This window comes from Edwardsiella anguillarum ET080813, from assembly GCF_000264765.2.
In the GTDB taxonomy this organism is placed as follows: Bacteria; Pseudomonadota; Gammaproteobacteria; order Enterobacterales; family Enterobacteriaceae; genus Edwardsiella; species Edwardsiella anguillarum.
Genome location: NZ_CP006664.1, coordinates 690971 through 748511 on the forward strand (window position 1 = coordinate 690971; position 57541 = coordinate 748511).

54 protein-coding genes (2 of these 54 cut by a window edge) are annotated in these 57541 nt (G+C 61.6%); 36 read left to right on the forward strand and 18 right to left on the reverse strand.

Going from position 1 to position 57541, the window contains the following annotated elements:
• Window positions 1–531, reverse strand: partial view of an AbgT family transporter gene (locus ETEE_RS03185; protein WP_034164179.1) — the 5' portion only. Its footprint begins 993 nt before the window's first position; only the first 531 of its 1524 coding nucleotides appear in the window; its start codon is at window positions 529–531; its stop codon lies beyond the left edge, outside the window.
• 352 nt (window positions 532–883) lie between these two features.
• Here ETEE_RS03185 and ETEE_RS03190 point away from each other — a divergent pair, with 352 nt between their 5' ends.
• The 3 genes from ETEE_RS03190 (at window position 884) to corC (ending at window position 3410) form a co-directional block, all read left to right on the forward strand.
• Complete coding sequence (locus ETEE_RS03190; protein ID WP_202812015.1) at window positions 884–1966, forward strand: PhoH family protein; 1083 nt, start codon at window positions 884–886, stop codon at window positions 1964–1966.
• A complete protein-coding gene (gene ybeY, locus ETEE_RS03195; protein WP_034164177.1) occupies window positions 1963–2436 on the forward strand; it encodes an rRNA maturation RNase YbeY in 474 nt (157 codons plus the stop codon). The genes ETEE_RS03190 and ybeY overlap by 4 nt, the downstream gene beginning before the upstream one ends.
• A gap of 86 nt (window positions 2437–2522) precedes the next feature.
• Window positions 2523–3410 (forward strand): CNNM family magnesium/cobalt transport protein CorC, encoded by an 888-nt coding sequence (corC, locus tag ETEE_RS03200; protein ID WP_034164176.1) that lies wholly within the window; start codon window positions 2523–2525, stop codon window positions 3408–3410.
• 34 nt (window positions 3411–3444) lie between these two features.
• On the opposite strand, the gene ald is transcribed toward corC, so the two are convergent.
• On the reverse strand, window positions 3445–4557 hold the full coding sequence (ald, locus tag ETEE_RS03205; RefSeq protein WP_034164175.1) for an alanine dehydrogenase: 1113 nt from the start codon (window positions 4555–4557) through the stop codon (window positions 3445–3447).
• Window positions 4558–4714: 157 nt separating this feature from the next.
• Here ald and lnt point away from each other — a divergent pair, with 157 nt between their 5' ends.
• The 7 genes from lnt to rihA (ETEE_RS03240) all read left to right on the forward strand — a co-directional run bounded on the left by lnt (window position 4715) and on the right by rihA (ETEE_RS03240) (window position 11760).
• Complete coding sequence (gene lnt / locus ETEE_RS03210; protein WP_034164174.1) at window positions 4715–6247, forward strand: apolipoprotein N-acyltransferase; 1533 nt, start codon at window positions 4715–4717, stop codon at window positions 6245–6247.
• A gap of 346 nt (window positions 6248–6593) precedes the next feature.
• A complete protein-coding gene (locus ETEE_RS03215; RefSeq protein ID WP_034164173.1) occupies window positions 6594–7496 on the forward strand; it encodes a glutamate/aspartate ABC transporter substrate-binding protein in 903 nt (300 codons plus the stop codon).
• Window positions 7497–7599: 103 nt separating this feature from the next.
• Window positions 7600–8340, forward strand: coding sequence for an amino acid ABC transporter permease (locus ETEE_RS03220; RefSeq protein WP_034164172.1), 741 nt, complete (start codon window positions 7600–7602; stop codon window positions 8338–8340).
• Window positions 8340–9017: a glutamate/aspartate ABC transporter permease GltK gene (gene gltK / locus ETEE_RS03225; protein WP_034164171.1), complete on the forward strand. Its 678-nt coding sequence runs from the start codon at window positions 8340–8342 to the stop codon at window positions 9015–9017. The genes ETEE_RS03220 and gltK overlap by 1 nt, the downstream gene beginning before the upstream one ends.
• Window positions 9014–9739, forward strand: a complete 726-nt coding sequence (locus ETEE_RS03230; RefSeq protein ID WP_034164170.1) for an amino acid ABC transporter ATP-binding protein — start codon at window positions 9014–9016, stop codon at window positions 9737–9739. The genes gltK and ETEE_RS03230 overlap by 4 nt, the downstream gene beginning before the upstream one ends.
• A 126-nt stretch (window positions 9740–9865) precedes the next feature.
• On the forward strand, window positions 9866–10825 hold the full coding sequence (gene rihA / locus ETEE_RS03235) for a pyrimidine-specific ribonucleoside hydrolase RihA (RefSeq protein ID WP_034164169.1): 960 nt from the start codon (window positions 9866–9868) through the stop codon (window positions 10823–10825).
• Window positions 10822–11760 carry a pyrimidine-specific ribonucleoside hydrolase RihA gene (gene rihA, locus ETEE_RS03240; RefSeq protein WP_034164168.1) on the forward strand — a complete coding sequence of 313 codons (939 nt, stop codon included), beginning with the start codon at window positions 10822–10824 and terminating at the stop codon, window positions 11758–11760. Before rihA (ETEE_RS03235) ends, rihA (ETEE_RS03240) begins: the two co-directional genes overlap by 4 nt.
• 31 nt (window positions 11761–11791) lie before the next feature.
• Here the strand turns inward: rihA (ETEE_RS03240) and ETEE_RS03245 are convergent, their stop codons facing one another.
• Entirely contained in the window at window positions 11792–12274 is a 483-nt protein-coding gene (locus ETEE_RS03245; protein ID WP_034164167.1) for a zinc ribbon-containing protein, read from the reverse strand.
• 345 nt (window positions 12275–12619) lie between these two features.
• Here ETEE_RS03245 and leuS point away from each other — a divergent pair, with 345 nt between their 5' ends.
• The 13 genes from leuS (at window position 12620) to lipA (ending at window position 26288) form a co-directional block, all read left to right on the forward strand.
• Window positions 12620–15202 carry a leucine--tRNA ligase gene (gene leuS, locus ETEE_RS03250; protein WP_034164166.1) on the forward strand — a complete coding sequence of 861 codons (2583 nt, stop codon included), beginning with the start codon at window positions 12620–12622 and terminating at the stop codon, window positions 15200–15202.
• 14 nt (window positions 15203–15216) lie between these two features.
• Window positions 15217–15891 (forward strand): LPS assembly lipoprotein LptE, encoded by a 675-nt coding sequence (gene lptE / locus ETEE_RS03255; RefSeq protein ID WP_034164165.1) that lies wholly within the window; start codon window positions 15217–15219, stop codon window positions 15889–15891.
• Window positions 15888–16922 (forward strand): DNA polymerase III subunit delta, encoded by a 1035-nt coding sequence (gene holA / locus ETEE_RS03260; RefSeq protein ID WP_034164164.1) that lies wholly within the window; start codon window positions 15888–15890, stop codon window positions 16920–16922. The genes lptE and holA overlap by 4 nt, the downstream gene beginning before the upstream one ends.
• A complete protein-coding gene (gene nadD, locus ETEE_RS03265; RefSeq protein ID WP_034164163.1) occupies window positions 16912–17577 on the forward strand; it encodes a nicotinate-nucleotide adenylyltransferase in 666 nt (221 codons plus the stop codon). Before holA ends, nadD begins: the two co-directional genes overlap by 11 nt.
• Before the next feature lie 179 nt (window positions 17578–17756).
• Window positions 17757–18074, forward strand: coding sequence for a ribosome silencing factor (gene rsfS, locus ETEE_RS03270; protein ID WP_034164162.1), 318 nt, complete (start codon window positions 17757–17759; stop codon window positions 18072–18074).
• A gap of 4 nt (window positions 18075–18078) precedes the next feature.
• Window positions 18079–18549, forward strand: a complete 471-nt coding sequence (gene rlmH, locus ETEE_RS03275; RefSeq protein ID WP_012849470.1) for a 23S rRNA (pseudouridine(1915)-N(3))-methyltransferase RlmH — start codon at window positions 18079–18081, stop codon at window positions 18547–18549.
• Window positions 18550–18614: 65 nt separating this feature from the next.
• On the forward strand, window positions 18615–20510 hold the full coding sequence (gene mrdA, locus ETEE_RS03280; RefSeq protein WP_034164161.1) for a peptidoglycan DD-transpeptidase MrdA: 1896 nt from the start codon (window positions 18615–18617) through the stop codon (window positions 20508–20510).
• Window positions 20511–20528: 18 nt separating this feature from the next.
• Window positions 20529–21641 (forward strand): peptidoglycan glycosyltransferase MrdB, encoded by a 1113-nt coding sequence (gene mrdB, locus ETEE_RS03285; RefSeq protein ID WP_012849472.1) that lies wholly within the window; start codon window positions 20529–20531, stop codon window positions 21639–21641.
• An 8-nt stretch (window positions 21642–21649) separates the two neighbouring features.
• Window positions 21650–22774, forward strand: a complete 1125-nt coding sequence (rlpA, locus tag ETEE_RS03290) for an endolytic peptidoglycan transglycosylase RlpA (RefSeq protein ID WP_034164160.1) — start codon at window positions 21650–21652, stop codon at window positions 22772–22774.
• Window positions 22775–22929: 155 nt separating this feature from the next.
• On the forward strand, window positions 22930–24141 hold the full coding sequence (dacA, locus tag ETEE_RS03295) for a D-alanyl-D-alanine carboxypeptidase DacA (RefSeq protein ID WP_034164159.1): 1212 nt from the start codon (window positions 22930–22932) through the stop codon (window positions 24139–24141).
• Window positions 24142–24253: 112 nt separating this feature from the next.
• Window positions 24254–24517, forward strand: coding sequence for a DUF493 family protein YbeD (gene ybeD, locus ETEE_RS03300; RefSeq protein WP_012849475.1), 264 nt, complete (start codon window positions 24254–24256; stop codon window positions 24515–24517).
• Window positions 24518–24661: 144 nt separating this feature from the next.
• On the forward strand, window positions 24662–25330 hold the full coding sequence (gene lipB, locus ETEE_RS03305; protein WP_034164158.1) for a lipoyl(octanoyl) transferase LipB: 669 nt from the start codon (window positions 24662–24664) through the stop codon (window positions 25328–25330).
• On the forward strand, window positions 25323–26288 hold the full coding sequence (gene lipA / locus ETEE_RS03310) for a lipoyl synthase (RefSeq protein ID WP_034164157.1): 966 nt from the start codon (window positions 25323–25325) through the stop codon (window positions 26286–26288). The genes lipB and lipA overlap by 8 nt, the downstream gene beginning before the upstream one ends.
• A gap of 139 nt (window positions 26289–26427) precedes the next feature.
• Here the strand turns inward: lipA and tatE are convergent, their stop codons facing one another.
• From tatE to ETEE_RS03325, 3 genes are all read right to left on the reverse strand, one after another.
• Window positions 26428–26628 carry a twin-arginine translocase subunit TatE gene (tatE, locus tag ETEE_RS03315; protein WP_012849478.1) on the reverse strand — a complete coding sequence of 67 codons (201 nt, stop codon included), beginning with the start codon at window positions 26626–26628 and terminating at the stop codon, window positions 26428–26430.
• Window positions 26629–26855: 227 nt separating this feature from the next.
• A complete protein-coding gene (locus ETEE_RS03320) occupies window positions 26856–27185 on the reverse strand; it encodes a hypothetical protein (RefSeq protein WP_034164156.1) in 330 nt (109 codons plus the stop codon).
• 241 nt (window positions 27186–27426) lie between these two features.
• Window positions 27427–28344, reverse strand: coding sequence for an aldo/keto reductase (locus tag ETEE_RS03325; RefSeq protein WP_034164155.1), 918 nt, complete (start codon window positions 28342–28344; stop codon window positions 27427–27429).
• A gap of 268 nt (window positions 28345–28612) precedes the next feature.
• Here ETEE_RS03325 and ETEE_RS03330 point away from each other — a divergent pair, with 268 nt between their 5' ends.
• Both ETEE_RS03330 and ETEE_RS03335 read left to right on the forward strand, forming a co-directional pair.
• Window positions 28613–29641: a HoxN/HupN/NixA family nickel/cobalt transporter gene (locus ETEE_RS03330; protein WP_034164154.1), complete on the forward strand. Its 1029-nt coding sequence runs from the start codon at window positions 28613–28615 to the stop codon at window positions 29639–29641.
• Window positions 29642–29892: 251 nt separating this feature from the next.
• Window positions 29893–30504: a transglycosylase SLT domain-containing protein gene (locus ETEE_RS03335; protein ID WP_034164153.1), complete on the forward strand. Its 612-nt coding sequence runs from the start codon at window positions 29893–29895 to the stop codon at window positions 30502–30504.
• Between the two features lie 5 nt (window positions 30505–30509).
• Here ETEE_RS03335 and ETEE_RS03340 read toward each other — a convergent pair whose 3' ends face one another.
• The 7 genes from ETEE_RS03340 to caiT form a co-directional block, all read right to left on the reverse strand.
• Window positions 30510–30725 (reverse strand): hypothetical protein, encoded by a 216-nt coding sequence (locus ETEE_RS03340; RefSeq protein ID WP_034164152.1) that lies wholly within the window; start codon window positions 30723–30725, stop codon window positions 30510–30512.
• A gap of 11 nt (window positions 30726–30736) precedes the next feature.
• Complete coding sequence (gene caiC, locus ETEE_RS03345; RefSeq protein ID WP_034164151.1) at window positions 30737–32293, reverse strand: crotonobetaine/carnitine-CoA ligase; 1557 nt, start codon at window positions 32291–32293, stop codon at window positions 30737–30739.
• A gap of 659 nt (window positions 32294–32952) precedes the next feature.
• Window positions 32953–33738 (reverse strand): crotonobetainyl-CoA hydratase, encoded by a 786-nt coding sequence (gene caiD / locus ETEE_RS03350; RefSeq protein ID WP_034164150.1) that lies wholly within the window; start codon window positions 33736–33738, stop codon window positions 32953–32955.
• Between the two features lie 88 nt (window positions 33739–33826).
• Complete coding sequence (gene caiC / locus ETEE_RS03355) at window positions 33827–35389, reverse strand: crotonobetaine/carnitine-CoA ligase (RefSeq protein WP_034164149.1); 1563 nt, start codon at window positions 35387–35389, stop codon at window positions 33827–33829.
• A gap of 63 nt (window positions 35390–35452) precedes the next feature.
• Window positions 35453–36673, reverse strand: coding sequence for an L-carnitine CoA-transferase (caiB, locus tag ETEE_RS03360; protein ID WP_034164148.1), 1221 nt, complete (start codon window positions 36671–36673; stop codon window positions 35453–35455).
• A 101-nt stretch (window positions 36674–36774) separates the two neighbouring features.
• Complete coding sequence (gene caiA / locus ETEE_RS03365) at window positions 36775–37917, reverse strand: crotonobetainyl-CoA dehydrogenase (RefSeq protein WP_012849490.1); 1143 nt, start codon at window positions 37915–37917, stop codon at window positions 36775–36777.
• Window positions 37918–37949: 32 nt separating this feature from the next.
• Complete coding sequence (gene caiT / locus ETEE_RS03370; RefSeq protein ID WP_034164147.1) at window positions 37950–39473, reverse strand: L-carnitine/gamma-butyrobetaine antiporter; 1524 nt, start codon at window positions 39471–39473, stop codon at window positions 37950–37952.
• Between the two features lie 666 nt (window positions 39474–40139).
• Here caiT and ETEE_RS03375 point away from each other — a divergent pair.
• The 5 genes from ETEE_RS03375 to ETEE_RS03395 all read left to right on the forward strand — a co-directional run bounded on the left by ETEE_RS03375 (window position 40140) and on the right by ETEE_RS03395 (window position 44928).
• Window positions 40140–40913: an electron transfer flavoprotein FixA gene (locus ETEE_RS03375; RefSeq protein ID WP_034164146.1), complete on the forward strand. Its 774-nt coding sequence runs from the start codon at window positions 40140–40142 to the stop codon at window positions 40911–40913.
• Between the two features lie 11 nt (window positions 40914–40924).
• Window positions 40925–41866 carry an FAD-binding protein gene (locus ETEE_RS03380; protein WP_034164145.1) on the forward strand — a complete coding sequence of 314 codons (942 nt, stop codon included), beginning with the start codon at window positions 40925–40927 and terminating at the stop codon, window positions 41864–41866.
• A 58-nt stretch (window positions 41867–41924) separates the two neighbouring features.
• Window positions 41925–43217 (forward strand): FAD-dependent oxidoreductase FixC, encoded by a 1293-nt coding sequence (fixC, locus tag ETEE_RS03385; RefSeq protein WP_034164144.1) that lies wholly within the window; start codon window positions 41925–41927, stop codon window positions 43215–43217.
• A complete protein-coding gene (gene fixX / locus ETEE_RS03390) occupies window positions 43214–43501 on the forward strand; it encodes a ferredoxin-like protein FixX (RefSeq protein ID WP_034164143.1) in 288 nt (95 codons plus the stop codon). Before fixC ends, fixX begins: the two co-directional genes overlap by 4 nt.
• 110 nt (window positions 43502–43611) lie before the next feature.
• Window positions 43612–44928, forward strand: a complete 1317-nt coding sequence (locus tag ETEE_RS03395; RefSeq protein WP_034164142.1) for an MFS transporter — start codon at window positions 43612–43614, stop codon at window positions 44926–44928.
• Window positions 44929–44987: 59 nt separating this feature from the next.
• Here ETEE_RS03395 and aes read toward each other — a convergent pair whose 3' ends face one another.
• Complete coding sequence (gene aes / locus ETEE_RS03400; RefSeq protein ID WP_034164141.1) at window positions 44988–45959, reverse strand: acetyl esterase; 972 nt, start codon at window positions 45957–45959, stop codon at window positions 44988–44990.
• A gap of 480 nt (window positions 45960–46439) precedes the next feature.
• Between aes and caiF the strand changes: the two genes are divergently transcribed.
• The 3 genes from caiF (at window position 46440) to modD (ending at window position 49057) form a co-directional block, all read left to right on the forward strand.
• The gene (caiF, locus tag ETEE_RS03405; RefSeq protein WP_034164140.1) at window positions 46440–46865 is read left to right on the forward strand and encodes a carnitine metabolism transcriptional regulator CaiF; all 426 of its coding nucleotides are present in this window, start codon (window positions 46440–46442) and stop codon (window positions 46863–46865) included.
• A gap of 525 nt (window positions 46866–47390) precedes the next feature.
• Window positions 47391–48212 carry a class I SAM-dependent methyltransferase gene (locus ETEE_RS03410; RefSeq protein ID WP_034164139.1) on the forward strand — a complete coding sequence of 274 codons (822 nt, stop codon included), beginning with the start codon at window positions 47391–47393 and terminating at the stop codon, window positions 48210–48212.
• Window positions 48209–49057, forward strand: coding sequence for a ModD protein (gene modD / locus ETEE_RS03415; RefSeq protein ID WP_034164138.1), 849 nt, complete (start codon window positions 48209–48211; stop codon window positions 49055–49057). The genes ETEE_RS03410 and modD overlap by 4 nt, the downstream gene beginning before the upstream one ends.
• A 36-nt stretch (window positions 49058–49093) precedes the next feature.
• Here the strand turns inward: modD and ETEE_RS03420 are convergent, their stop codons facing one another.
• Window positions 49094–49666, reverse strand: a complete 573-nt coding sequence (locus ETEE_RS03420) for an Ail/Lom family outer membrane beta-barrel protein (protein ID WP_034164137.1) — start codon at window positions 49664–49666, stop codon at window positions 49094–49096.
• A 414-nt stretch (window positions 49667–50080) separates the two neighbouring features.
• Between ETEE_RS03420 and ETEE_RS03425 the strand changes: the two genes are divergently transcribed.
• Both ETEE_RS03425 and ETEE_RS03430 read left to right on the forward strand, forming a co-directional pair.
• The gene (locus ETEE_RS03425; protein WP_034164135.1) at window positions 50081–50530 is read left to right on the forward strand and encodes a hypothetical protein; all 450 of its coding nucleotides are present in this window, start codon (window positions 50081–50083) and stop codon (window positions 50528–50530) included.
• Window positions 50531–50807: 277 nt separating this feature from the next.
• On the forward strand, window positions 50808–51194 hold the full coding sequence (locus ETEE_RS03430) for a DUF302 domain-containing protein (RefSeq protein WP_225865112.1): 387 nt from the start codon (window positions 50808–50810) through the stop codon (window positions 51192–51194).
• Window positions 51195–51269: 75 nt separating this feature from the next.
• Here the strand turns inward: ETEE_RS03430 and ETEE_RS03435 are convergent, their stop codons facing one another.
• Both ETEE_RS03435 and ETEE_RS03440 read right to left on the reverse strand, forming a co-directional pair.
• Complete coding sequence (locus tag ETEE_RS03435; protein ID WP_034164133.1) at window positions 51270–51899, reverse strand: ParB N-terminal domain-containing protein; 630 nt, start codon at window positions 51897–51899, stop codon at window positions 51270–51272.
• Between the two features lies 1 nt (window position 51900).
• Complete coding sequence (locus ETEE_RS03440) at window positions 51901–53112, reverse strand: phosphoadenosine phosphosulfate reductase (protein ID WP_034164132.1); 1212 nt, start codon at window positions 53110–53112, stop codon at window positions 51901–51903.
• A 348-nt stretch (window positions 53113–53460) separates the two neighbouring features.
• Between ETEE_RS03440 and ETEE_RS03445 the strand changes: the two genes are divergently transcribed.
• Window positions 53461–55341: a potassium transporter Kup gene (locus ETEE_RS03445; protein WP_034164131.1), complete on the forward strand. Its 1881-nt coding sequence runs from the start codon at window positions 53461–53463 to the stop codon at window positions 55339–55341.
• Between the two features lie 60 nt (window positions 55342–55401).
• Here the strand turns inward: ETEE_RS03445 and ETEE_RS03450 are convergent, their stop codons facing one another.
• Window positions 55402–57541: the 3' portion of a glycogen/starch/alpha-glucan phosphorylase gene (locus ETEE_RS03450; RefSeq protein ID WP_081854087.1), read on the reverse strand. It continues 299 nt past the right edge of the window; 2140 of the gene's 2439 nt are visible here — the last part of the coding sequence; its start codon lies beyond the right edge, outside the window — the gene reads right to left on this strand; its stop codon occupies window positions 55402–55404.

Consider the following 57541-nt stretch of genomic DNA (forward strand, 5'->3'; position numbering starts at 1 on the left):
ATCGTTGCCGGATGGAATAAAGCTGGCGGAGTAGCCGCCGGACACCCCGGCGAAGGCGGCGCAGATCCCGGCCAGCGGATGACGCCCTACCCGCTGAAACACCACGCCGGCCAGCGGGATCACCAGCACATAGCCCACGTCGGCCGCCACATGGCTGAGCAGCGCCACCAGCACCACCATCGGCGTCAGCAGGCGGGCGGGGGTGATCCGCACCAGCTTTTTCACCGCCGCGTCGATAAAGCCGGCGCGATCGGCGACCCCGACCCCGAGCAGCGCCACCAGCACGATGCCCAGCGGCGGAAACGCGGTAAAGGATTGCGTCATCTTGCTGAGGAAGTCCACCAGCGCCGCCAGGGTCATCATATTGACCACCTGTACCGCCTCGCCGCTGCTGGGATTGATAAACTCAAAGGAGACCTGCGACAGCGCCGCCGACAGCAGCAGCAGCAGGATCATCAGATAGATAAACAGCAGCGCCGGATCCGGTATCCGATTCCCCAGGCGCTCGACGGCGCCGAGAAAGCGCGCCATGCCTCCGTGTGCCGCCCCTGCGGGGACGGACGTTTTCTGAGGTGAAGCCATTGTCTGGGCCCTCCATGTCTGCGTCACCGCAGGTCATGGTACCAGCCACCCTCGACGTTTTTTTTGCGCTGCCACGCAGTTAAAAAAACGTTAAATAAGACATATGGATGATATATTAATAAAATAAAATATAATGATTACATGGTATTAAAATAAATGGGGCGATTCCCCTGCTGCGCCGGCGCCGCGCGCGAAGATTGGCAATTGCCACCCCGTGACATGTATGATGTGAACAGCCGCGGTATACCGCGTGGCCATCGCATGGCCCGCATCCCTGCGCCCCCACGCCGCGGGCGGCGCAATGCACACACGAATCCAGAGGATTGATTTGAACGTCGCAACCGAAGAACTCTTGCTTGAACCCGCTGACAATCAGCGGCTGAACAGTCTGTGCGGCCCGTTCGATGGCAATATCAAGCTGCTCGAACACCGCCTGGGGATCGAAATCAATCACCGTGACAATCACTTCACGCTGGTCGGACGGACACCCTGCGTGCGCGCCGCCGTGGATATTCTCAAGCGCCTGTATGTAGATACCGCGCCGGTGCGCGGCCAGACGGGCGATATCGACCCCGAGCAGATCCATCTGGCCCTCAAGGAGAGCCGGGCGCTGGAACAGGCCGCCGAACACGTGCCGGACTATGGCAAGGCGATCCACATCAAGACCAAGCGCGGGCTGATCAAGCCGCGTACTCCCAATCAGGCGCAGTACATCGCCAATATTCTCGACCACGATATCACCTTCGGCATCGGCCCGGCCGGTACCGGCAAGACCTATCTGGCGGTAGCCGCCGCGGTCGATGCTCTGGAGCGCCAGGAGATCCGCCGCATCCTGCTGACCCGTCCGGCGGTGGAGGCCGGTGAAAAGCTGGGCTTCCTGCCGGGCGATCTCAGCCAAAAGGTCGACCCGTACCTGCGTCCGCTGTACGATGCGCTGTTTGAAATGCTCGGCTTTGAACGGGTTGAGAAGCTGATGGAGCGCAACGTCATCGAAGTGGCGCCGCTGGCCTATATGCGCGGGCGTACCCTGAACGATGCCTTTATCATTCTGGATGAGAGCCAGAACACCACCATCGAACAGATGAAGATGTTCCTCACCCGCATCGGCTTTAACTCCAAGGCGGTGATCACCGGTGATATCACCCAGGTGGATCTGCCGCGCAGTCAGAAGTCCGGCCTGCGCCACGCCATTGAGGTCCTGTCGCCGGTGGAGGAGATCAGCTTTAACTTCTTCCACAGTGAAGACGTAGTGCGCCACCCGGTGGTCGCCCGCGTGGTGATGGCCTATGAGGCCTGGGACGCTGCGGAACAACAACGTAAAGAGGCCCTGGCCGCCGAGCGCAAGCGCGAGGCGCAGGCCGCCCAGACACAGGAACAACCATGAGTAATATTATTCTCGACCTACAGATCGCCTGCGACGACGCCCCCGGCCTCCCCGCCGAAGGCGACTTTCTGCGCTGGCTAGAGGCGGTGCTGCCGCGCTTTCGCGATGAGGCGGAGGTCACCATCCGCCTGGTGGACGAGGCCGAAAGCCACGAGCTTAACCTCACCTACCGCGGCAAGGATCGCCCGACCAATGTCCTCTCCTTCCCGTTCGAGGCCCCCCCGGGCATCGAGCTGCCGCTGCTCGGCGACATGGTGATCTGCCGCCAGGTGGTAGAGCGCGAGGCGCAGGAGCAGAACATTGCCCCGCTCTCACATTGGGCGCATATGGTTGTGCACGGCTCGCTTCATCTGCTAGGGTATGACCACATCAGCGACGAAGAGGCTGAGGAAATGGAGTCTCTGGAAGCCGAGATCATGCAGGCGCTGGGATATCCCGATCCCTATGCGGCGGAAAAAGCGTCCGACTGAACGACCCCTCTGGGGTCACGTTTGCGGTGGGCGATGACGCCCGCCGTTAAGATTGACCAGACAAAGAGTAACCATACATATACGCTATGAGCGACGACCATTCTCAGAATAGCGACAGCCCCAGTCCCCATAAGAAAGGCTTCTTTTCCCTTTTGCTCAACCAGCTGTTTCACGGCGAACCCAAGAACCGCAGCGATCTAGTGGAACTTATCCGCGACTCCGAGCAGAATGATCTGATCGATCCCGATACCCGCGACATGCTGGAAGGGGTGATGGACATCGCCGAGCAGCGTGTGCGTGACATCATGATCCCGCGCAGCCAGATGGTGACCCTGAAACGCAACCAGACCCTGGACGAGTGCCTGGACGTCATCATTGAGTCGGCCCACTCGCGTTTTCCGGTGATCAGCGAAGACAAAGATCACATTGAAGGCCTGCTGATGGCCAAGGATCTGCTGCCCTTTATGCGCAGCGACGCCGAGCCGTTCCGCATCGATAACGTACTGCGCCAGGCCGTCGTCGTGCCGGAAAGCAAGCGCGTTGACCGCATGCTCAAGGAGTTCCGCTCCCAGCGCTATCATATGGCCATCGTCATCGACGAGTTCGGCGGCGTCTCCGGGCTGGTCACCATCGAGGATATTTTGGAGCTGATCGTCGGCGAGATCGACGATGAGTACGATGAGGTGGAGGATCGCGACGTGCGCCAGATCAGCCGCCATCTCTACACCGTGCGTGCGCTGACCCAGATCGAGGATTTCAACGATATCTTCGCTACCCGCTTCAGCGACGACGAGGTCGATACCGTCGGTGGCCTGGTGATGCAGGCCTTCGGCCATCTGCCATCGCGCGGCGAGAGCATCGACATCGACGGTTACCAGTTTAAGGTCGCCATGGCCGACAGTCGACGCATCATCCAGGTACACGTCAAGATCCCGGATAACGCTCCTCAGCCTAAACTGGACGTCGAGATCTAAAACGAGGGGGCTACTCGCCCCCCGTTTAGCGCGCTCACGCCAACAGGCGGTGTGGATCGGTATAACTCAGGCCATGTGCCTGCGCCACCGCCTGGCAGGTCAACTGCCCCGCCATCACATTCAATCCAGCCAATAATCCCGCATCCTGACGCAACGCCGCCAAGCCGTGATCGGCCAAGGCCAGAATATAGGGCAGCGTCGCGTTGTTCAGCGCCTGCGTCGCGGTGTAGGCCACCGCCCCCGGCATATTCGCGACGCAGTAGTGCACCACGCCCTCCTCGACATAGGTCGGCGCTTGGTGGGTGGTTGGATGCGAGGTCTCCACGCATCCCCCCTGATCGATCGCCACGTCAACGATCGCCGACCCCGGACGCATCGTCGCCACCTGCGCACGCGATACCAACTTCGGCGCGGCGGCTCCGGGCACTAGCACCCCGCCAATCAGCAGATCGGTCGTCGGCAGCAGACGCTCAATCGCCTCACGGCTGGAGTAAGCCAGCTTCACCCGCCCCTGAAACTCACTATCCAAGCGTTGCAACACCGCCAGGTTACAATCCAGCAGCGTCACATCGGCGCGCATCCCCAGCGCCATACGCGCCGCATTGGCGCCGACCACCCCGCCGCCGAGGATCGCCACCTTGGCCGGCTCAACGCCGGGTACGCCCCCCAACAGGATCCCCCGCCCGCCCTGTGTCTTCTCCAGCGCCTGGACCCCAGCCTGGATCGACATCCGCCCAGCCACCGCCGACATCGGCGCCAACAGGGGCAGTCCCCCCTCACGCTGGGTCACCGTCTCATAGGCGATGCAGGTCGCACCGCTGGCCAGCAACGCCTGGGTCTGTGCCAGATCGGGCGCCAGGTGCAGATAGGTAAACAGGATCTGCCCCGGCCGCAGGCGGGCGCATTCCGCCGCCTGCGGTTCTTTCACTTTGACGATCAGCTCAGCGGTGGCGAACAGCATGGCGACATCGGCCACGACCTCGGCGCCAGCCTGGCGGTACAGCTCGTCGCTATAGCCGATCCCTGCCCCCGCCGTGCTTTCCACCATAACTCTATGGCCTCGCAACGTAACTTCACGTACACTGCTCGGCGTCATACCGACACGATATTCGTGGTTTTTTATTTCTCTTGGTATGCCAATAATCATGTTACCCTCACGTTATCTGCTGGTTACCGCACCATAAAAAACAGCCGAATCATTGCTTTATTTTTCACCAGTATAGGCACTGTGGGATAGAATTTGTCACCATTTTTTAACAACGATTGGGCTACATCTCCATTCTGAAGTGAAAAGAGTAGAATTAATGACTATCGCTGCTTTACTGCAACGCCAACGCATTCGTGCGTTATTGGCCTTGGCCTGCGGGGCCTGCGGCACCCTCGCCTTTTCGCCCTACGATATCTGGCCTGCGGCACTGATCTCCCTATGCGGCCTGCTCGCCGTCACCCTAAACCGCACCACTCGCCAGGCGATGCTGCTGGGCTTCCTGTGGGGGCTCGGGCTGTTCGGCAGCGGCGTCAACTGGGTCTACGTCAGCATTGAACAGTTCGGCGGCATGCCGACGCCGGTCAGCGTATCGCTGGTCGTGCTGCTGGCGGCCTACCTGGCACTCTACCCGCTGCTGTTCTGCGCCGTGCTCAACCGCCTGTGGCCGAAAACCACCGTCTGGCGCCTGGCGATCGCCGCCCCGGCGCTGTGGCAGGCGACGGAGTTCCTGCGCGGCTGGGTGCTGACCGGCTTCCCCTGGCTGCAGTTCGGCTACAGCCAGCTCAACGGCCCGCTGAAGGGCATCGCCCCACTGGCCGGCGTGGACGCCATCACCTATCTGCTGGTGATCATCAGCGGCCTGCTGGTACTGGCCGCCGTCCAGCGCCGTCCTCTGGCGCTGGCACTGGCGCTGGTGCTGCTGTGCGCACCCTGGCCGCTGCGTCAGATGCACTGGTATCAAAGCCTGCCGCAGAAAGCGGTCAACGTGGCCATGGTACAGGGCGATATCGCCCAGTCGATGAAGTGGGATCCCAACGCGCTGATCGCCTCGCTGCAGGCCTATCTGGAGGCGACCCGCCCCTACCTGGGGAAAGCGCCCATCATCATCTGGCCCGAATCGGCTATCGCCGATACCGAAGCCAATGAACAGCCGTTCCTGACCATGATGGATCGCCTGCTGCGCGCCCACCACAGCAGCCTGATCACCGGACTGGTGGACGAACGCCCGGGCACGCGCGGCATGAAGTTCTACAACTCCGTGATCGTGCTGGGGGGGGAGAGTCCCTACCAGTACCCGGCGCGCCAGCGTTACAGCAAGCATCACCTGGTGCCGTTCGGCGAGTTTGTCCCGATGGAGGATCTGCTGCGCCCGCTAGCGCCGTTCTTCAACCTGCCGATGTCGGCCTTCAGCCGCGGCGACTATGTGCAGCCGGCGCTGCAGGTGCAGGGCTACAATCTGACCGCCGCGATCTGCTATGAGATCGTGCTGGGCGAGCAGGTGCGCGCCAACTTCCGCCCGGATACCGACTTCCTGCTCACCGTCTCTAACGATGCCTGGTTCGGCAACTCCATCGGTCCGTGGCAACACTTCCAGATGGCGCGTATGCGGGCCCTGGAGCTGGGACGACCGCTGCTGCGCGCCACCAATAACGGCATCACCGCCGCCGTCGACGCCTCCGGCAACATCATCGCCAGCCTGCCGCAGTTTACCCGCAGCGTACTCGAAGTGAACGTCACGCCGACCCGCGGCGAGACCCCCTATGCCCGCCTGGGCAGCGCACCGCTGTGGCTGCTGAGCGCCGTGATGGGCGCGCTGGCGCTGCTCTACGCCCTCCTGCGCCGCCGCTAAGGCACACCGCCTCCGAGTGCGGCCTTCGGGCTGCACTCGCTCACCGTTGGCACGCGGCTTGCAATCTTTTCCCCTGCAACGCCTCTCCGCCGGGTTTTCTCCCCCGCCGTCCGGGGTGTTGCACCGCGACAGCGCATCTTCACGCACACAGGCTGTGCAACCCCCCTGTTTTGCCATAAAACGGTGCGCTTTTGATCTCATTTTAAAAACATATTGATATCATTTTATTTACATTAAGCTATGTTTTCTCCATGACGCCGCGCGCCTTCGTTCGGCACGCGCATGATAAAAACAACATATAAAACATATACATAAACACAACACCCCACAATAGAAGGAGCAATGCATGCGTAAGTCTGTGTTATCACTGGTTCTTCTGGGCCTCTCTTTTCCCCTGTTTGCCGTCGCGCAGGAGGCGGCCGACGGCTCGCCGACCCTACAAAAAATCAAAGACAGCGGCGTGATCGTGATCGGCCACCGCGAGTCGTCGGTCCCCTTCTCTTACTACGACAATAAGCAGCAGGTGGTCGGTTACTCGCAGGATTACAGCAACGCCATCGTGGCGGCGGTAAAGAAGCAGCTTGGCCTCGCCAACCTTCAGGTGAAGCTCCTGCCGATCACCTCGCAGAACCGTATCCCGCTGCTGCAAAACGGCACCTATGACGTCGAGTGTGGCTCCACTACCCACAACGCCGAGCGCCAGCAGCAGGTCGCCTTCTCCAACACCCTGTTTATCGTCGGCACCCGCCTGCTGACGGCCAAGGAGAGCGGAGTGCATGACTTCCGTGACCTGGCCGGTAAACCGGTGGTGGTCACCTCCGGCACCACCTCGGAAATCATGCTCAACCGCATGAACGAGAAAGAGGGCATGAAGATGCGCATCATCAGCGCCAAGGATCACGGTGACGCCTTCCGTACCCTGGAGAGCGGCCGCGCCGTGGCCTTCATGATGGACGACGCGCTGCTGGCGGGCGAACGCGCCAAGGCCAAGCAGCCTGAACGCTGGGTGATTGTCGGCACCCCGCAGTCCTATGAGGCCTACGGCTGTATGCTGCGCCGGGACGATCCGGCCTTCAAAAAGCTGGTCGACGACACCGTCGCCCATGTACAGACCTCCGGTCAGGCCGCCGACGGCTATCGCCGCTGGTTCGAACAGCCCATTCCACCGAAGAACATGAACCTGCAGTTCGCCCTCTCCGATGAGATGAAGACGCTGTTCGCCGCCCCCAACGATCGCATCGCCGAATAATCAGCCCGGCGCCAGCCCATCGCGCGGACCGCACGCCCGCGCGATGGTGCGTGCGTCTACGGCGCTCCCCTCCCAGCGGGGCGCCGGCTAACCGGAGTCACCTATGTCTATCGATTGGAACTGGGGCATCTTTCTGCAGCCGGCCCCCTTCGGCGGCACCACCTACCTAGGCTGGATTTGGTCCGGCATGCAGGTCACCGTCGCCCTGTCGCTGGCGGCCTGGGTCATCGCCTTTCTCCTCGGCTCGCTGCTGGGGATCCTGCGCACCCTGCCCAGCCGCCCGCTGGCCATGATTGGCGCGATCTATGTCGAGCTGTTCCGCAACGTCCCGCTGATCGTCCAGTTTTTTACCTGGTATCTGGTGGTGCCGGAGCTGTTGCCGGCCGACTGGGGCAACTGGTTCAAAGGCGAGCTGGATCCGTCGATCCAGTTTTTTGTCTCCTCGCTGCTGTGCCTGGGACTGTTTACCGCCGCCCGGGTCTGCGAGCAGGTGCGCGCCGCCATTCAGTCTCTGCCGGCCGGGCAGAGGCATGCTGGACTGGCCATGGGCTTCACCCTGCCGCAGACCTACCGCTATGTCCTGCTGCCCAACGCCTATCGGGTGATCGTGCCGCCGCTGACCTCTGAGATGCTCAATCTGGTCAAGAATTCGGCCATCGCCTCCACTATCGGGCTGATGGAGATGGCCGCCCAGGCCGGCAAACTGCTGGACTACTCGGCGCATGCCTATGAATCCTTCACCGCCATCACCCTGGCCTATATCGCCATCAACGGCCTGCTGATGCTGGCCATGCACCTGCTGGAGCGGCGGCTGCAGCTGCCGGGCAGCATGGGGAGCCGCTAATGTACGCATTCGACTGGAGCTCCATCCCCCCCAGCCTGCCCTATCTGCTGGACGGCATGGTGATCACGCTAAAGATAACGCTGACGGCGGTGGTGGTCGGCATTCTGTGGGGTACCCTGCTGGCGGTGATGCGGCTGTCGCGCTGGAAGCCCCTCGCCTGGCTAGCCGCCCTGTATGTCAATCTGTTCCGCTCGGTACCGCTGGTGATGGTGCTGCTGTGGTTCTATCTGGTGGTGCCCAGCCTGCTGCAGCGCTTTCTCGGCCTATCGCCCCAGAGCGATATCCGCCTGATCTCGGCGATGGTGGCCTTTGCGCTGTTCGAGGCCGCCTACTATTCCGAGATCATCCGCGCCGGCATCAAAAGCGTCGCCCGCGGGCAGAACGCCGCCGCGCTGGCCCTGGGAATGACCCCGTGGCAGTCCCTATACCTGGTGGTGCTGCCGCAGGCGTTCCGCGCCATGGTGCCGCTGCTGCTCACCCAGGGCATCGTCCTGTTCCAGGATACCTCGCTGGTTTACGTACTGAGCCTGGCGGACTTCTTCCGCACCGCCTCCACTATCGGCGAGCGCGACGGCACCCAGCTGGAGATGATCCTGTTTGCCGGCGCCGTCTACTTCATCATCAGCCTCAGCGCCTCGCTGCTGGTCAGCCATCTCAAGAAAAGGAGCGCCCTATGATCTCCCTGCAACGGGTCAGTAAATGGTATGGACAGTTTCAAGTGCTGAGCGACTGCAGCACCCACGTCGACAAAGGCGAGGTGGTGGTGGTCTGCGGCCCCTCCGGCTCCGGCAAATCGACCCTGATCAAGACCGTCAACGGGCTGGAGCCGATCCAGCAGGGGCAGATCTGCGTCAACGGCACCGCGGTGCACGATCGCCGCACCGATCTGGCGCGCCTGCGCTCGCGGGTCGGCATGGTGTTCCAGCACTTCGAGCTGTTTCCGCACCTGTCGATCATCGATAACCTGACCCTGGCCCAGGTCAAGGTGCTCGGGCGCGCCGCGCCGCTGGCGGCCAGCAAGGGGCAGGCGCTGCTGGATCGCGTCGGCCTGGCGGCGCACGCCGCCAAGTTTCCCGCTCAGCTCTCCGGCGGCCAGCAGCAGCGCGTCGCCATCGCCCGGGCGCTGTGCATGGACCCGGTGGCGATGCTGTTCGATGAGCCGACATCGGCCCTCGATCCGGAGATGATCAACGAGGTGCTGGACGTGATGGTCTCCCTGGCAAGCGAGGGGATGACCATGATGGTGGTCACCCATGAGATGGGATTCGCCCGCAAGGTGGCCAATCGGGTGATCTTTATGGATGAGGGACACATCGTCGAAGATCGCGAGAAAGATGCCTTCTTCACCCAGCCCCACTCGGCGCGGGCGCGCGATTTTCTGGCCAAGATCATCCATTAGGCGACCTCGCCGCCCGCCGATGGCAGGAGTGCGCCCCGCCTCACGCTTTGCCGTCCGGCGGCTGTTCGTCCGCCCATCGCAGGGGTATGGTGCCAGGATGAGTCCGTCAATTACCTGGAGCGTTTCATGGCATTACCCCTGATTATCGACTGCGATCCCGGCCACGACGATGCCATCGCCCTGATCCTAGCGCTGGCCAGCCCGGAGCTGGAGGTGCGCGCCGTCACCACCAGCGCCGGCAACCAAACCCCGGAAAAAACCCTGCGCAACGCCCTGCGTATTCTCACCCTGCTGCGCCGCAGCGATATCCCGGTGGCCGGCGGCGCCGCCAAACCGCTGATGCGCGAGCTGATCATCGCCGACAGCGTCCACGGCGAAAGCGGCCTCGACGGCCCCCGTCTGCCGGAGCCGGGCTTTGCCCCTCGCGACGGCGGTGCGCTGGCGCTGATGGCCCAGGTGCTGCGCGATGCGCCGCAGCCGGTCACCCTGGTCGCCACCGGCCCGCTGACCAACGTGGCGCTGCTGCTGGCCGCCCACCCGGAGCTGAAGCCGCGCATTGAGCGCATCGTCATCATGGGCGGCAGCGCCGGCGCGGGGAACTGGACGCCGGCGGCGGAGTTCAATATCTACGTCGATCCCGAAGCCGCCGAGATGGTATTCCAGAGCGGGGTGCCCATCGTGATGGCCGGCCTGGATGTGACCCACCGGACGCAGATCCTCGACGCCGATATCGAACGCCTACGCGACATCGGCAACCCGGTGGCGCGCACCGTCGCCGAGCTGCTCGACTTTTTCATGCGCTATCACCGCCAAGAGAAGTGGGGTTTCCAGGGGGCGCCGCTGCACGACCCCTGCACCATCGCCTGGCTGTTACGCCCGCAGATGTTCACCCAGCATGACTGCTGGGTTGGCGTAGAGACTGCAGGGCAATACAGCGACGGCATGACGGTGGTGGATCGCCTCGGCCTGAACGGCCTGCCCGCCAACACCACCTTACTGACCGATATCGATCGCCAGGCCTTCGTCGATCTGCTGGCCGAGCGGATCGCCGCGGCTTATGGCGACTTCACGGAGGAAACACGATGAAACGACCGCTGATCATCGACTGCGATCCCGGCCTGGATGATGCTATCGCCCTGGCGATGGCGCTGCAGGCGCCGCAGCTGGAGGTGCTGGCCGTGACCACTAGCGCCGGCAACCAGACCCCGGAGAAAACCCGCAGCAATGCCCTGCGCCTGCTGACCCTGATGGGACGCAACGATATTCCGCTGGCCGGTGGCGCTGCCCAGCCCCTCATCCTCCCGCTGCGCATTGCCGAGGAGGTGCATGGCAGCACCGGGATGGGGCATACCCAGTTGCCCGAGGCTACGCGGCAGGCGGATGCGCGCGGGGCGCTAGCCCTAATGGCCGAGGTGCTGCAGGCCAGCCCCGAGCCGGTCACCCTGGTGGTCACCGGCCCGATGACCAATGCCGCCCTGCTGCTGCGCAGCTACCCACAGCTGGCCTCTCGCCTGGCGCAGATCGTCTTCATGGGCGGAGGCATGAACGCGGGGAACGCCACCCCCTGCGCCGAGTTCAACATCCTAGTCGATCCCCACGCGGCGGAGATCGTCATGCAGTCCGGGGTGCCGCTGGTGATGGCGGGACTGCATATGACACACCAGGCCCTGGTGCTGCCAGAGGAGATCGAGCGGATCCGCGCCCTCGCCAACCCGGTAGCGTACGCGGTGGCCGAGATGCTCGACTTCTATCTGCCCATCTACCTCAACGGACCAAACCGCTTGCCCGGGGCGGCCATGCACGATCCCTGCACCATCGCCTGGCTGCTAGCGCCGCAGCTGTTCAGCAGCGAGCGTTATTGGGTGGGGGTCGAGACGCAGGGACGCTATACGACGGGGATGACGCTGGTCGATCGCGATCGGCTGACGGGGCGTGACGCCAACTGCGAGGTACTGTTGACCATCGACCGCCCGGCCTTTGTCGAATTACTGATCGCCGCGCTACGGCGCTATGCGGCGTAGCGCGGGACGGTGAGTCACGATGCCGCCGCCCTCAGGGGCGGAAGGGACGGCGGTGAAACTGATCGTGGCCGCAGCGCGGACAGCGCGGCAGGATCTCCGGGGTATACACATCCAGGTTAAAGTGGCACTTCTCGCACACCAGGTGCCCCAGGCCAACCACCTCGCCGCTGTGATAAACGCCGTGGTGGTTCACATCCTGCAGCACCTCGCGCCACTCCAGCTGGGTTTTGTCGGTAATATCGGCCAGCTCCTGCCACAGGCTCTCCTTGATGACGCGCATAAACACGCTGTCTTCCATCTCATCGCGGCTATCCTGATAGGCGCGGGCAAACTCCTCCAGATCGCGGCGCATCGCCTGACGGATCTGTTCAATATCGGCCTCGCTCAGATCGCTGGCGTGCCGGAGCTGCTGCTCCGCGCTCTCCAGCAGCGCATCGATATCGCGCTCCCCCTTCTCTAGGCGTTCGGTCAACGCCGCCAGCCACTGCTGATAATAGTGCGTTACCTTGCTCATCTCCTACCTCCGTTCAGCACCGCGTCAGAACATCTCTGGCCGGCCCCCTGCGGTGGCCCGCGTGAAAACTGCATATAGCGCATATCAGGACGCTCGGGATCCCGCTCACCGCGCGCGGATAAGCGCTATCCCCGTTATATTTTAGCCGTAATTCATTGACAGACTGTGATCTTCACGTAGCGTATGTAACAAAACGGCACCCGGGGTAAGCCGACGGGGGAAAGAATTCACCGCCGGCGCGCTCGGCGGTTGTTGCCCGCGACGCTTATCGGCTATCCTATGCCGATCACCATCACATATCAGGCTACAGGTGTAGCTGTTTTACTAACAGGACTTCCAGCTGCCATGCAAGAGCAATATCGTCCAGAGGACATTGAATCCCACGTCCAGCGCCACTGGGATGAACAGAAAACCTTCCAGGTCACCGAAGATGACAGCAAAGAGAAATATTATTGCCTCTCCATGCTGCCGTATCCCTCCGGCCGACTGCATATGGGCCACGTCCGTAACTACACCATCGGTGATGTGATTTCCCGTTACCAGCGTATGCTGGGCAAAAACGTGCTGCAGCCCATCGGCTGGGACGCCTTCGGCCTGCCGGCGGAAGGCGCGGCGGTGAAGAACAACACCGCGCCGGCCCCCTGGACCTATGCCAACATCGATTACATGAAGAACCAGCTGAAGCTGCTGGGCTTCGGCTACGACTGGAGCCGCGAAATCGCCACCTGTAAGCCGGACTACTACCGCTGGGAGCAGTGGTTCTTCACCAAGCTGTATGAAAAGGGTCTGGTCTATAAGAAGACCTCTGCGGTCAACTGGTGTCCGAACGATCAAACCGTGCTGGCCAACGAGCAGGTCATCGACGGCTGCTGCTGGCGCTGCGACTCCAAGGTCGAGCGCAAAGAGATCCCGCAGTGGTTTATCAAGATCACCGACTACGCCGATCAGCTGCTCAACGACCTCGACAAGCTGGAAGACTGGCCGGAGCAGGTTAAGACCATGCAGCGCAACTGGATCGGCCGCTCTGAAGGGGTAGAGATCACCTTCTGCGTCGCCGATCGCGATGACACCTTCGCCGTCTACACCACCCGCCCGGACACCTTCATGGGCGTCAGCTACCTGGCCATCGCCGCCGCGCACCCGCTGGCCCAGCAGGCCGCCACCGACAACCCGGCGCTGGCGCAGTTCATCGACGAGTGCAAGAACACCAAGGTTGCCGAGGCCGACATGGCGACCATGGAGAAGAAAGGCATGGCCACCGGCCTGTACGCCATCCACCCGCTCAGCGGTGAGCGTCTGCCTATCTGGGTCGCCAACTTTGTGCTGATGGACTACGGCACCGGCGCGGTGATGTCCGTTCCGGCCCACGACCAGCGCGACTGGGAGTTCGCCGCCAAGTACCACCTGCCGATGAAGCCGGTGATCCTGACCGCCGACGGTCAGGCGCCGGACATCAGCGCCGCCGCCATGACCGACAAAGGCGTGCTGTTCAACTCCGGCGAATTTGATGGTCTGGACTTCAGCGCCGCCTTCGACGCCGTCGCCAACCGCCTGATCGCTGCCGGCGTCGGCGAGCGCAAGGTCAACTACCGCCTGCGCGACTGGGGGGTTTCCCGCCAGCGCTACTGGGGCGCCCCGATCCCGATGGTGACCTTGGAAGACGGCAGCGTGATCCCAACGCCGGAAGACCAACTGCCGGTGATCCTGCCGGAGGACGTGGTCATGAACGGCATCACCAGCCCGCTCAAGGCCGACCCGGCCTGGGCGAAGACCACCGTTAACGGTCATCCGGCGCTGCGCGAGACCGACACCTTCGACACCTTCATGGAGTCCTCCTGGTACTACGCGCGCTACACCTGCCCGCAGTACGACCAGGGGATGCTGGATCCGCAGGCCGCCAACTACTGGCTGCCGGTCGATCAGTACGTCGGCGGCATCGAACACGCCATCATGCACCTGATGTACTTCCGCTTCTTCCATAAGCTGATGCGCGACGCGGGTCTGGTGGACTCCGACGAGCCGGCCAAGCGCCTGCTGTGCCAGGGCATGGTGCTGGCGGACGCCTTCTACTACACCGGCGCCAACGGCGAGCGTAACTGGGTCTCGCCGGTGGATGTCACCGTCGAGCGTGACGACAAGGGCCGCATCACCCAGGCGACCGATCGCGACGGCCGCGAGCTGGTCTACGCCGGCATGAGCAAGATGTCCAAGTCGAAGAACAACGGCATCGATCCTCAGGTAATGGTGGAGCGCTATGGCGCCGACACCGTCCGCCTGTTCATGATGTTCGCCTCCCCGGCGGAGATGACCCTGGAGTGGCAGGAGTCCGGCGTCGAGGGGGCCAACCGTTTCCTGAAACGCGTCTGGAAACTGGCCTTCGATCACCAGCAGAAAGGGCCGGCCGCTGCGCTCGACCTGACGGCGCTGAACGATGACCAGAAAGCCCTGCGCCGCGATCTGCACAAGACTATCGCCAAGGTGAGCGACGACATTGGCCGCCGCCAGACCTTCAACACCGCCATCGCCGCCGTGATGGAGCTGATGAACAAGCTGACCCGTGCCCCGCAGGAGAGCGAGCAGGATCGCGCCCTGATGCAGGAGGCCCTGCTGGCCGTGGTGCGCATGCTGTATCCGTTTACCCCGCACGTCTGCTTCACCCTGTGGCACGCGCTGGGTGGCACCGGCGACATCGACGTCGCGCCGTGGCCGGTCGCCGATAACGCGGCGATGGTCGAAGACAGCAAGCTGATCGTGGTGCAGGTCAACGGCAAGGTACGCGGTAAGATCACCGTTGCCGCCGACGCCAGCGAGGAGCAGGTGCGCGCGCTGGCGGCGCAGGAGCCGCTGGTCGCCAAGTACCTCGACGGGGTCACCGTACGCAAGGTGATCTTTGTGCCGGGCAAACTGCTCAACCTGGTTGTCGGGTGAGCCTAGGAGGACGTGTGCAACACCGTATTACTGCGCTGTTGCTGGGATTGGCGGTGCTGGTCACCGCCGGATGCGGATTCCACCTGCGCGGCAGCGCGCAGGTTCCCAGCGAGTTTCATCAGCTGATCCTCGACAGCAACGACCCGTATGGCCCCTTCACCCGCGCGGTGCGCGAGCAGCTGCGCCTGAACAATGTCACCATCGTCGATGCGCAGAGCCTGCCGCCGCAGGGTAGCGTCGCCAGCGCGGGCGCGGACAAGGCGGCCACGCCGCTACCCTCCCTGCGGCTGCTCGGCGTCACCCAGAGCCAGGACACCGTCTCTATCTTTAAAGACGGGGTCACGGCGGAGTACCAAATGGTGATGACCGTCAGCGCTCAGGTGCTGGTGCGCGGCCACGATCTCTATCCGCTGACGGTGCGCGTCTACCGCAGCTTCTTCGACAACCCGCTGGCCGCGCTGGCCAAGGATGCCGAACAAGCGATGCTGATACAGGAGATGTATCGACAGGCCGCGCAGCAGCTGGTGCGTAAGCTGATGAGCATTCAGGCCGCCGAGCTGCAAAACAACGACCGCCGGATGAGCAGCGACGTCAGCGCGCCCAAGGTACAGGGCAGCAACGACTTTGACCGGGTCAACACCGGCGTTATCGCTGCACCGGCCGCGCAGGCCGGACAGCCGGTGAAATGAGCCGGATTTACCCCGAACAGCTCGGCGCACAGCTGCAGGATGGGCTGCGCGCCTGCTACTTCATTCTGGGCAACGAGCCGCTGCTGATCCAGGAGAGCCTGGATCTGATCCGCCAGCGCGCCCGCGCCCACGGGTTTGACGAGCAGTTCAGCGTCACCCTCGATCCCCACACCGACTGGGATGCGCTGTTCAGCCAGTCCCAGTCGATGAGCCTGTTCGCCAGCCGCCAAATCCTGACCCTGACCCTGCCGGACAACGGCGTCAATGCGGCGATGGGCGAACGTCTGAGCCAGCTTGCCGCCCTGCTCCACCCGGATCTGCTGCTGCTGCTGCGCGGCCCGCGCCTGACCCGCACCCAGGAAAACGCGGCCTGGTATAAACTGCTCAGCCCGCAGGCCACCCTGGTCAGCTGCCAGACACCGGAGCAGACCCAGCTGCCGCGCTGGGTCGCCAACCGCGCGCGCCAGATGCAGCTGCAGCTCGACGACGCGGCGCTACAGCTGCTCTGTTACTGCTACGAGGGCAACCTGCTGGCGCTCTCCCAGGCGCTGGGGCGACTCTCTCTGCTCTACCCCGACGGACGGCTGACCCTGCCGCGCGTCGAACAGGCGGTCAACGATGCCGCCCACTTCTCGCCGTTCCACTGGCTGGACGCCTGCTTAGCGGCGCGCGGCAAGCGCGCCTGGCATATACTGAACCAGCTGCGCCAGGAGGGCTGCGAGCCGGTGGTGCTGGTGCGCACCGTACAGCGCGAGCTGCTGCTGCTGCTGCAGCTCAAGGAGGGCGCGGCGCAGACGCCCCTGCGTACGCTGTTCGATAAGCATAAGGTGTGGCAAAACCGCCGCCCGCTGCTGACCCAGGCGCTGCAAACCCTCTCGCTGACCCAGCTGCACCAGGCCGTGGCGCTGCTGAGCCAGTGCGAACAGATAATCAAACAGGATTTCGGCCAATCCGTATGGCCCCAGCTGGAGTCCCTGACCCTACTACTGTGCGGCAAGATGCTGCCGGAGAGTATGCTGCATGCCGAGTGAATCCCAGCCGGCGGCGCCGTCCCTACTGGCGCTGTTCGGCGGCACCTTCGATCCCATTCATTATGGCCACCTCAAGCCGGTCGCGGCGCTGGCGCAGGAGGTAGGGCTCGGCCACATCACCCTGCTGCCCAACCACGTTCCCCCGCACCGGCCGCAGCCGGAGGCCTGCGCCGCCCAGCGCCTGGAGATGGTGCGTCTGGCCATCGCCGACGATCCGCTGTTCTCCGTCGACGATCGCGAGCTGCGCCGCGCCAGCCCCTCCTACACCATCGACACCCTGGAGGCGCTGCGCGCCGAGCTGGGCCCACGGAGAGCGCTGGCCTTTATCATCGGCCAGGACTCCCTGCTGACCCTGCACAGATGGCAGCGCTGGCAGGACATTCTGCGCTGCTGCCACCTGCTGGTCTGCGCCCGCCCCGGCTATCCCGACCGGCTGGACACCCCGGCGCTGCAGGACTGGCTGGAGCAGCACCGCACCCGCGACGTTCAGCGTCTGCACCGCCGGCCCCACGGCTGTATCTATCTGGCCAACACGCCGCTGCTGTCGGTCTCGGCCACCGACATCCGCCAGCGCCGCCATCTAGGGATCAGCTGCGACGATCTGCTGCCGCGCGCGGTACAACGCTATATCGAGCTGCAGGGGCTCTACCGCTGAAGCGTCCCCTTTCGCCCCTTCGGTGATTGACAGGGATTTGCAGGCTGATATCCTCCGCAGCAACGTATTCTCGCCCCGCTCGCCGGCGTGCGCCCCTCGCGGGGCGCATCGGGCGCCGCGTGGGGAGTCATGCTTGATATAACAGCATAAATTTAAGACCTATTGATGAGGGGGAACCTTTGCAAGGTAAAGCACTCCAAGATTTCGTTATTGATAAGATCGATGATCTGAAGGGCCAGGATATCGTCGCCATCGACGTCTGCGGCAAATCCAGCATTACTGACTGCATGATCATCTGCACCGGCACCTCCAGCCGCCACGTGATCTCCATTGCCGACCACGTGGTACAGTCGTCGCGCGCCGCCGGCCTGCTGCCGCTGGGCGTAGAGGGCCAGAACGGCGCCGAATGGGTGGTGGTCGATCTCGGCGACGTCATCGTGCACGTGATGCAGGAAGAGAGCCGTCGTCTGTACGAACTGGAAAAGCTGTGGAGCTGATGCGGTGAAACTGCAGCTGGTGGCGGTCGGCACCAAAATGCCCGACTGGGTACAAACCGGTTTTCTCGACTATATTAAGCGCTTTCCCAAGGATATGCCGTTTGAACTGACCGAGGTTCCGGCCGGGAAACGCGGTAAGAATGCCGATATTCGCCGCATTCTGGAGCGAGAAGGCGAGCTGATGCTGGCCGCGGTCGGCAAAGGCAACCGCATTGTCACCCTGGATATTCCCGGCAAACCCTGGGATACCCCGACGCTGGCCGGACAGCTGGAGCGCTGGAAGCAGGACGGGCGCGACGTCAGCCTGCTGATCGGCGGTCCCGAGGGGCTGGCGCCCGCCTGCAAGGCCGCCGCCGAACAGAGCTGGTCTCTGTCGCCCCTGACCCTGCCGCACCCGCTGGTGCGCGTGCTGGTGGCCGAAAGCCTCTACCGGGCCTGGAGCATTACGGCCAATCACCCTTATCATCGTGAGTAATCGCCTGCCGGCCACGCCGGCAATGATGTTAATCCCGGCAGTACGCCTGAGCATGACGGAACGGAATGAAACTAGATCGTAACCCCTTTCGTGACTATTCGGCAGAGTCCGCCCTGTTCATCCGTCGTGCGCTGTTCGCCTTCGTCGGCGTACTGCTGCTGACCGGCGTACTGCTCGCCAATCTGTACCACCTGCAAATTCTGCGTTTTGAAGACTACAGGACGCGCTCTAACGAAAACCGCATCAAGCTGGTGCCCATCGCCCCCAGCCGCGGCATGATCTACGATCGCAACGGCACCCCGCTGGCGTTTAACCGCACCATCTACCAGTTGGAGGTGATCCCCGAAAAGGTCGACGGAATGACAGCGCAGCTCGATGCGCTACGCCCGATCGTCGATCTGACCGACGAGGATCTCGACAGCTTCCAGAAGGAGCGCAAGCGCTCGCGGCGCTTCACCTCGATTCCGCTGAAGACCGCCCTCAGCGAGGTGCAGGTGGCCCGCTTTGCCGTCAACCAGTTCCGCTTCCCCGGCTTTGAGGTCAAGGGCTACCAGCGTCGCTACTACCCCTACGGCTCCGCCCTGACCCACGTCATCGGCTATGTCTCCAAGATCAACGACAAAGACGTCGAGCGTCTGGATAAAGAGGGGAAGCTGGCCAACTACGCCGCCACCCACGACATCGGCAAGCTGGGCATCGAACGTTACTATGAGGATGTGCTGCACGGCAAAACCGGCTATGAAGAGGTGGAGGTCAACAACCGCGGGCGGGTGATCCGCCAGCTGCACGAGCAGCCGCCCCAGGCGGGTAAAGATATCTACCTGACGCTGGATCTCAACCTGCAGCGCTATATCGAGCAGCTGCTGGTCGGCAGCCGCGCCGCCGTGGTGGTCAGCGATCCGCGCAGCGGCGGGATCCTGGCGCTGGTCTCCACCCCCAGCTACGACCCTAACCTGTTCGTCGACGGCATCTCCGGCAAGGATTACCGCGGCCTGCTCAACGACCCCAACCGGCCGCTGATCAACCGCGCCACCCAGGGGGTCTATCCTCCCGCTTCGACGGTCAAACCCTACGTCGCGGTCTCGGCGCTCAGCGCCGGCGTGATCTCCCGCAATACCACCCTCTTCGACCCCGGCTGGTGGCAGCTGCCCGGATCAGAGAAGCGCTTTCGCGACTGGAAGAAGTGGGGCCATGGGCGGCTGAGCGTCACCAAGGCGTTGGAGGAGTCGGCAGACACCTTCTTCTACCAGGTGGCCTATGACATGGGGATCGACCGCCTGAGCGAGTGGCTGTCCAAGTTCGGCTATGGCCAGTATACCGGTATCGATCTGTCCGAGGAGCGCTCCGGCCTGATGCCGACCCGCGAATGGAAGCTCAAGCGCTACAAGAAACCCTGGTATCAGGGTGACACTATCCCGGTCGGCATCGGCCAGGGCTACTGGACCGCGACGCCGATCCAGATGGCCAAGGCGCTCAACACCCTGATCAACGACGGCAACGTCAAGGTGCCACACCTGCTGATGAGCACCCGCATCAACGGTCAGCTGGTGCCGTTCCGCCAGCAGGAGAGCCAGCAGATAGGCGATATTCACTCCGGCTTCTGGGAGATCGCCAAAGATGGCATGTTCGGCGTGGCCAACCGGCCCAACGGCACCGGCTACAAGTATTTTGGCAGCGCCCCGTATAAAATCGCCGCCAAGTCCGGTACCGCCCAGGTCTTCGGCTACGAGACCTACAACGCGCATACCATCGCCGAGCATCTGCGCGACCATAAGCTGATGACCGCCTTCGCCCCCTATGACAACCCGCAGGTGTCGGTGGCCATCATTCTGGAGAACGGCGGCGCCGGCCCGGCGGTGGGCACCATCATGCGCCAGATCCTGGATCACATCATGCTGGGCGACAACAATACCCAGCTTCCCAATGCAGCCCCCACGCCACCCGGCGTGGAGGGCGACTGACAGGCATACGGATTCACCATGACTGAGAATCAACAAAAACGCTCAATCTGGGCCAAGATGCATATCGACCTGCCCTTCCTGCTCTGCATTCTGGCGGTGCTGGTCTACAGCGCCGTCGTCATGTGGAGCGCCAGCGGCCAGGATGTCGGCATGATGGAGCGCAAGATCGGCCAAATCGTCATGGGCCTGCTGGTCATGATCGTCATGGCGCAGATCCCGCCGCGCGTCTACGAACACTGGGCGCCCTATCTGTACATCCTCTGCGTCATCCTGCTGATCCTGGTGGACGCCTTCGGCCAGATCAGTAAAGGGGCCCAGCGCTGGCTTGACCTGGGCTTCGTGCGCTTTCAGCCGTCGGAGATCGCCAAAATCGCCGTACCGCTGATGGTGGCCCGCTTTATCAACCGCGACGTCTGCCCGCCGTCGCTCAAGCACACCGGCATCGCACTGATCCTGATCTTCCTGCCGACCCTGCTGGTCGCCGCCCAGCCGGACCTGGGCACCTCGATCCTGGTCGCCGCCTCCGGGCTGTTCATTCTGTTCCTGGCGGGCATGAGCTGGCGCCTGATCGGGCTGGCGGTGCTGCTGGTGGCCGCCTTTATTCCGGTGCTGTGGTTCTTCCTGATGCACGATTACCAGCGCGATCGGGTGATGATGCTGCTCGATCCAGAGAGCGATCCGCTGGGCGCCGGCTACCACATCATCCAGTCAAAAATCGCCATCGGCTCCGGCGGCCTGAGCGGCAAGGGGTGGCTACACGGCACCCAGTCGCAGTTGGAGTTCCTGCCGGAGCGCCACACCGACTTTATCTTCGCCGTGCTGGCCGAGGAGCTGGGGCTGTTCGGCGTACTGCTGCTGCTGGCGCTGTACCTGCTGATCATCATGCGCGGACTGTATATCGCCGCCCGCGCCCAGACCACCTTCGGCCGGGTGATGGTCGGCGGTTTAATGTTGATTCTATTCGTTTATGTTTTCGTTAATATCGGCATGGTCAGTGGCATTTTACCGGTGGTTGGCGTACCTTTGCCTCTGGTCAGCTACGGCGGCTCGGCGCTGATCGTACTGATGGCCGGATTTGGCATCGTGATGTCGATCCATACCCATCGCAAAATGTTATCCAAGAATCTATAGAGGTCGCGATGAGAATGGCGCACAAATCCTGGCTCAGCCTGAGCCTGGCCTGTCTGATCCTGGCAGGCTGTTCCACCAACGACGACGGCGTGATCCAGGCGCCGCCGCAGCCGGCCTACAGCGGCCCGGTCGAAGAGATCCCAGGCGCCGAACCGCGCTATGAGCCCGCCATTCCCAGCGCCAATCAGGATTACAGCCGTAACGGCCAGCGCTATACCATCGTCAAGGATCCGTCCAACTTCTCCCAGATAGGCCTGGCGGCCAGCTACGGCGAAGAAAACCGCGGCAACGTCACCGCCAGCGGTGAACAGTTCAACCCGGAGGCGATGAGCGCCGCCCACCCGACGCTGCCGATCCCCAGCTACGTGCGGGTAACCAACCTGGCCAACGGCCGCCGCATCGTGGTGCGGATTAACGACCGCGGCCCCTATACCCCGGGGCGCATCATCGATCTGTCGACCGCCGCCGCCAACCGCCTGAACATTACCCAGCATACCAAGGTGCGCATCGACTTTATCAACGTCGCGCCGGACGGCAGCCTGTCCGGGCCGGGCACCATCGGTACCCGGGTCGCCAAGCAGAGCTATGCCCTGCCGGCCCGCCCGACGATCGGCATGGAGAGCCCGCAGCTCACCGTCAGCCCCTCCGCCACGGCGGGCCAGCCAACGGTCCGCGCCATCGAGAATCCGACGCCGGCAAGCCTGGCGCCGACGGCAGAGGCCGCGCCTGGGCAGAGCATGCCGGTCAGCGCCCCCGCCAGCCATAGCGGTAGCTTCCTCGGTGCACCGCAGCCGCTGCGCAGCGGCGTGCTGGAAGAGAACGCCCCGGTTGCCGCCGCCCCGGTCGCCCCCCCGGCTCCCGCCAGCGCAGCGGTAGCACCGGCCGCCGCGAGCCACGCCGCGGCCAGCGGCCACTATCTGGTGCAGGTCGGCGCCGTCAGCAGCCATTCGCGCGCCGCCCAGTGGCAGCAGCAGCTGAGCCAACGCTTCGGCGTCCCCGGCAAAGTCGAGGCAAACGGCGCCCTCTACCGCGTCCAGCTGGGGCCGTTTGCCAGCCGCGCGCAGGCCAGCGCGCTGCAGCAGCGGCTGAGCAGCGAGGCCGGGCAACAGTCGTTCATTGCCACGGCGCCCTGAGCCTGCTGACGCTGGCCCGCCCGTCGCGGGCCATGCAACACTTATACACATATTGATTGTGTAAAAAACCATTGCCACGCTATGCCTTAGCGTACCATCTGCTATAGTGTGGCTCGTTTGTCACTGTTTAATTCACGGATGTTGTAGTCCCCATCATGAAACGCAAAGTTGCTTCCCAAACACTGAAATACGCTGTCGCCGGCGGTCTGCTGGCCGTGGCGCTCACCGGTGCGGCCCGCGCCGACGACGTTAACCTGAAGACCATGATCCCGGGCGTGCCGCAAATCGATGCCGAAGCCTATATTCTGATCGACTACAACTCCGGCAAGGTGCTGGCGGAGCACAACGCCGACGAGCGACGTAATCCGGCCTCGCTGACCAAGATGATGACCAGCTACGTCATCGGACAGGCGATGCGCGCGGGCAAGTTCGGTGAGAATGACGTCGTCACCGTCGGCAAAGACGCCTGGGCGACGGGCAACCCGGTGTTCCAGGGCTCCTCGCTGATGTTCCTCAAGCCGGGCGATCAGGTCTCCGTGGGGAACCTGATCCGCGGGATCAACCTGGTCTCCGGTAACGATGCCTGCGTCGCCATGGCCGACTATGTCGCCGGCAGCCAGGACGCCTTCGTCGGCCTGATGAACAGCTACGTGAAGGCGCTGGGTCTGCAGAACACCCACTTTGAGACGGTACACGGCCTGGACGCGCCGGGGCAGTTCAGCTCCGCCCGCGACATGGCGCTGATCGGCCAGGCGCTGATCCGCGACGTCCCCCATGAGTACGCCATCTACAAAGAGAAAGAGTTCACCTATAACAACATCCGCCAGACCAACCGTAACGGTCTGCTGTGGGATACCAGCATGAACGTGGACGGCATCAAAACCGGCCATACCGCCTCTGCGGGCTATAACCTGGTGGCCTCGGCGACCGAGGGCAACATGCGCCTGATCTCCGCCGTCATGGGCGGCCGCACCTTTAAGGGACGCGAGACCGAGAGCAAGAAGCTGCTGACCTGGGGCTTCCGCTTCTTTGAAACCGTCTCGCCGCTGAAGGCCGGGCGTGAGTTCGCCTCTGAGCCGGTCTGGTTCGGTGACACCGACCGCGCCCAGCTGGGAGTCGATAAAGACGTCTACCTGACCATCCCGCGCGGACGGATGAAAGATCTCAAGGCCAGCTATGTGCTGAACAGTAACGAGCTGGATGCCCCGCTGGCCAAGGATCAGGTGGTCGGTACGATCAACTTCCAGCTGGACGGCAAGACCATCGAGCAGCGCCCGCTGGTGGTGCTGAACGAAGTGAAAGAGGGTGGTTTCTTCAGCCGGATGATCGATCATATCAAGCTGCTGTTTCATCGCTGGTTTGGTTAATCTGTGGCCAGCCCCTTGAAAAGGGCGTCGTCGGCCCCATTTGATCAGTAAGCAAGACTCCCGCTACGGCGGGAGTTATAATTTGTAGATAGTGCAATACGCTGGAGCTCACATGAAAACCAAACTGAATGAACTGCTCGAATTCCCGTGCGAGTTTACCTATAAAGTCATGGGACTGGCACAGCCTGAGCTGGTTGATCAGGTTGTTGAAGTGGTACAGCGCCATGCGCCGGGTGACTACACCCCGCAGGTTAAGCCGAGCAGCAAAGGGAACTACCACTCCGTTTCCATCACCATCAATGCGACCCACATTGAGCAAGTTGAGACGCTGTATGAAGAACTGGGCAACATTGAAATCGTGCGCATGGTTCTGTAATCACAGTTAATTAACTAAAATACAGCATTTATCGCGGCCCGGTATGGCGTTATAGCCTACCGGGCCGCGCTTTTTTGCCGATTCGGCACTGGTGAGTCAGGGCGACAGTCGGTATAATGGCCTTACCAATTTTTTAACCTGAAGATGACGCCATTGCAACAAGATAGCCTCATACTGCGTCAGCTGGGGTTGCAGCCCTATCTCCCCGTCTCGCAGGCCATGCACCGCTTCACCGATCGCCGTGACGCCGATACGCCGGACGAGCTGTGGCTGGTGGAGCACCCCGCCGTGTTTACCCAGGGGCAGGCCGGCAAGGCTGAGCATCTGCTCAATCCCGGCGATATTCCGGTTATCCAGAGCGATCGCGGCGGCCAGGTCACCTATCACGGCCCCGGACAGCAGGTGATGTACGTCCTGCTCGATCTGCGCCGCGGCCACCGCGGCGTGCGCGAGCTGGTCAGTTGGCTTGAAGAGAGCGTGGTGCGCACCCTGTCAGAGCTGGATATTCAGGCCTATCCGCGCCCCGATGCGCCGGGCGTCTACGTTGACGGGCAGAAAATCTGCTCCCTCGGCCTGCGCATCCGCAAGGGGTGTTCGTTCCACGGCCTGGCGCTGAATGTCGCCATGGATCTCTCCCCTTTCCAGCGCATTAACCCCTGTGGCTACGCCGGCCTGCAGATGACCCAGGTCAGCGCCCTGTGCCCGGGGGTAACCCTGACGCAGGTTCAGCCCCGTCTGGTGCACCATTTTACCCAACTGCTCGGCTATACCCGGCTTGAGCACAGCCAGTGGAATCCGCAAGACTATGAGTAAACCAATTCAGATGGAACGTGGCGTGAAATACCGCGACGCAGACAAGATGGCCCTGATCCCGGTGAAGTCCGTCGCCGTTGAGCGTGAACAGATGCTGCGCAAGCCGGAGTGGATGAAGATCAAACTGCCGGCCGATTCCAGCCGAATTCAGGGTATCAAGGCGGCGATGCGCAAGAATGGTCTGCACTCCGTGTGCGAAGAGGCCTCCTGCCCCAACCTGGCCGAGTGTTTCAACCACGGCACCGCCACCTTTATGATCCTGGGTGCCATCTGCACCCGCCGCTGTCCGTTCTGCGACGTGGCCCACGGCCGCCCGCTGGCGCCCGACGCCAACGAACCGGAAAAGCTGGCGCAGACCATCGCCGACATGGGGTTGCGCTACGTGGTGATCACCTCCGTTGACCGCGACGATCTGCGCGACGGCGGCGCCCAGCACTTTGCCGACTGTATCCGCGCCATCCGCGCCAAAAGCCCGCAGATCCGCATCGAAACCCTGGTGCCGGACTTCCGCGGCCGCATGGATCGCGCCCTGGCGCTGCTGCAGGACAATCCGCCGGACGTGTTCAACCACAACCTGGAGAACATTCCGCGGCTGTACCGCCAGGTGCGCCCGGGCGCCAACTATGAATGGTCTCTGCGTCTGCTGCAGCAGTTCAAGCAACAGCATCCGCAGATCCCGACCAAGTCAGGGCTGATGGTAGGGCTAGGAGAGACCAATCAGGAAATTATCGAAGTGATGCGCGATCTGCGCGCGCACGGCGTCACGATGCTGACGCTGGGGCAATACCTGCAGCCAAGCCGCCACCATCTACCGGTGCAGCGCTACGTCAGCCCGGAGGAGTTTGCCGACATGAAGGCCGAGGCGCTGGCCATGGGCTTTACCCACGCCGCCTGCGGCCCCTTTGTCCGCTCTTCTTACCATGCCGACCTGCAGGCTCAGGGCATGGAGGTCAAGTAAGCGCGCGCAAACGCAGCGCAGGGCTGATCGGATCAGCCCTGCCAGACTGCCGTTGACAAAACTGGTTACAACTTAGGGATGTTCCTTCTTCCCCCGATTCCGGAGCGCGGCCCCTTGGCCAGCCCCCCGAATATCCGGATTATTCTTTATTCTCTACCCGGGGCGCCGCCTCTGCGCCGTCACTTTTTTTGGCCGCCGGCGTCTCGTCGTTCATCGCTTTTTTGAACCCCTTCAGCGCCGCCCCGAGATCGGACCCCAGCGTACGCAGCTTATTGGTACCAAACAGCAATACGATCAGCACAGCAATGACCAGAAGCTTGGTAATACTAATACCTTCCATAAATACCTTCTTATGTTGTATACCGCACCGCCCAGGCGGCCGAAGAAACATCGCTTGCAGTAAGCAAGGGTTATTAACCGTAAAAATGGCTAACGGCGCAAAAACAAGATGTAACAGAGTTAAACCAACTGTTCTCAGTCCGCTAACCGCGGCAGGCGAGGAAAAAGAGGAAAGAAACGGGGGAAAGGGGCCGACCGCAGACGCGGTCCGGCATGGAGACCCGTCGCTCAGGGACGGTCGCAGCCCTGCGCGCCCAGCGTGGCCAGATACGCATTAAACGCCGCCGCATCGCGCGCCAGCGCCTCGATATGGCTGCCCACGATCTTGAACTGGCGCAGCAGGCCATTGTTCTCCGGCAGCGAGCCCAGATCGACCAGCTTACGGGTCAGCTGCTCACTCTGCTGCAGCAGGGCCGCCTCGCGTTGACGCGCCTGCGCCAGCTGCAGCTGCATGCCCTCACACTCCTGCTGCCACGCCAGGCGCTGCTGTTCAAAGCTTGATTTCAGATCGTCCAGCGCTGCCAATGAATTACGCAGCTGTACTTCCAAGTCAGACATTACACCTTCCCCCGGACGGTACGGCGCAGCGCGCCGCACATCGCCGATACATTAACCACGTCACATGGCACCCGATACACCGGCCTTTTCTTCTTACGCCAGTCATCATAATTAGCTTGCTGGATAAATGCGACCCTTTGCCGGGGTTACCCGAGAATTCAAGCAAAATCCTATAGGTCCGGCCGCCGTCGTACGGCATCCTCGCCGGAGCAGACCCACCGCGCGGCGGCGGGTCGCACGCTTACGGCAGCGGGTTACCCGCCGCCAGATAAATCTGATACCACTCCTCACGACTCAGGCTGAGCGCACACGCCTGCGCAATCTGCGTCAGCCGCTCCGCATTCATGCTGCCGGCTACCACCTGCATCTGCGCCGGGTGGCGCAGGATCCAGGCCGTCGCCAGCGTGGTCTTACTGGCGCCGTGGTGGGCGGCGATCGCCGCCAGCGTCTGGTTCAGCGGCGCAAAGTCAGGATGATCCAGGAACACGCCGCTGAACATGCCGAACTGGAACGGCGACCAGGCCTGCAGGGTAATATCATGCAGGCGACAGTAGTTCAGCGTATCGCCGTCGCGATCGACGGCGGCGTCGCCCTGCACATTGACGTTGATCCCGCTGCGCACCATACCGCAGTGGGCGATGCCAAACTGCATCTGGTTCACCCGCAGCGGCTGAGCCAGAAACTTCTGCAGCAGCGCCATCTGCAGCGGCGCGTGGTTAGATACCCCAAAGGCCCTGACCTTGCCGCTCGCCTGTAGGCGATCGAACGCTTCGGCCACCTCCTGCGGCTCCACCAGCGCATCGGGACGGTGCAGCAGCAACATATCCAGATAGTCACACTGCAGTCGCTGCAGGATACCGTCCACCGACGCCATAATATGGCGGAAGGAGAAATCATAGTAGCCGCGGCGAATGCCGCACTTGGACTGAATAAAGAGCCCCTCCCGCTGCGCGCCGTTCAGACGGACCGCGCGGGCAAAGCGGCGCTCGCACTCCCCGCCGCCGTAGATATCGGCGTGATCGAACGCGTTGATCCCCAGCGCCAGCGCATGGTCGATCAGGCTGGCGGCCTGGCGGTCATCCAGCTCGGTCAGGCGCATGCAGCCCAGCGCGATGGCGGAGACCTGCGGGCCATCAACGCCCAATGTCATCTGTTTCATCTTCACTCCTCTCTGTGCTAAACCCGCGGCGGCGGGCGGCGCTGGATATCCCCGAGCATGACGTCCACTATGCCATAGACGGCTGGCCATGGGGCACCGCTGGCGTAACATTTATCACGCCGTTCGTAACAAACTTATACGTTTAGAGGTATGACAATTTTACAAAAATATCATACATTCCCCTCCCGTAACGGACGGTCTGCGAACATTCCCCACCGCCTTCCCCTCATCATATCGACGCCGTCGGCGCCACGGGAGAACACAGCACATGGCAGAGTACTCGAGCAAACAACGAGGGCTGGCGCTGCTGGCCCTGCTGATCGCAGCCAACCTCGCCGCCTGGATCTGGGCCTTTTGCGTCTTTCGCCACCACGCCGTCATGATGAGCGCAGCGCTGCTGGCCTACGGCTTTGGCCTGCGCCACGCGGTGGACGCCGACCATATCGCCGCCATCGATGCCGTCACCCGCAAGCTGATGCAGCAGGGGAAAAAACCGCTCGGCGTCGGCGCCTTCTTCTCCCTGGGCCACTCCACCATTGTGATTCTGGCCTGTCTGGCCATCGTGCTGACGTCGATGGCGTTTCGCGATCGCATCGATGCCCTACATCAGTACGGCGGGCTGATCGGTACCGCCGTATCGGCGCTGTTCCTGCTGGCGATGGGGCTGCTGAACCTGCTGATCCTATTGGGGGTCTGGCGCCAATTCCGGCGGATCACCCACCCCGGAGCCGATACCGACAGCCTGCAGATGGATGATGCCTTGCCCGGTGGGCTGATGACCCGGCTGTTCCACCGCACCTTCCGTCTGGTTACCCGCAGCTGGCACATGTACCTGGTGGGATTCCTGTTCGGCCTGGGATTTGACACCGCCACCGAAGTCGGCCTGCTGGGGATTTCAGCCTCCGCCGCGACCCACGGGCTCTCCCTGTGGTCGCTGATGGTATTCCCGGCGCTGTTTACCGCCGGTATGGCGCTGGTGGATTCGTTGGATAACTTTGTCATGGTCGGCGCCTACGGCTGGGCCTTTTCCCACCCGATCCGCAAGCTGTACTACAACATGACCATCACCGCCGCCTCGGTCGCCGTGGCGCTGATCATCGGTGGCCTGGAGGCGCTGGGGCTTATCGCCGATAGCCTGCAGTTGCAGGGGGGCTTCTGGCAGATGATCGGCAGCCTCAATGACAAGATGGGCAACGCCGGCTTCTGGGTCATCGGCGGTTTCATCCTGTTCTGGCTGCTGTCGCTGCTCAACTACCGCTGGCGCGGCTACGACCGGATCACCCTGAGCGCCAGTTGAGTAAAGTTACAATTCGCACCGTGATCTGCTGCGGCGTTCACGCTATGATCGCGCTATCCGGCCCACCGGGCTCCCCGCCCGGCGCCCGGTCACAGGGAGAACAGGCCGCGGCGGCGGCGGACGATACGTGAAAACGCCAGGCAATCCCGCCACCGGTCACGCTGCGCACGCGCCCTCATCGGGCGGCGACAGACGGCCAGCGCGGCGGGCGTCGACCCCGCGTGACGCGTACACTTGCGGAACACAGCCTCATGACTCAGACCTCACAGCGCATTTTTCTTCTTTGCGGCAGCCTGCTATTGCTGCTGATGGCCGGCTGCTCCAGCCGCCACCACCGCCCGGCGGCCAGCTATAACCCTCAGGCCTACGACGGCATCATCCAGGCGGCGGCGTCCCAGTACAACCTGGATCCTAAGCTTATCAAGGCGATCATCCAGGTCGAATCCAGCTACAATCCCAGCGCCGTCAGCCCCTCCAATGCCATCGGCCTCATGCAGATCAAGGCGGACGGCGCCGGCTGCGACGCCTATCGCTACCAGGGCCGGCGCGGCTGTCCGGACAGCGACGACCTGTACGATCCGGTCACCAACATCCGACTGGGCGCCGCCTACCTCAGCGCGCTACAAAACCAGCAGCTCTACTGGATCAACGATCCTCTGACCCGCCGCTACGCCACCGAGGTGGCCTACGCCAACGGCGCCGGAGCCCTGCTGCGCACCTTTTCCGCCAACCGCCAGACCGCCATCGCCATGATTAACAGCCTGACGCCGGAGGCCTTTCACTGGCACGTACGCCGTCATCATCCGGCGGCGCAGGCGCCGCGCTACATGCTCAAGGTCGAGACCGCCTATAACCATCTGTAGCAGGCTCAGCCTCCGTTGCACAGCGGTACGTTTTTACGGCAAAACGGGCACCAGGTATGACAACGGCTCAGCACGCTGTGTAGCCGAGCGCGGATCCGCCGCTGGCACGCCGGACAGGTGGCGTAGCGCAGATCCAGCAGCCCCTGCACCGCGCCGTCCGCGGCGCGCTCCTCTTCATCGCCGTCCGCCTGACGGCGGGCGCCCTGCATTCCCTGTGGCATCGTTCCTCCTCCTACACCGTCGTCCTCAGCCGCAGCCGCTTCTTATCCACCTTGCCGGAGCAGGTGCGCGGAAACTCCGCCACAAACTCCAGCAGCGTGGGAACCTTAAAGGCGGCCAGATGCGCTGCGCAGTGGGCGATCAGCGTTTCGGGGCGCACCTCGGCCCCCGGCGTCAGCTGCACTATCGCCTTCACCGCCTGATCGCGCAGCGGATCGGCCACGCCGATAACCGCCGCCTCTGACACCGCCGGATGGGTCTCCAGTACCCCCTCCACCTCGCTGGAGGCCACATTCTCTCCCGACCGCTTGATCAGATTGACCGCCCGATCGACAAAGTAGAACCATCCCTCCTCATCGCAATAGCCGGTATCGCCGCTGTGCAGCCAGCCATCTCCGCGCAGCAGGCGGGCGGTTGCCGCCGGATCGTCATAATAGCCTTTAAACAGGCTGCGTCCGGCGACGCCGCGGATACAGATCTCTCCAATCTGCCCCGGCGGCAGCGGATGGCCCTGCGCATCGACGATCCGCGCCTGATATCCCATGCCGGGACGCCCAATCGAGGGGTAGCGCCGCTCCTGCCCCGGCGTATCGCCGATCGCCCCCACCACCGTCTCCGTCATGCCGTAAGAGTTAAACAGGCGCACGCCAAAGCGCCGCTCAAAGGTTTGCTTCTCGGCGTCGGTGATGTTGAGGTAGAAAAACAGATCGCGCAGACAGTGGTTGCGCTCCCAGGCACGCGGCGGCTGCAGCATCAGAGTGCGCACGATCAGTGGCATGGCGTGGCTAAGGGTGGCGCGGTGCAGGCAAACCTGGCGCCAGAAACGGCGCGCGCTGTACTTCTCCAGCAGGATCAGCGTACCGCCGGTCATCAGCATCGGCATCGCCGCGCTACACTGAAAGTCGATATGAAAGTTGGGCATACAGCTCAGGTAACGATCGCGGGCCGTCATCTGCCCCTGCCAGGCGGTGTAGTGGCCGCCGAACAGCAGGTTGGCGTGAGTCAGCTCGACCCCCTTGGGGCAGGAGGTGGTGCCGGAGGTAAACAGAATCTCTGCCACATCGTCCGCGCAGAGCGGCACCCGCGTCCGCAGCTGGCACGGCTGGGCGGCGCAGGCGCGCTGAAAATCGATCGTCCCCGTCGCCTCGCCCTCGCCCTCGCGCAGGATAACCCGGTGGCGCAGGGGATGGGACAGGCGCCGGTACAGCGGTAAAAACGCCGCCTGACAGACCAGCAGGCTGACGCCGCAGCGGCCGAGCAGATAGTCGCACTCCTGTTCGGTATAGCCGGTATTGACCGGTACGGCGACGGCGCCAATGCAGGACAGACCAAACCAGCAGAACAGAAACTCGGGGCAGTTGCGCATCTGCAGCGCGACCCGATCGCCCTTGCGCACCTCCAGCGAAAGGAACAGGTTAGCCGCCCTAATGATTTCATCGTGCATCTGGCGATAGCTATACTCCCGCGTATCGCCGGCCAGATCCTCATACACCAGCGCGCACTGCGCACCCTGATGGCGCGCCCGCGCCTGCCACACGTCCCTCAGCGTGGCATTGCCGATCATATCCATAGCCCCTCATCGTGCGATTGTCATCCTTGGCCATCCCGTCAGGCCGCAGTTCCATACTGGCGAATATAATGCTCACGTAGTTTTAATTTCTTATATTTATGTGTTCTTGTACTAAGTAAAAGCGCAAATTTTGGACTTAGTCACATTACCAAAAATAAAGAGGTCAGGGCCTCTGTCGGAACGCGCCCCTGGTCGCCGAAAAAAGCGGCCAAACGATACAAACAGCAAACATCGTCATAACAACGGTGACGCCGCCGCCCGCGGCGACCCGCGCGAGAGGAGCCATCAGCCGCGCTTATCTGGCGCAGCGCGGCGCCATCGACGTCCCCACCGGACTGCCGTTCTTTTTCCGTTCAACACGGTCCGGTAAGACGGAGGAGCACATCGTTGCAATAATGCTCCCGGGAAACATCGCCGGCGCAATGAGAAAGGCAGATAAAGAATATTTTTTTGGCATGATGCTATTTCAGCAGAGAGGAGTTAATTCAATAAATAGGCAAGCAATAAAGCTCCGCGTTATTTCGTCATAGCAAAGAGCGACGCGCGAGATATGCCCTTCATCCCGACGGCGTCGGGAATGAGGGCAAAAAAAACGGAGGGGAAGGCCCTCCGTCAACGGTCTCAGTCACGCGGGCGCTTCACGCGCCGGCGCCCGCCGCTCAGCGCCCCTTCCATACCGGCTCGCGTTTTTCGGCAAAGGCCTGCGGCCCCTCAAGCGCATCCTCCGAATGCAACACGGCCGGATAGTGCTTCAGGGCGCCGCTGCGGATCAGGCGATAGCCCTCCTCGACGGACAGCTCTGCGGTGGCGCGGACAATCTCCTTCAGCGCCGCCAGCGCCAGCGGTGCGCTCTCCGCCACCTGCTGGGCCAGCGCCCGCGCCGTCGCCATCAGTCGATCGCCCGGCACCACCTGATTAACGATCCCCCAGCGCAGCGCCTCTTCGGCCTCCATACGGCGCCCGCTCATCATCATCTCGTTGGCGATCGCCGGCGGAATGCACTTGGGCAGACGCAGCATGCCGCCGCTGTCCGGGACGATCCCCAGCTTGGCCTCCGGCAGGGCGAAACAGGCATTGTCGGCACAGACGATCATGTCTGCCGCCAGCGCCAGCTCAAAGCCGCCGCCAAAGGCGTAGCCGTTGACCGCGGCGATCACCGGCTTATCCAGGTTGAACAGCTCCGTCAAACCGGCGAAGCCCCCCGGGCCAAAGTCGGCGTCCGGCGCCTCGCCCTCCGCCGCCGCCTTCAGATCCCAGCCGGCGGAGAAAAAGCGTTCGCCGGCGCCGGTAATGATGGCGACGCGCAGCGTCGGATCGTCGCGGAAAGCGATAAACGCCTCCCCCATGGCCAGACTGGTCTTGGCATCGATGGCATTGGCCTTGGGGCGGTTCAGCGTAATTTCCAGAATTCCACCGTTGCGCGCTATCTGTAATGACTCGCTCATCCTCATACTCCATTCCGATTCAACAGGGTGATCGCACCGGCGCGTAGCCACAGGGCTGGCGGCGTACGCCGGCCCCCCCCGGTGCGGTTTAACATAAACTTTTTTTGATCACTTTCCCCGAACAGCTGCGCGGCAGACTGTCGCGGATCTCCAAAAAAGAGGGCACCTTAAACTTGGCCATCCGGGCGGTGCAAAAGGCGAAGAACGCCTCTTCGCTCAGCTGTTCGCCGGGACTCAGCACCACGACCGCCTTGATCGCTTCATCGCGGATAGAGTCTTTCAGGCCGACCACCGCCACATCCATAATCTTGGGGTGGGTCGCCAGAATATTCTCAATCTCCACGCAGGAGATATTCTCCCCGCAGCGTTTGATCATGTTGCAGCTGCGTTCGACAAAGTAGAAGTAGCCCTCGTCATCGCAGTAGGCGTAGTCGCCGGTGCGTAGCCAGCCGTCGGGCGTCAGCACGCGCGCCGTCTCCTGCGGCAGACCGTAATACTCCTTAAACAAGGTCTTGCCAGGAATACCCCGGACCCACAGCTCGCCGGTCTCGCCGACGGTCAATGGATGGCCGTCGGCGCTGCGGATCTCCGCCTCATAGCCCATGCCCACCCGGCCAATAGAGGGCCAGCGCCGCTTGTCGCCCGGCCGGTCGCCAATCAGGCCGACGATGGTCTCCGTCATGCCGTAGGAGGTCAGCAGACGGACGCCGAAGCGCTGCAGAAAGGCCTCTTTCTCCTCCGTCGAGAGGTTGAGATAAAACAGCACCTCGCGCAGGCAGTGGCTGCGCTCCCACGGCATCGTCGGCTGCATCATCAGGGTTTTGATCATCAGTGGGATACACTCCGTCAGCGTGGCGCGGTACTTGCAGACCTGCCCCCAGAAGGCCCGGGCGCTGTACTTCTCCAGCAGCACCAGCGTCGCCCCGACGCTAAAGGCGGCCATGGCGACGGTGCACTGGCAGTCAATGTGGTAGGCGGGCATCGGCGTCAGATAGACATCATCCGCGCGCAGCGCGCACTGCCAGGCGGTGTAATAGCCGGCGAACAGCAGATTGTAGTGGGTGATCACCACCCCCTTCGGTGCCGAGGTGGTGCCGGAGGTAAACAGGATCTCGGCGGTATCCAACGCGCTGAGCGCCGGCGCGTGTAACAACTGCGCCGGCTGCTGATCCTTCAGGCGTTGAAAATCCTTCATGCCATCGGCGTCCGCCGCGGGGGACGCCCCGGCATCGATCAGCAGAATCCCCTGCAGCGGCGCGTCCGCCTCGCGGCGCAGCGACGCATAGGCGGGCGCGGCGGCACCCGTGGTCACCACCAGCCGGGCGGCGCACTGGCGGATGATAAACGCGCACTCGTCATGCAGCAGGTTGGCGTTGATCGGCACCACGACGGCGCCGATCTTGGTCAGGCCAAACCAGCAGAAGATGAACTCGGCGCAGTTGTTCAGGTGCAGCGCCACCCGGTCGCCCTTTTCGATCCCCAGGGTCAGAAACAGGTTGGCCGTGCGATTGATCTCCTCGTTCAGCCGGGCGTAGCTGTAGTCTCTGGCCTCGCCCCGCAGATTTTCGACGATCAGCGCCGTTTTCCCACCGTGCATCGCCGCCAGATCGTCCCACGCCTGACGCAGATGGCGTTCCCCTATCATGTCCATGCTCTACCGCCGTTGAATGGTGCCATGCCGTTGCCCGTCTACGCGGACAACGGCGGTACGGCCTTACTGACCGGTCTTGGCCAGTCCTTTCGCCACCAGGGCGTCGATCGCCGTCTGGTCATAGCCGATGCTGTGCAGGATCGCCGCGGTATCCATGCCGTGTTCCGGCATGCCGCGCCAAATCTGCCCCGGGTGATGTTTAAACTTCGGCATCACGTTGGGGCCTTTGCAGGTGTGCCCATCAACGGCCTTCCAGGTGGTGATCGACTCGCGCGCCACGTACTGCGGGTTGCTTTCCAGCTCATCCACGTTCAGCACCTTGGCGCAGGCGATCTTCAGCTCGGCAAAGCGGGCCTGCACCTCGGCGATGGTGTGCTGCGCCAGCCAGGCGTCCAGCTTCTCCTCTACCAGCTCGCCGTGCGGGCATTCGATGCGGTGGATAAGCTGGGTGCCCTCCGGCACCTCCGGCGTATCCAGCAGATGCGCCAGGCCGATATCGTTGAACATCTCACGGATCTGGGTGATCCCCACCAGCTCCATCACGATATAGCCGTCGCTGCACCGATACAGGCCGCAGCCGGCGTAGTAGGGGTCCTTGCCTTTGGTCATGCGCGGACACATTTCGCCGCCGTTGAAGTAGTCCATCATGAAGTACTGCCCCATGCGCAGCATCACTTCATACATGGCGACGTCGATGCTCTCGCCCACGCCGGTCTGCTGTGCCTTGTACAGGGCGGCCAGGGCAGCGGTGGTCACCGTCATACCGGAGAAGTAGTCGGCGGTATACGGGAAGGCCGGCATCGGCTGATCTTTATCGCCGTTCTGGATCAGATAGCCGCTGAACGCCTGGGCGATGGTGTTATAGGCGGCCAGGTTGGTGTACTCCGGCGTGCCGTACTGGCCAAAGCCGGACAGGTGAGCGATCACCAGTTTTTTATTGCGCTCCCACAGCACCTCGTCGGTGATGCCGCGGCGGGCGAAGGCCGGGCCCTTGCTGGCCTCGATGAAAATATCGGTGGTCTCCATCAGGCGCAGGAATGCTTCGCGTCCCTCATCCTTAAAAATATTCAGCGACAGCGCGTGCAGGTTGCGGCGCGACAGCTGGGGGTAGTTGGGCTGTACCCGGATCGTATCCCCGTAGGCGACGTTTTCGATCCAGATAACTTCGGCGCCCCATTCGGCAAACATTTGTCCGGCAAAGGGACCGGCGATCTCGATGCCGGAAAACACGACGCGCAGGCCAGAGAGCGGGCCAAACTTGGGCATGGACAGACGGTCAGACATAACGTGATCCTTCTTAACAAAATCAGCGGACCCGGGGCCGGGCACATTAGCCCCGGGTGTCATGGCAGACAGACGGTCGCCGCGGCGGCCGTCTGCAGCCCTTAGCGATACTGTTTCAGCACCGCGCGGCCCAGGGTCAGGATCTGCATCTCGTCGGAGCCGCCGGAAACGCGGTCCACGCGCAGGTCGCGCCAGAAGCGGGTGATGCGGTGATCGCCGGCGATCCCGACCCCACCCAATACCTGCATGGCAGTATCCACGACCTCAAAGGCGGCGTTGGCGCAGAAGTATTTACACATCGCCGCATCGCCGGAGGTCATCAGGCCGTTGTCGCTCTTCCAGGCAGACTCCAGCAGCATGTTCTTCATGGAGTTCAGCTTGATCGCCATGTGGGCGAACTTCTCCTGGATCAGCTGGAAGCGGCCGATGGTTTCACCGAACTGCACACGCTGGTTGGCGTAGCGCGCGGCGTCCTCGAAGGCGCACAGCGCGGTGCCATAGTTGGTCAGCGCCACCAGGAAGCGTTCATGATCGAACTCCTCTTTCACCCGGTTGAAGCCATTGCCTTCGCGCCCGAACAGATCCTTCTCCTCCAGCTCGACGTTGTCGAATACCACCTCACAGCAGCTGTCCATGCGCAGGCCCAGCTTCTCCAGCTTGTTGACCTTAATGCCCGGCAGGCTCATATCGACAAACCACTCGGAGTAGACCGCTTTCTCCGGCGAGGCGCCGTCGCGTGCCATCACCACCAGATACGGGGTGTAGGCGCTGCTGGTGATAAAGCACTTGCTGCCGTTGAGGTAGACCTTGCCGTTCTTGCGCGTATAGGTGGTCTGCAGGCTGCCCACGTCAGAGCCGGCGCCCGGCTCGGTGATCGCGGAGTTCCACATTTGCTTGCCGGTGCCGCGAAAGGCCATGATGCGGTCGATCTGCTCCGCGGTCCCCTCGCGCAGGACGGTGTTAAACCCGCCCGGCAGCTGGTATAGCACATAGGTCGGCGCCCCCAGGCGGCCCAGCTCCATCCAGACCGCGGCCAGGGTGACGAACCCGGCGTCCAGCCCGCCCTGATCCTCCGGCAGCAGCAGCGAGTCGATGCCCATATCCGCCAGTGCCTTAACAAAACGTTCAGGGTATTCGCTGTTGCGATCGCACTCGGCAAAGTAGGCTTCCCAGTTTTCCTGCGCCATCAGATCGCGAATTCCGGCAACGAACAGCTCCTGCTCGTCAGTCAGTGTAAAATCCATGTGTCAGACCTCTTGTTTGGCAAATTAACGGTTTAATATTTCCAGTACGTGGACTTGGCATCTTTCAAAAATGATATAGTTATCAATATATTGACAAAGAACAGCGGGCAGCCGCCGGCGATGATCGCCGTCTGAATCGGCTTCAGTCCGCCCAGGGCCAACAGGATGATGCCGATGATGCCGACCAGTACGGACCAGCCCACGCGTACCCAAATCGGCGGCTCTTGATAGCCACTGGCCTCTTTACAGGTCGACATCGCCAGGGTGTAGGAGCAGGCGTTGATCAGGGTCACGGTGGCGATGAAGCACAGGATGAAGAACGCCCACATGGTCGCCGTACTCATCGGCAGCGCGGCCCAGGTTTCGATGATGGCGCGGGCAACGCCGTGGGTTTCGATGGTCTTCGGCAGATCGACCATGCTGTTGTTCATCAGAGAGAGGGTGTTGCTGCCCAGAATGGTCCACAGCAGCCAGGTCGACGCCGTCAGACCGCCGACCATCCCCAGGCACAGCTGGCGCACGGTACGGCCTTTAGAGATACGGGCCAGGAAGATACACATCTGGATGCCGTACACGATCCACCATGCCCAGTAGAACACGGTCCAGGCCTGCGGGAAGCCGCTCTTGCCGACGGCATCGGTGTAGAACAGCATGCGGCCGACGTTCATCAGCAGCACCCCGACGGAGTCGGTGAAGTAGTTAACGGTGAAGCTGGTGGCACCGATGATCAGGACCCACGCCAGAACGATGATGCTCAGGTAGTTACGTACGTCACTGGCCACCTTGACCCCTTTCTGCAGGCCAAAGGCGACGCACACGGCGTTAAAGACGATCCAGCAGCAGATGATCAGCGCATCCAGCTCCAACGTATGCGGCACGCCGAACAGATACTGGATACATTCGGTCACCAACGGCGTCGCCAGCCCCAGGCTGGTCCCCATCGCCAGGATCAGCGCAACCAGATACAGGTTATCGACCACCACGCCGAACAGGCCGTTGCAGCGCTTCTCGCCCATCAGCGCGACCAGGGTGCCGCTGGGGCGGACTACGCTGATTTTGCGCACGAACAGGAAGTAACCAAAGGCCACGGCTAGGAAGCTGTAGGTCGCCCACGGCAGCGGTCCCCAGTGGAACAGGCTATAGGCCAGCCCCATCTCTTTAGCGGCGTTGGAGAACGGCGTTAGGCCAAACGGCGGCGTGGCGACATAGTAATAAATTTCGATGGAGCCCCAGAACAGGACCGCCGCAGAGGTACAGGAGGCGAACATCATGAAGATCCAGCTGACGGTGCTGAACTCTGGCGCCTCATCCCCCAGACGGCGTTGGGCAAAGGGGCCAAAGATCAGCCAAAACCACCCGCCCAGCATCACCACCATGTACCACTCGAAGGCCCAGCCCCATGAGTAGGTGATGTAGTTAAATACCGAGTTAATCACCGCGTTAGAGGCATCCAAATCGCGAATGGTCAGGTAACAAAGTAACGCAACAATAATCAATGACGGGAAAAAGACTTTGGGCTCTATCCCTGTTTTCCGGCTGCTATTTTCAGTCTTCATTTACGTATCTTCCCTCATGGAAAGGCATACCTCGCCATGATCACGTTAAGTGTAAAGGTTCTGAATAAGCCACGTTAGCGTATATAAAACACACGTTGGCGCGACATAAGTCTCTATATCATTTGAAATAAAAAAAGCAATTAATAACAAAAACACAGTAATGACATTTATCCATCTGTCTTATCTCGCGGGATAAGCAAGGACGCATGATTAATGTGTGATTATAATGAAATTTGACCGTTCAATAATCCGTGATCTTAATCAAACAATTTCTCAGGTCTCGCGCCGCCGACGCCGGCGACGCCGCCGTTACCGCCAAGAACAATTAAAAAACAAAATAAAAACAATTATATACAAACAAAAATGAGCAATTTCACGCTATGCAAACGCGATGTAACACCTTCAATATTGGTGATCTATGTATTATTTTGGCATTGTGAATCATGGTATTTCTATTGGCGTCAGAATGATTTCAGCGCAAGGATGCGAGATGAGGAAATATTAAATTACGCGAGTTTTACTGGCGGTTAATTTATTTATAGACCAGGTGAATCAATTTTAACAAGCGTATTACCAAAAACACAATTTAATTTTTCTTCCTTGTGTATAGCCTGATTCAGGACAGTTTCGCTACACCCAAATTTTATATTGCCTATCGGAGAAGTGATGAAAATTATCGCATGTTATAAACTCATCCCCGAGGAGCAGGATATCACGGTCAACAGTGATGGCTCCCTGAACCTCAGTAAGGCGGATGCCAAAATCAGCCAGTTCGATCTGAATGCGATCGAAGCGGCTAACTCCTTAAAACAGCAGAACAGCGATATTCATATCGTCGCCATGAGCGTCGGCGGTGATGCCCTGACCAACGCCAAGGCGCGCAAGGATGTGCTGTCTCGCGGTCCGGACGAGCTGATCGCCGTCTCGGCGGCGGGGCTGGAAAACAGCCTGCCGCACCAGACGGCCTCTCTGCTGGCCGCCGCCGCGCGCAAAAATGGCTTTGACCTGATCCTGTGCGGCGACGGTTCGGCGGATCTGTATGCACAGCAGGTTGGCCTGCTGCTGGGCGACGCGCTCTCCGTCCCGGCGATCAACGGTGTCAGCCGTATCCTTAGCCTCTCCGATGGACAGATCGAGATCGAACGCACCCTGGAAGATGAAGTCGAAACCCTCACCCTGCCCCTGCCGGCGGTCATTGCCGTCTCCACCGACATCAATGCCCCGCAGATCCCGTCCATGAAGGCCATCCTCGGCGCCGCCAAAAAACCGGCGCAGACCTGGTCTTGCGACGATCTGGACGCCGGCGATGCCCATGCCTACACCACCCTGCTCAGCGTTCAGGCGCCGCAGCAGAAGGCGCGTGCGCGGGTGATCATCGAAGGGGACGGCGAAGAACAAATCGCCGAGTTTGCAGAACATCTGCGCAAAATCGTGCGTTAATGGGGAACAACATGAGCAAATATGCAACCGTATGGGTATTCAGCGACAGCGAATCGCGTCTGGCAGAGCTGATGGGCGGCGCACGCGCGCTGGGTGACAACGTGCAGGCCGTGGTTCAAGGCGATGCCCAGGCGGCGCAGGCCTTCCGTCTCGGCGCCGACGCCGTTCACGATCTCGGCGCCCTGCCGAGTGACCGCATCGTCGAAGACTACGCGGATACCCTGGTGCAGGCCATCCGCGCCCACGGCGAACGAGCGCTGGTGCTGCTGCCGGCCAGCCGCCGCGGCAAAGCGCTGGCCGCCCGCCTCGGCGCCCGACTGCAGGGCGGCGTGGTCAACGACGCCAGCGAAGTGACCCTGGACGCGGGTCAGCCCATCGCCACCCACATGGTGTACGGCGGCCTAGCGCTGGGTAAAGAGCGCATCGATACCCCCTACGCGGTCATCACCCTGGCCAGCGGCGCCTTTGCCGCCGCCGCCGAAGACGCCGCCCGCAGCGGCAGCGCCGCCGCACTGGCCTTTGTGGCGCCGGCACAGCCTATCACCTGCGTCTCCCGCCGCGCCAAGCAGGGTGAAAACGTCGATCTGGGCAAGGCGCGCTGGGTCGTCAGCGTCGGGCGCGGCATCGGCAACCAGCAGAACATCGCGCTGGCGCAGGCCTTCAGCGATGCCATCGGCGCCGAACTGGGCTGCTCGCGCCCGGTGGCGGAAAACGAGAAGTGGATGGAGCGCGAACGCTATGTCGGTATCTCCGGCATCATGATCAAGCCGGATCTGTATCTGGCCCTGGGGATCTCCGGACAGATCCAGCACATGGTCGGCGCCAACGGCGCACAGACCATCATGGCGATCAACAAGGATAAGAATGCCCCGATCTTCCAGTATGCCGACTACGGCATCGTCGGCGATCTGGTGAAAATTGTCCCCGCCCTGACCGACGCCCTGAAACGCTAGCCGTATGGCCGGCGCCGTCCCCCCGGCGCCGGCCGCATTATCTGCCACTGGAGACACCATGTCTGAAGATGCATTTGACGCGATTATTGTCGGCGCCGGTCTGGCCGGTTGCGTAGCCGCGCTGGTTCTGGCGCGCGCCGGAGCCAACGTGCTGGTGATTGAGCGCGGAAACTACGCCGGCGCTAAAAACGTCACCGGCGGCCGGCTGTATGCCCATACTCTGGAGCGTATCATTCCCGGGTTCGCCGAGCAGGCGCCTGTTGAGCGCCGCATTACCCACGAGAAGATCGCCTTTCTCACCGCCGACAGCGCCGTCACCCTGGACTACCACAACGCCCGCGACGGCGCGGCCGAGGCGGCCTCCTATTCGGTGCTGCGCGGTAAATTTGATACCTGGCTGATGGAGCAGGCCGAAGCGGCCGGCGCCCAGTTTATCCCCGGCATTCGCGTCGATCGTCTGATCCAGCGCGATGGCCGGGTCGTCGGCGTAGAGGCCGACGGCGACGAGCTGGAGGCCAACGTCGTGATCCTGGCCGAAGGGGTCAACGCCCTGCTGGCCGAGCAGATCGGCATGGTACAGCCGCGGGTCGAGGCCAAAAACGTCGCCGTGGGAGTCAAAGAGCTGATCGAACTGCCGCGCGAGCTGCTGGAGGCGCGTTTTGCCCTGCAGGGGAACGACGGCACCGCCTGGCTGTTCGCCGGCACCCCCTCCGACGGCCTGATGGGCGGCGGTTTCCTCTACACCAACGGCGACTCCCTATCGCTGGGGATCGTCTGCGGTCTGCACCACATTGAGCAGGCGGGGAAATCCATCCCACAGATGCTGGAGGACTTTAAACGGCATCCGACGGTGCGACCGCTGATCGACGGCGGCAAGACCGTCGAATACGCCGCCCACGTGGTGCCGGAAGCCGGCATCAACATGCAGCCTAAGCTGGTGGCCGACGGCGTACTGCTGGCCGGCGATGCGGCAGGCATGTGCCTTAACCTGGGCTTTACCATTCGCGGAATGGATCTGGCCATCGCCTCCGGTGAAGCCGCGGCGCGCGCCGTACTGGCCGCCCGCGAAAAGAGCGACTTCAGCGCCGCCGGACTGGCCGAGTATCCGCGTCTGCTGGAGAGCCTGCCGGTGATGAAAGAGCTGCGCCACTACCGCAAGGTACCGCAGATGATGGATAACCCGCGCATGTTCACCCAATACCCACAGCTGGCCGCCGACATCATGTCTGCGCTGTTCACCGTCGACGGACGCCCGCCGCAGCCGCTGCGTAAGACCCTGCTACAGCACTGCAAACAGGTCGGCTACCTGAATCTGCTCAAAGACGGCATTAAAGGAGTGACAGCACTATGAGCGAACCGGTTAACGTCGATGTCAAACTGGGCATCAATAAGTTCCATGTCGATGAGGGGCATCCGCATATCATCATCCGCGAACACCCGAACATGGCGGCGTTCCATACCTTGACCCTGGCCTGCCCGGCGGGGCTGTACAAGCTACAGGACGACGGCACGGTTCAGTTCGACTACGCCGGCTGTCTCGAGTGCGGCACCTGCCGCATCCTGGGCGTCGGTGACGTCCTGGAGCAGTGGAACTACCCACGCGGCACCTTCGGCGTCGAATACCGCTACGGCTGACCCTCCGGCGGAAGCGGCGCACCGTTTCCGCCGCATCACAATAATAAGCCGCCTGCCGGCGCCCCGCCTGTCGCGGGGCTTGCATCGTCACTTTTACAGATACCAGGATTATGGAACAGCCTAAAAGATTCGATGACATCCGTTTTACACCGGTGCACCGCAAGATCATGCTGTGGGGGAGCGGAGGCCCGTTCCTCGATGGCTATGTTCTGGTGATTATCGGCATCGCCCTCGAGCAGCTGACTCCCCTGCTGCAGCTGGACGCCAACTGGATAGGCATGGTCGGCGCCGCCACGCTGGTCGGGCTGTTTATCGGCACCTCGCTGTTCGGCTATGTGGCGGATCGGGTCGGGCGCCGCCTGATGTTCCTGATCGACATCATCGCCATCGGCGTGATCTCCGCCGCCACCATGTTTGTCACCTCGCCGCTGGAGTTGGTGATCCTGCGCTTTCTGATCGGCATCGTCATCGGCGCCGACTACCCCATCGCCACCTCGATGATCGCCGAATTCTCCTCCACCAAGCAGCGTGCCTTCACCATGGGGTTTATCGCCGCCATGTGGTATATCGGCGCCACCGCCGCCGATCTGGTGGGCTATCTGCTGTACGATGTGGAAAACGGCTGGCGCTGGATGCTGGGCAGCGCGATCGTTCCCTGCATCATCATCTTACTGGGCCGGGTCGAGCTGCCGGAGTCGCCGCGCTGGCTGATCCGCAAGGGGCGCCACGCCGAATGTCGCGCGCTGATGATCCGGCTGTTCGGCCAGCCGGTGACCTTTGACGACGAAGCTCCGCAAGAGACCCGCTACCGCGATATCTTCAGCCGCCGTCATCTCTCCTCGATCCTGTTCGTCGCCGCCATCTGGACCTGCCAGGTGATCCCCATGTTCGCCATCTACACCTTTGGCCCGCAGATCGTCACCCTGCTGGGGCTGGAGCAAGGGCGAGAGGCAGTGCTGGGCAACGTGGTGATCAGCCTGTTCTTCATGCTCGGCTGCCTGCCAGCTATGTACTGGCTCAACAGCGTTGGCCGCCGTCCGCTGCTGATCGGCAGCTTCGCCATCATGACCCTATCGCTGCTGATGCTGGGGCTGGTCGATCAGCCCGGGATCCTGCTGATCGTCAGCGCCTTCGCCCTGTACGCCTTCTTCTCCGGCGGCCCGGGGATCCTGCAGTGGCTCTATCCCAATGAGCTGTTTCCCACGGCGATCCGCGCCTCGGCGGTCGGCGCCGCCATGTCGCTGAGCCGCATCGGCACCGTGGTCTCAACCTACGCCCTGCCCCTGTTCATGCAGCAGCACGGGATCTCCGCCACCATGCTGGTCGGCGCCGGCATTTCACTGTTCGGTCTGCTGATCTCGGTGATGATGGCGCCGGAGACCCGCGGGCTGTCGCTGGAACAAACCAGCCGGATGAAACTGTTTTAACGCCGCCCCTGGGGGGCGGCGGCGGATCGGCGGGTAGCCCCAGGGCTACCCGCCGCGCATCAGGCAATCTGCAGCTGACGGTAAAAATAGTCGGCGCCGTCGCGCAGGGCACGGTCGGCGCTCTCCATCATCCGGGAGTAATGCAGAAAGGCGTGCATCACGCCGGGGTACATGTGGTAGCTGCAGGGCTGGCGGTGTTCGCGCAGCGTCTGGTACAGCGCCACGCTGTCGTCCAGCAGCGGATCGAACTGCGCCCCGGCGATAAAGCAGGGGGGGATGCCATGGGTGAGATCGTTGTTAAACAGGCAGTAATAGGGCGACTCCCGCGACGCCGCATCCGGCAGGTAGGCCTGCTCATAGCTCAGCATATCCGCCTGGGTTAGCCCATCCCAAACGCCGCCGTACAGGCGACGGCTGGCCGAATCTTGCAGGCCATACAGACCGTAGTAGAGCAGCACCCCGCGCACCTTGCCGCAGTCGATCCCGCGATCGCGCATCCACAGCACCGTCGCCATCGCCAGCATGGCCCCGGCGGAGTCGCCGGCAAAGCCAATCCGTGCCATCGGCAGCCCGTACTCACCGGCGCGGCGACGAAAGAAGTCACAGACGGCGACGCTCTCCTCGATGGCCTGCGGGAAGCGCGCCTCCGGCGACAGGCTGTAATCTATACCGATCACCGCGCAACGGCTGTAGTCGGCCAGCAGGCGCATAATGCGATCGTGGGTATCCAGATTACCCACAATAAATCCGCCGCCGTGCAGATAGAACAGCACCGCCTGCGCCGGGTGACGCGGAAAATAGAGACGCGTCGCAACCGGGCCGTGTGGCGTCTCCACGCTGACCTGCTCACAGCGGGCCATTTCGGCACCGCCCTGATTCCAATACTGCCGCTCCTGAATATAGGCCTGACGCATCGACGAATAATCTAAGCAGATCGGTTCATCTGTTGTATTCTGCTGCTGAAATTGCAAAACCCGCTTCATTTCATCAGAGATACGCTCAGGAACATTTACTTTATTCTTTTGTTGCATACCGTTCTCCCAATCGATTAACTGATATTTTATGACATATAGAAATGGGTTCTGTGAGCTACGCCATAAGCAGAAAAAACCATTATAAATAATAGAATTACCATCGTGTTACACGAGAGTACCGCGCAACGCTGGACATCAGAAAATGTAATAAAATGACATCGACAATAATATTCATGATCACGATCGCTCCCGCCACCGCTGCGCCATGTTAATTCTCGATGCGATAATAAATACGAACAATCACTTCTTTCACACCTCAGCAAAACATTGTTTTAACAACAGCACCGCGGCGACATTTTTATCAAAAAGATATAAAAATTCATTGTGATTAGATACAGCCGTTGGGTATATTCAAATATATCCATAGCCTGTGTGCACAGACGTCAGCGATGCTGTCAGGATGCTTCACGAATATTGCACGACAGGTTACAGAATACTGTTAATTGGATTAATCATTCTGGTTAAATGGGTGGAAATATGCGTAGAGAGTATGCTCAGGAACCTTTATATCTGTCCGTTGCACGCTGGGTGATGCAACAGCAGCGTTGGGTCAGCGCCCGCGAGATAGCCCAACAGTTCGACCTTTCTCCCTGCAAAGCCATCAACACCGTCTCCTATATTTTATCCGGCGTGGAGGAGATTACCTGTCAGACCAAAACGGTCCCCAATCAGCTAGAGGGCCGCGGCTGTCAGTGCCAGCGCCTGATTCAGGTCACCCACATCGATGAGCTGATCGCCGCGCGGATCAGCAACGCCATCAACACGGAGAGTGAAGGCGCCAACGCAGAGCAGCAGGCCGCGGAGGCCGAGGCCGTCGCACGCATGGCCATCCGCCTCCCTCCCGATGAGCTCAACCGCGAACAAAAATGGCAATGGATGCTCTCCAAGGCACAGCGTAAATAAGGGCAGGATCGTACCGGGAAAGTTTACCCATCCGCACCATTCCACCCGCCACCGACGCCCAGAGGGTGGCAGAGTCAGTCCGGTGCGGACGGGTAATCATTTAGGATGTCGTAGGAGAATATAACGCAAAATACCGTTTGCGTATCGACTCCGGCGACATCAGGCTTACCTTTCCGTTATACAATAAATAAGGTATTCAGCGATATATTTATTTATTAGCTTACGTCCGATTTGGCTGATTGCTAAATTTTCCGTGCCGCATGACGCATTATTGGCTCCCCGTCATCCCCTCCGCCCCGTTTTATTCTGCCGCCGGCCGTCGCGCCCCGCACCGGACGCCCTCCGATCCCGTAGCGGCCATCGACGGCGGATAAAAAGCGCGTAATATCTTATCGAGACCACCGGCGTCGGCATCACACGGCGCTTGACGTCACGCCCACCGCTTTTCATTATATAAACAAATATATAGCGATAGCGGTCTCTGCGCCGGGTAACCGCGCAGGCGCACCGCCGAGGAGAAGGGTTATGCTGATCGATGAAATAGACTTCGCCGCGCTGTACCGCCAGCAGCTGATGCAGGCACAGCGCACCGCCAAGCCGCCAGCGCACTGGGATCGCCGGGCGCAGGCCATGTCCGTCACCTGCGCCGCACCGCAGGACCCCTATCTGCAGCAGCTGACGGCGGCGATGGATCTCAGCCGGGCGCAGACCCTGCTGGACGTCGGGTGCGGCCCCGGCAGCGTCTGCCTGGCGACGGCGCCACGCCTGCGCCAGACCTATGGCCTAGACTACAGCCAGGGTATGCTGGCGGTCGCCGCCCAGCGCGCCGAGCACCTGCGCCTGGATAACGTCACGCTGATACGGCGCGCCTGGGAGGAGCCCTGGGACGACATTCCCCGCTGCGACATCGTCGTCGCCTCACGCTCGACCCTGGTCGACGATCTGCGCCCGGCGCTGGCCAAGCTCAATCGCCACGCCCGCCAGTGGGTCTACACCACTCACCCGGTCAGCAGCAGCTTCGTTGATCCGCAGATCCTACGGGCCATCGGCCGCCCGATCCGCGAGCTGCCCAACTATATCTATGCCGTCAATATTCTCTACCAGATGGGGATCCACGCCAGCGTGAGCTTTATCGGCGCCCCCGCGGGCCTGCAGCACGCGGCGACGGTGGCGCAGTTTGCCGATGCCATCGCGCTGGCGCTGGGCGAGGTCACTCCGCAGGAGCGTCAGGCGCTAGAGGCCTATTATCACCACTGCCGGCAGCGGGGACGCGCACCGGCCGGAGCACGGCGTGACTGGGCGCTGATCGCCTGGCAGCCGCAGCCATTAACGGAGGATCGGGAATGATTTTTATCAGCGACAGCCAGCTGGACGCCTGGCTACAGGAGGATATCCAGGGGGGTGACATCACCACCCGCGCGCTGGGGATCGGCGAACGGCGCGGTGAGATGCATTTTTACCATCGCCAGGGGGGCTGCGTCAGTGCCATCGCACTCACCTGCCGCATGCTGGCCCGGCTGGGGCTGGAGAGCCGCGCCGCCGTGCGCGACGGCGATCGGGTCGAGCCCGGCGCCCTGCTGCTGCAGGCCTGCGGCAGCGCCGCCGCGCTGCATCAGGGCTGGAAAGCCAGCCAAAATCTGCTGGAGTGGAGCTGCGGGGTCAGTGACTACGCCGCCCGCATGGTGGATATCCTGCACCGCTACCAGCCCGAAGGGCAGATAGCCTGTACCCGCAAGTCGATCCCCGGCACCCGGCTGGCGGCCATGCAGGCGGTGCTCGACGGCGGCGCCATTCTGCACCGCGCCGGCTGCGCTGAAACCGTTCTGCTGTTTACCAATCACCGGCGTTTCTGGCCGCAGCCCGATGACTGGCGAGGCATGGTGGCGAGGCTGCGTCGCCAGGCGCCGGAAAAGTGCCTGATCGTCGAGGCGGATACCCCGCAGGAGGCCGAGGCGGCGCTGGCCGCGCAGCCTGATATTCTGCAGCTGGATAAGTTCACCCCGGCGCAGATAGCGCAGATCCGGACGCAGGCGGCCACGCTGGCCCCCCGCTGTCGCCTATCGCTGGCCGGCGGGATCAACCTGGACAGCATTGAGGCCATCGCCCAGACGGGCGTCGGGCTGCTGATCACCTCGGCGCCTTACCACGCGGCACCGGCGGACATTAAAGTCCGCCTGATGCCCTGCGCCTAACCCCGCAGCGGGGGACGCCGTGCCCCCGTCTCCGGCTTAAAAGCGGTAGCCGACGCCCAGATTAAAGCCGTTAATGCTGTGCTTGCTGCCGCCCAGATCGACGCGCGATCCCTCATAGCCCACATCGATGCTCCAGTTGGCCAGCGGGTTAATCTGCAGGCCGGCGCCGTACATCAGCGACCCCTTAGTGCGCGTTTGCTGCAGACTGCCCTCTTCATAGCCGCCGACCCACACGTCACGCCAGGCGGCGGAGACCGCGGTTTTATTTACGTTAACCCCCAGCAGACCATAAACGCTGACGCTATCATTAATCCGCCAGGCCGGGCCTGCCGCCAGAGAGTAATATTTCAGATCCCCATTACCGCGATAATATTCCGGCCCCGCGCTTTCATTGAACGCCTTGCTGCCGCCCATATAGGTAAAGGAGGTCATCAGGCTAAGGGGAGAGTCCCACTCATAGCGATACTTAAGATTAACCCCGGTGATATTTTTAAAATCAGCCACTTTGGCCTGGGCATAGCCCAGTGAAACCGTCTGCCCCTCGGCCATTGCCGGCGCAGCGGCGCCCAGGGAAATCAACAGAGATACTGCACAAAAACTTTTTTTCATTATGATTATTCCTAAAAATAAATAATATATACATCCAGAGACAGCCAGATACGCCTACGGCCAGCGGCGCGGCGCAGTCGCTGAATGGCGTACCGTCTTATTTTAGCGACGCGAAAGTGCCGCTATGACCGGCGTAAAATAACATTGAAAAATATACCAAACATAAACGAACCCTCATTTTCCACGCTCTACGGTGGATAAATAGGAATAGCGGAAAAAATTACATCGCTTTTACCGAGTAGTCACTTCGGAGTTTATTTAATTGTATTGCAAATAAACCTTAACGCTAAAAAATACCACTAGGAATAATACCAATTTATTTAAAACAGCTTGATCTCAGAGTATAAGAATGAATAATATCCAGCCGGTTTCGGCACAGCATCACAAATAACTAACCAAAAATAGGTATCTATAATGAAAAAAACAACTCTGGGTAAGTTCTTTTTTATCGCAGGCGCCTCAGTGTTATTAAGTGCCTGCGGCGGGGTCGCGCTCCAGCCCTATGCCGCCTATGGCACACCGGTCAACGTCATCGCCCCCGCCGGACAGTATAGCGAGTGGCACACCGACAGCCGCAGCCATACGACCGGCGATAGCCATACGCAGTCTCAGGGAAGCTGCACCCAGAGTGAGGACAGCGTATTCAGCGATAACGGCGTCACCCGCACCCGCCAGAGCAACTGCAACAACAGCAGCCAGACCCACAGCAGCAGCACCACCAAAAGCCGCTCCAGCAGCGTCGGCTTCAGCGTTGGTGGCCCTATCGGCGCAAGCCTTGGGCTTATCAAACAAATGGAAACCATAAACCGCCCAGACAATAACACGATGGGGAACCACGATATGTTCAAAAAGTTCGGTTTCTAAATGTCCGGCGCACGTATCGCCGGCGCGTCATTACCCCGGCCAGCCGGGCCTGCCCGGAAGACGCTGCGGGCACGGCGAGCCGGAATGCCACCCGGCGATAGAGACGCGGGAACAACAGAATAAGACGCTGGCGCAGCGTAGACGATGGCCGGTGCGGATAAGCTAAACGCTATTTTCCTCTGACCCAGTGGGAGAGATTATGATCGCACGTACGCTTTTGTTCTTGGCACTCAGTTTACCGTTTATCACCCATGCAGCCCCCCTGCCAGGAGATAATATGACCCTGTCCCAGATCAGCCCTTATGACTTCCCGCAAACCCGTCAACGCCTGCTGGATACCATAAACGCCCGCCACCTGACGCTCTTTGCCGAACTGGACCACGCCGCGGCCGCCCGCCAAAGCGAACTAACCATGCCGCCCACCACGGTGCTGGTCTTTGGCAACCCCAAAGGCGGTACCCCACTCATGCTGGCCCACCCGGAGCTGGCGCTGGCGCTGCCCTACCGGGTGCTCATCACCCAGCAGCCAGATGGCCACGTGCGGGTCAGCTACCCAGACAGCGCCGACTATGCCCGCTATGGGCTGAACGACGCCGAGCTGGCACAAATGGCCAACATGCCCGCCGTCGTGCAGGCCGCCCTGCAGGCGCAAAACGGCGTTTAGGGCATCCTGCGCCAGCGTATGACACGCCGCCGACCACCATCAGGCGCCTGGCGGCCCCGTTTGGCGCTACGCCGACTACTTCACTGTCCATCCCTGGCTGTAGCCTTCGTCAGCAAACAGCTCCGCCAGCCCGCTGATCTGCTTGAGCCGCAGCACCTCATCGGCATCCATGCCCAGCTCTTCGCCGATGCGCCCCTCGTCCCAGCCCAGGCGGTGCAGATCGCGGACGATATCGGACATCGGCGCGATCTGGTGCTTGCCGCGGGCTCGGTTATGACGGATCGTGGCCGCAATGCGCGCCGCCGCATCCTCACGCGCGCTGGCCAGCAGCGTCACCGGCAGATAGCCCTGCAGACGCCGGCGTAACGCCCCGTTCTTGCGGCCCAGAAGGTAGCGGTGAAAACCGTCGATCACCACGTAGCGCTCTCCCTGCGCCACCGCTACCACCGGCTGGGTATAGCCGTCCGAGGCCAGCGAACGCTGCAGCAGCCGCTTTTCGACCGGCGCCATCACGTTGGGGTTATAGTCATTGGCCTCAACCTGTTCATTGGCGATCCACAGTACGCAGTCCACCGGCTCGTCGGCAAAGGGGCTGTAGCGATGCAGCAGCGTACGCAGCCGATTAAGCAGCGCGACGCGCTGCGCCGTCTCCGACTGAGACTCCAGCAGGCCGATCAGCGCCTGCTCTAGGGCTTCTAGGGTCATCTCAGATAATCTCCCATTGATGGCGCTTCTGCTGTATGCGTTTAACATAGCGTGCGTAGGCCTGTGGCCGATTGGGGCTGAATGACAGCGTTCGACACCAAAAGTCATTTTTTATCAGTGTCTTGCAAATCCGACGCCACGAGGGAATATCCCGAGCGCCCAGATCGCGCTCCTGGCTATCGGGAATATCCTGCGGGTAGCCATGGCTCAGATACCAGCGCAGATAAATGGCGATCTTATTGCGGTAATGCTCCGCCGTTTTCTGCGGCATGCTGGCCAGCAGATAGTGGACATAGCTCTTCCAGGTATGCTGGGGCGGCTTGTCGATCTGCCGATTGAGGGCATAAAACGCCCCGCTCTGATTGGCGTAGATGGCGCCGCCGTTGGCGCCGGCAACCCGCGAGCAGGCGCGTCCCCAGGTCGCCGGCTCCAGCACGTGGTACAGCCACAGCCCCTTACGCTGCTCCGGGCCAAAAGGCTCGCAGATACGCATCTGACGCAGCGGTACCCCGGCGCGATACATCAGATCATACAACGGGTTATAAGGCAGACGCTGCTGCGCGTTAAAGTGCCAGATATCGCTGGCCTTCCAGTCATACAGCGGATAGGCGGTATAGTAGAAGCCATCCTGGGAGGCGGTCGTCCAGGGCTTGTCGTCGTCATAGCGCAGCTTGCTATGCGACGCCACCGCCATAAAACGGTTCAGGGACTCATCGGCGCGGATCCCCACCAGCGTCGCCATGCTCTTACGCCCCGATAGCCAGAGGGAAAAGGCCACCACAAAGGCTTCGAAGCTGATACCCGGCGTATGGAACGGGAAGAAGGCCGGATCGGTGATGGCGTCCGGCGGCGGTTGGCGCACCCACGTCACCCCCGGTTGCCAGCAGGTCCACTCCGTTTCATACTGCGATACCCCGCTGGCCGTGGTCAGCGGCAGCGCCACCCAAAAGAAACGCTCAATCACATCCTGGTAGCGCTGACGCATACGCTCAATATGCTGGATAGTATGGCTGAACTGCACCTCCCAATCGACAAACAGCACGAAGATACGGCGCTTTTTCCTGCGCGCGACCTCGGCGGCAATATGCAATAAAACGGTAGAGTCCTTGCCGCCGGAAAATGAAACACACACCCGGGGAAAGGTGTCAAATATCCAGTTCATCCGGGCATAGGCGGCAACGAAGACGTTCTCCTTCAGCGGGATCTTTTTCATAATTTTCCTATATAATTAATATTTACACATCATTAAAATAGATAGCAGGCTTAGCGTGTTTTGAATATTAAATTTAAATACCAGCGCAACGCCAACGTTTTTTAATCCAATTATTCTAGCGATCACAGTTTTATTATTATGAATAAATATTTGGAATGAATTCACCAAGACAAATAAATATAGAAAATAATTTAACGTCCGACCGACAATAATCGCGCCGCCGCCGTATAGCATCAATGGCAACGCCGCGCCGCCGCAGGGGAATAACAATATCGTCCGCAGGCCAATTCATCATAGAAATTGTCTATGCTATACTATGAAAATCAAGTAATTATCAGGAGATATGTCATGCCCGAGCGTACGGATAACGACGCATCCACCGGCAAGCGTCTACCTATCCTGGTATTTGGCGCATTGGGCATCGTCTTTGGCGATATTGGTACCAGTCCGCTCTATACCCTGAAAACGGTACTCTCTCTGGCCGGAAACCCCCATGCCCCCGCCGATGTGCTGGGGCTGCTTTCGCTGGTATTTTGGACGCTGGTCATTATTACCTCGCTTAAATATGCCCTGTGCGTCATGCGCATCGATAACCACGGCGAGGGCGGTATTCTGGCGCTGATGTCCCTGCTGGTGCGCCACAAACATTCGCGACCGGCCATCGTCATGGCGGCCCTGTTCGGTGCGGCGCTGATCTATGGCGATGGGGCGATCACCCCGGCCATTTCAGTCCTTTCCGCGCTAGAGGGGCTCAATCTGGTCATGCCGCAGCTGGATCCCTATATTCTGCCAGCGACGGTCGTCATTCTGGTGCTGCTGTTCGCGCTGCAGCATCTGGGAACCGCGCGGATCAGCAAGCTGTTTGCCCCGATTATGACGCTGTGGTTTCTCTCTATCGCCGCGCTGGGCATCTGGGGCATCAGCCGTCATCCCAGCGTACTGCTGGCGATAAATCCCTACTACGCCATCCACTTTATGCTGACGCACGGCACGCTGAGCTTTGTCGTGCTCGGCGGCGTCTTTCTGTGCGTGACCGGCGCCGAGGCGCTGTACGCCGATATGGGCCACTTTGGACGTAAGCCGATCTGGGGCGCCTGGTTCGGCATCGTCTTTCCCAGCCTGCTGTTGAACTACGCCGGGCAGGCTGCCCTGGTGCTCTCCGGCGCCGATCTTAGCCAGAACATCTTCTACCTGCTCTGCCCGACGCCGCTGGTGATCCCGCTGGTGATCTTGGCGACCCTGGCCACCATCATCGCCAGCCAGGCGATCATCAGCGGCGCCTTCTCCATGACGCGCCAGGCTATCCAGCTCGGCTGGCTGCCGCGCCTGCAAATCAAGCAGACCACCGAGGAGAGCTACGGCCAGATCTATATCGGCAGCATCAACCTAATGCTGATGATCGTCACGCTGCTGCTGGCCATCTTCTTTAAGACGTCGGAAAACCTGGCCGCGGCCTACGGCATCGCCGTCTCGCTGACCATGACCCTGACCTCGTCGCTGCTGTTCATCGCCATGCGGGAGATCTGGCGCTGGTCCCTGCCCGCCAGCCTGTGCGCCGCCGGGTTCTTCATGTGCGTGGATCTGCTGTTCCTGTGCGCCAACCTGACCAAGCTGCTGGAGGGGGGCTATATCCCGCTGCTGCTGGCGCTGGCCATCTTCACCCTGATGCTGGTCTGGCATAAGGGCAGTCGGATGGTGCTGCGCAAAACCCAGGAGCGCATGATCCCGCTGGCCAGCTACCTGCACACCCTTGAGGCGCAGAATATCCCGCGGGTGCCCGGCACCGCGGTGTTCCTGACCCGCTCCTCCGCCGGAGTGCCATCGGTGATGCGCCTGCACGTACAGCGCAACGGTTCACTGCACCGCAACGTGCTGCTGCTGACCATCCTGGTCGACAATATTCCCTACGTCGCGCCCGCGGAGCGAGTGACCCTGACCCAGATAGCGCCCAATCTGTGGCGTTGCAGCGCACACTACGGCTTTATGGAGCACCCCAACATTCCCCAACTGCTGAGCGGAGCCGACTTTGAGCACTGCCAGAGCGATCCCAAGGAGATGACCTACTATATCGGCCATGAGTCCCTGATGATGAAGGATCGAAACAAGGCGTTCCCTACCTGGCAGCGTAAGATATTCCGCGTCATGATGCGCAACAGCGCCCATGTCACCGACTACTATTATCTGCCCAGCGATCAGGTCGTCGAAATCAACCGCGTGGTGGCGCTGTAAGCCCTCCGGCATCCTAAAAAAAGGGCGGCCCGCGGGCCGCCCTTTATCCTCTGCGCGGCGCTACCCATCGGTATTCCAGATCTCGCGGCAGTAGCCACGGATGGTGTAATCGCTGGAGAAGTGCCCCATCCGGCTCATCCCCCACAGGGTGCGGCGGTGCCATTCGCTATGCCGGCTAAAGTCCAGCTGGGCCTGCTGGTGAGCGTGGCGATAGTCATCAAAGTCGGCCAGGTGCATGTAGTAATCCGACGCGGTCAGCATCTCATACAGCGGGCGGAACCGTTCGCGATCGGCGCACAGCTCACCGGACACCAGCGCGTCCAGCGCCATCTGTAGCGACGGCTGCTGGCTCAACACCTCATAGGGTCGGTAGCCCTGCGCCTTCCTCTGGGCTATCTGCAGCGTCGTGTGGCCAAACAGGTAGAAGTTCTGCTCTCCCACCGCCTGGCGGATTTCGATATTGGCGCCGTCCAGCGTCCCGATCAGCAGGGCGCCATTCATCGCAAACTTCATGTTGCTGGTGCCAGAGGCCTCCGTACCGGCCATCGAGATCTGCTCTGACAGATCGCAGGCGGGGATCAGCCGCTCCGCCAGCGAGACGCTGTAGTCCTCCAGAAACACCACGCGGATAACTCCGTTCACCCGCGGCAGCTGGCTGATGCGCCGCGCCACGCAGTTCACCAGCTGCAGGATCAGCTTGGCCAGGGTATAGCGCGGCGCCGCCTTGCCGGAGAAGAAATAGATCTTCGGCGTCGCCAGCTCCCCGCCCTCCTGCAGGCGCTGATACTGATAGATAATGTGCAATACGTTAAGCAGCTGGCGCTTATATTCATGGAAACGCTTGGCGTGAACATCAAACATGGCCATCGGATCCAGGGCGATCCGGTAGCGGCTGTAGACATAGTTACTGAGCGCCAGCTTATTGTCGGTTTTAATCCGCCGCACCCGATCCACCACCTGACCGTCGTCGCAGTAGTCCGACAGCTGCGCCAAACGATGGGGATCGTCCAGCCACCCCGGGCCGATAAGCTCGGTAAAAAACTGCGCCAGCGCGGGATTGGCCAGCTGTAGCCAGCGGCGATGGGAGATCCCGTTGGTCTGGTTGACGAACTTGTCGGGGGTCAGGCGGCTGAACTGCGGCAGCAGCATATCGCGCACCAGTTCGGAGTGGATGGCCGAGACGCCGTTGACCTTATGGCTGCCCAGCGTCGCCAGATTCACCATCCGCAGACGCTTCTCGCCGCTCTCATCGATCAGCGACAGCGACGGCAGCAGCGGCGCGGCGTCATCGGGATAGCGACGGCTGACCGTGGTCAGGAAACGGTGGTTAATCTCATAAATCAGCTGCAGATGACGGGGCAGCAGGCGCTCCACCAGCGGCAGCGACCAGCACTCCAGCGCCTCCGGCATCAGGGTATGGTTGGTAAACGAGCAGGTGCGGCAGGTCATCGACCAGGCCTCATCCCAGCCGATACGGTACTCGTCCACCAGCACCCGCATCAGCTCCACCACGATCAGCGCCGGATGCGTATCGTTAATGTGCACAGCCGCCCACTCCGGCAGCCGGCGAATATCCTGGTGCTCGGCGAAGAAATCACGCAGCAGGTCACGCACGGTGCAGGCGACCAGAAAGTACTCCTGGGTCAGGCGCAGCTCTTTGCCGGAGAGAATTTCGTCGGAGGGGTAGAGGATCTTGGAGATATTCTCACTGCCGATCTTCTCGCCGACCGCCCGCAGATAGTCCCCCTGGTTAAAGATGAGGATATCGAAGGAGTCAGAGGCCGCCGCGTGGTACAGACGCAGGCGGTTAACCCCCTTATCCTCTCCGCCGCTGACATAATAGTCGTTGGGAACGCCCAGCAGCACCTTCCACTCCAGCCACATCGGGTTATAGTTTCCCTGCGCGTCGAAGCCATGCTCTATACGCCCGTAGATCGGAATGATCATGCTCTGGCTCGGGTGCTGGATAATCCAGGGCGAGGCGGCCGAGTGCCACTCATCCGGTTTTTCGATCTGCTGATCATTGATGATCAGCTGACGGAACAGGCCGTATTCATACTTGATGCCGTGACCGCTGGCGGCGACGTCCAGAGTCGCCAGCGAATCCATAAAACAGGCGGCCAGTCGCCCCAGGCCGCCGTTGCCCAGCGCGGCGTCCGGCTCGCTGTCAAACAGCGCCTCCAGCGCCTGCCCCTCGGCC

Coding starts and splice junctions, on each gene's coding strand:
- ETEE_RS03420 (WP_034164137.1), bottom strand. CDS start 49,666: ATGAAAAAAAGTTTTTGTGCAGTATCTCTGTTGATTTCCCTGGGCGCC.
- ETEE_RS03190 (WP_202812015.1), top strand. CDS start 884: ATGCACACACGAATCCAGAGGATTGATTTGAACGTCGCAACCGAAGAA.
- rihA (WP_034164169.1), top strand. CDS start 9,866: ATGGCATTACCCCTGATTATCGACTGCGATCCCGGCCACGACGATGCC.
- rlpA (WP_034164160.1), top strand. CDS start 21,650: ATGAGAATGGCGCACAAATCCTGGCTCAGCCTGAGCCTGGCCTGTCTG.
- caiC (WP_034164149.1), bottom strand. CDS start 35,389: ATGGACATGATAGGGGAACGCCATCTGCGTCAGGCGTGGGACGATCTG.
- ETEE_RS03375 (WP_034164146.1), top strand. CDS start 40,140: ATGAAAATTATCGCATGTTATAAACTCATCCCCGAGGAGCAGGATATC.
- ybeY (WP_034164177.1), top strand. CDS start 1,963: ATGAGTAATATTATTCTCGACCTACAGATCGCCTGCGACGACGCCCCC.
- holA (WP_034164164.1), top strand. CDS start 15,888: ATGAGCCGGATTTACCCCGAACAGCTCGGCGCACAGCTGCAGGATGGG.
- ETEE_RS03335 (WP_034164153.1), top strand. CDS start 29,893: ATGACTCAGACCTCACAGCGCATTTTTCTTCTTTGCGGCAGCCTGCTA.
- ETEE_RS03245 (WP_034164167.1), bottom strand. CDS start 12,274: ATGAGCAAGGTAACGCACTATTATCAGCAGTGGCTGGCGGCGTTGACC.
- ETEE_RS03380 (WP_034164145.1), top strand. CDS start 40,925: ATGAGCAAATATGCAACCGTATGGGTATTCAGCGACAGCGAATCGCGT.
- fixC (WP_034164144.1), top strand. CDS start 41,925: ATGTCTGAAGATGCATTTGACGCGATTATTGTCGGCGCCGGTCTGGCC.
- ETEE_RS03425 (WP_034164135.1), top strand. CDS start 50,081: ATGAAAAAAACAACTCTGGGTAAGTTCTTTTTTATCGCAGGCGCCTCA.
- gltK (WP_034164171.1), top strand. CDS start 8,340: ATGTACGCATTCGACTGGAGCTCCATCCCCCCCAGCCTGCCCTATCTG.
- fixX (WP_034164143.1), top strand. CDS start 43,214: ATGAGCGAACCGGTTAACGTCGATGTCAAACTGGGCATCAATAAGTTC.
- dacA (WP_034164159.1), top strand. CDS start 22,930: ATGAAACGCAAAGTTGCTTCCCAAACACTGAAATACGCTGTCGCCGGC.
- leuS (WP_034164166.1), top strand. CDS start 12,620: ATGCAAGAGCAATATCGTCCAGAGGACATTGAATCCCACGTCCAGCGC.
- ETEE_RS03215 (WP_034164173.1), top strand. CDS start 6,594: ATGCGTAAGTCTGTGTTATCACTGGTTCTTCTGGGCCTCTCTTTTCCC.
- ETEE_RS03320 (WP_034164156.1), bottom strand. CDS start 27,185: ATGTCTGACTTGGAAGTACAGCTGCGTAATTCATTGGCAGCGCTGGAC.
- lipA (WP_034164157.1), top strand. CDS start 25,323: ATGAGTAAACCAATTCAGATGGAACGTGGCGTGAAATACCGCGACGCA.
- nadD (WP_034164163.1), top strand. CDS start 16,912: ATGCCGAGTGAATCCCAGCCGGCGGCGCCGTCCCTACTGGCGCTGTTC.
- caiT (WP_034164147.1), bottom strand. CDS start 39,473: ATGAAGACTGAAAATAGCAGCCGGAAAACAGGGATAGAGCCCAAAGTC.
- caiC (WP_034164151.1), bottom strand. CDS start 32,293: ATGGATATGATCGGCAATGCCACGCTGAGGGACGTGTGGCAGGCGCGG.
- ETEE_RS03445 (WP_034164131.1), top strand. CDS start 53,461: ATGCCCGAGCGTACGGATAACGACGCATCCACCGGCAAGCGTCTACCT.
- ETEE_RS03220 (WP_034164172.1), top strand. CDS start 7,600: ATGTCTATCGATTGGAACTGGGGCATCTTTCTGCAGCCGGCCCCCTTC.
- rihA (WP_034164168.1), top strand. CDS start 10,822: ATGAAACGACCGCTGATCATCGACTGCGATCCCGGCCTGGATGATGCT.
- lipB (WP_034164158.1), top strand. CDS start 24,662: ATGACGCCATTGCAACAAGATAGCCTCATACTGCGTCAGCTGGGGTTG.
- mrdB (WP_012849472.1), top strand. CDS start 20,529: ATGACTGAGAATCAACAAAAACGCTCAATCTGGGCCAAGATGCATATC.
- ETEE_RS03410 (WP_034164139.1), top strand. CDS start 47,391: ATGCTGATCGATGAAATAGACTTCGCCGCGCTGTACCGCCAGCAGCTG.
- ETEE_RS03230 (WP_034164170.1), top strand. CDS start 9,014: ATGATCTCCCTGCAACGGGTCAGTAAATGGTATGGACAGTTTCAAGTG.
- aes (WP_034164141.1), bottom strand. CDS start 45,959: ATGCAACAAAAGAATAAAGTAAATGTTCCTGAGCGTATCTCTGATGAA.
- ETEE_RS03340 (WP_034164152.1), bottom strand. CDS start 30,725: ATGCCACAGGGAATGCAGGGCGCCCGCCGTCAGGCGGACGGCGATGAA.
- ETEE_RS03395 (WP_034164142.1), top strand. CDS start 43,612: ATGGAACAGCCTAAAAGATTCGATGACATCCGTTTTACACCGGTGCAC.
- caiD (WP_034164150.1), bottom strand. CDS start 33,738: ATGAGCGAGTCATTACAGATAGCGCGCAACGGTGGAATTCTGGAAATT.
- mrdA (WP_034164161.1), top strand. CDS start 18,615: ATGAAACTAGATCGTAACCCCTTTCGTGACTATTCGGCAGAGTCCGCC.
- modD (WP_034164138.1), top strand. CDS start 48,209: ATGATTTTTATCAGCGACAGCCAGCTGGACGCCTGGCTACAGGAGGAT.
- tatE (WP_012849478.1), bottom strand. CDS start 26,628: ATGGAAGGTATTAGTATTACCAAGCTTCTGGTCATTGCTGTGCTGATC.
- lnt (WP_034164174.1), top strand. CDS start 4,715: ATGACTATCGCTGCTTTACTGCAACGCCAACGCATTCGTGCGTTATTG.
- ETEE_RS03430 (WP_225865112.1), top strand. CDS start 50,808: ATGACCCTGTCCCAGATCAGCCCTTATGACTTCCCGCAAACCCGTCAA.
- caiA (WP_012849490.1), bottom strand. CDS start 37,917: ATGGATTTTACACTGACTGACGAGCAGGAGCTGTTCGTTGCCGGAATT.
- ETEE_RS03440 (WP_034164132.1), bottom strand. CDS start 53,112: ATGAAAAAGATCCCGCTGAAGGAGAACGTCTTCGTTGCCGCCTATGCC.
- ETEE_RS03435 (WP_034164133.1), bottom strand. CDS start 51,899: ATGACCCTAGAAGCCCTAGAGCAGGCGCTGATCGGCCTGCTGGAGTCT.
- ETEE_RS03330 (WP_034164154.1), top strand. CDS start 28,613: ATGGCAGAGTACTCGAGCAAACAACGAGGGCTGGCGCTGCTGGCCCTG.
- ybeD (WP_012849475.1), top strand. CDS start 24,254: ATGAAAACCAAACTGAATGAACTGCTCGAATTCCCGTGCGAGTTTACC.
- ald (WP_034164175.1), bottom strand. CDS start 4,557: ATGATTATTGGCATACCAAGAGAAATAAAAAACCACGAATATCGTGTC.
- ETEE_RS03325 (WP_034164155.1), bottom strand. CDS start 28,344: ATGAAACAGATGACATTGGGCGTTGATGGCCCGCAGGTCTCCGCCATC.
- caiB (WP_034164148.1), bottom strand. CDS start 36,673: ATGTCTGACCGTCTGTCCATGCCCAAGTTTGGCCCGCTCTCTGGCCTG.
- corC (WP_034164176.1), top strand. CDS start 2,523: ATGAGCGACGACCATTCTCAGAATAGCGACAGCCCCAGTCCCCATAAG.
- caiF (WP_034164140.1), top strand. CDS start 46,440: ATGCGTAGAGAGTATGCTCAGGAACCTTTATATCTGTCCGTTGCACGC.